Origin of the sequence: Flavobacterium geliluteum (assembly GCF_017948595.1) — a bacterium.
GTDB classification, from domain to species: Bacteria; Bacteroidota; Bacteroidia; order Flavobacteriales; family Flavobacteriaceae; genus Flavobacterium; species Flavobacterium flavipigmentatum.
Map to the genome: position 1 here is coordinate 57672 of NZ_JAGFBV010000007.1, position 57671 is coordinate 115342.

Consider the following 57671-nt stretch of genomic DNA (forward strand, 5'->3'; position numbering starts at 1 on the left):
ATATTTTAGAAAATGATCCTGCCTCTAACAGTATCGACGAAGTATATCTGGGTTACCCTGGATTTTATGCCATCGCTATTTACCGATTGAGCCACGAATTGTACCAACTTGATTTATTGCTTTTCTCAAGATTGATGAGTGAATATGCACATCGCATAACAGGGACAGACATTCACGCAGGTGCCGATATCGCCTCGCCGTTTTTTATTGATCACGCCACCGGAATCGTTATTGGCGAAACTACCATCATCAAAAAACATGTAAAAATTTACCAGGGAGTAACTTTGGGAGCGCTTAGTGTGAGTAAAGAGATGAAAAACGCAAAACGCCATCCAACAGTAGAAGCAAATGTCTGTATTTATGCCAATGCCACTATTTTAGGAGGCGAGACTATTATTGGCAAAAACAGTATTGTGGGAGGAAACGCATGGATTACCAAATCTATCCCCCCTGATTCTATCGTTTTAAACACCACTACAACCGAAGTAAAAATAAAAGAAAAAAAATAAAATGGGTCCACAAAAATTGTTAAACCTAATTGGAAATACGCCATTGATGGAAACTGTCAATTTGGTTAAAAATAAAAATGTAAAGCTTTTACTAAAACTCGAAGGAAATAATCCCGGCGGAAGTGTAAAAGACCGAGCAGCATACAACATGATTGCGTCTGCTGTGGAAAGGGGCGATATCAAAAAAGGAGATAAACTTATTGAAGCAACAAGCGGCAATACAGGCATTGCTTTGGCGATGATTGCGCAATTGTTTCAAATTGAAATAGAATTGGTTTTACCCGAAGATTCTACCAAAGAGCGTACACAAACCATGCGTGCTTATGGCGCTACAGTGATTTTGACACCCGCTAAAGACGGAATTATTGGTTCACGTAACTACGCAGATAAAAAAGTAGCAGAAGGCGGCTATTTGATGTTAAATCAGTTTGCAAATGATGACAACTGGAAAGCACATTACAAAACCACAGGTCCAGAAATTTGGAATGATACAGAGGGAACAGTAACCCACTTTGTTGCGGCAATGGGAACAACAGGAACGATCATGGGAACTTCGACTTATCTGAAAGAAAAAAATCCAGCCATTCAGATCATAGGAGCTCAACCAAGCGACGGTTCTCAAATTCCGGGAATACGTAAATGGCCGCAGGAATATTTACCCAAAATTTTTGATGCATCAAAAGTAGATACCGTTATTGATGTTAGCGAAGAAGAAGCCAGAAAAATGACTAAACGTTTGGCACTCGAAGAAGGCGTTTTTGCAGGAATGAGCAGTGGAGGCTCTGTTGCTACTGCCTTAAAAATTGCCGAACAATTAGAATCAGGCGTTATTGTAGCCATTATTTGCGATCGTGGCGATCGTTATTTGTCTTCTGACTTATTTGATTAAAAAGAGGAACTAAGAAGCTAAGGTGCTAAGTTCTAAAACCTGAAACTTTGAAACTTTGAAACTTTGAAACCTGAAACTTTGAAACTTTAAAAAATTGACCCGAAAAAACTTTAAAGAATGGTTTAACCGCTATAAATATGCCGAATTAGCAAGTACAAGTGCAGCACTTAGTACTTCTTTGCTTAGTTCTGTTTATAGCGGCTTAACAACTGCATACTTAATTACCATAGCAGAATATTTAGCTTTTTACAGCGTTATTCTGTTTTCTTCTAATAAAAAATTAAAACAACAAAACAAACTTCAAAATACAACTACGTCTTTTAAAGATTTGCTTTTACTTGTAAAAAATTTAATCTTAGAATTTGGATATCCAGCTGTTTTAGACTTTTTGGTCGTTCGTCCGTTTTGTATGTATTGGATGCCGATTTTGGTGGGCAATTACTTTTTCGGAATAATATTCGGGAAAATTGCTGCCGATTTGTGTTTTTATTTTTTCGCCATTGTAAATTACGAGCTCATCAAAAAAAAGCAATGATTACAAATCAAAAACAATTTTAAACTCAGCGCCTTTATTTTTACCTTCACTTATTGCCGAAAGTTTTCCTTTGCTTCTTTCGATGATTTTTTTGCACAAGTACAGCCCAATTCCTGTCGAAGTTTCATTTGCTGTTCCTAAACGGCTCATTTTGGTAAATTTTTTGAACAATTCATCAATTTCGTTTTTGTCAAAACCTATTCCATTATCCGAAACACTAATAGCAAAATCTGAATTATCTTTATAAAATTTAACTTCAATTTTTCCTCCAAAATAAGAGAACTTAATAGCATTACTAATCAAATTTACCAGAACCTGAATCAATAATCCTTCATCAATTTTAAGAGAAGCTTCCGTAATTTCGAGTGTCATACCCAACTTGATATTTTTATCCAGCAAACGTTGTTCGACCTGCTCGCTGACAAAAGGTAAAATATCCGAAAACACAATCGTTTTGATCTCCCTAGTTCCTTTTATAAATTTATCTTGCTCGTTTAACAGATTAATAAAATTTTCGATGTATCGAAATTGCAGATTGGTAGATTCACAGATTAAATTAGCCAAATGCTCAACTGATTCTGATGGATTTTCAAGTAAAATTAGCTTAGCCAAACCTTGAGGATTTCCTGCAAAATTTTTCAAATCATGCGAAAGCATATAAATCAGATCCTGCTTTTCGTTGATAAAACTTTCGGCCTCCAAAATAGATTCCTGAATATTGTACATCAACAAACCAGCTTCATCGGCATATTCTGTGGGCAAAACAGCTAATTTTCTATCGTTTCTGTATTCTTCTAAAGATTTGGAAGCAGTTGCAATGGGTTTTATCAATTGATTTAAAATTAACAAAGTAACGATTGTCGCCAATAACGTCATGATCAGTGAGAAAATTAAAATTGACGTGGCAGAAATACCGTTATTTGAATAAAGTACAAAAAACAGAATACCTATTAAAGGAATGTGAATACCTATAAATGCAACAAACAAAAACTTTAAGGCATAACTTTTTTTTAGGAAGCTAATTTGTGAAAGATTGTGATACAAATTCATAAAAAAACAACAATAATCAAATTAAAAATGTAGGTTGGTTGATTATTGCTAAAACAAAGTTAGCTTTTAAACTTAATTAAACTACGAAATTAAATAAATTATCAAAATATTTTCAAATTTGAATTTATAAAAGTTTACAAACCCTTATTTTTGCGCTATGGGAAGAAAAAATACAGACAAAATTGTCTTTCATCAGATTCCGGTTCTTGACGCTGGAGCAAAAGGGGTATCAGTAGCAAAAGCACCTGACGGAAAAGTAATTTTTATACCGAATGTCGTTCCGGGCGATGTCGTAGATGTACAAACTTTTAAGAAAAGAAAAGCCTATTACGAAGGTAAAGCCGTAAAATTTCATGAGTTTTCTGAGCATCGTATAGAACCAATTTGCGAACATTTTGGCGCTTGTGGCGGATGTAAATGGCAGAATATGAAATACAGCCAGCAACTTTACTACAAACAAAACGAGGTAAAAAACCATTTGCAGCGTATTGGAAAAGTTGAGCTTCCGGAATTTGAAACTATTCTGGGTTCTGAAAAACAGTTTTTTTACAGAAATAAAATGGAATTCTCTTTTTCGAATAGCCGATGGCTGACAGAAAAAGAAATAGAAAGCACAGAAGATTTAGGGAACCGAAATGCATTAGGTTTTCACATTCCTAAAATGTGGGATAAAATTCTCGATATCAACAAATGCCATTTGCAGGAAGATCCTTCAAACGCCATCAGAAACGAAATAAGAGCTTTTGCAAACGAACATAACCTGACTTTCTTTAACCCGAGAGAACATTCTGGTTTATTAAGAACTTTTATGATTCGTACTGCCTCTACGGGCGAAATCATGGTTTTAATTCAGTTTTTTGAAGAAGATAAAAACAATCGTGAGTTGATTTTAGATCATCTTCACGAAAAATTTCCACAAATTACTTCATTGCAATATGTAGTAAATTCTAAGCAAAACGATACTATTTACGATCAAAATGTAAAACTATATAAAGGTAGAGATTATATTCTGGAGGAAATGGAAGGTTTAAAATTTAGCATCAACGCCAAATCATTTTACCAAACCAACTCAGATCAAGCATTTGAATTGTACAAAATAACACGCGATTTTGCCGGGCTTTCTGGTGACGAAACGGTGTATGACTTATATACCGGAACTGGAACAATTGCTCAATTTGTTGCTAAAAAAGCAAAAAAAGTAATTGGTGTAGAAAGTGTACCTGAAGCTATTCTGGATGCAAAAGCCAATGCCGAACGCAATAATATTACCAATTGCGAGTTCTTTGTTGGAGACATGAAAGTCGTTTTTAATGAAGCCTTTATTACGCAACATGGAAAACCAGATGTCATTATAACAGATCCGCCAAGAGACGGAATGCACAAAGATGTTATTGAGCAAATCCTGAAAATCGCTCCTAAAAAAGTAGTTTATGTAAGCTGTAATTCTGCTACACAAGCGCGTGACTTAGCTTTGATGGATGAGAAATATAAAGTGACTCGTGTGCGTCCGGTTGACATGTTTCCACAAACGCATCATGTCGAAAATGTTGTACTTTTAGAACTTCGATAATAAAAATTCAATGAAAAAAATAATTTCACTTTTCCTCCTTTTAGCTTTTGGATTTTCGGGTTGCGAAAAAGATGATATTTGCGATGCAAATACTCCCACCACTCCTCGACTTGTGCTGACATTTTACTTTGCCGATCAGCCAACAGTATTAAAACCTGTAACCAGTTTGAAAGTGTACGGAGAAGGTCAGGATGCGACAAAAGGTATTATTTTTAATGAAACAGCAATTACCGATGAATTAAAATACACTACTAACGCAAGTAAAATTTTAATTCCGCTAGACCCCTCAAAAGACAGTGTGACTTATCATTTTATTTCGAATTTTAGCACAACAAATCCCGCTTTACAAAACGACGATATCTTAAAATTTACTTATACCAGAGAAAATGTTTATGTATCAAGAGCATGCGGTTTTAAGACCATTTACAAATTAAATACAAGTGTTGAGCGTCTGGGAGGCGAAAATATCAATACGTATTGGATGAAAAACATCAACGTAATAACCCCTAATATCGAATCAGAAAATGAAACACATGTCGAAGTATTTTTCTAGTATTTGTCTTTTGTTTTCGATGTTTTTGACTCAGGCTCAGGAAACACCAACCACCACTTCTCCAAAAGAAGTGGTGAAGGAAAAACCAAAAGCTGAAGCAAAAAAAACGGCAGAAGTGGCCAAAAAAGACAGCATTCCTGCAAAAACAGATCGTTATGGTTTGCGTGTAGGTGTCGATTTGTACAAACTAACCCGCGGTTTTTATGATAGCGATTATAAAGGAGTCGAATTTACGGGAGACTTTCGCTTGACGAAAAATTATTACCTGGCCGCCGAACTTGGTTTTGAAGACAAAACAACAGATGATGCGCGATTAAATTCTACTGCAACCGGAACGTACATCAAAGCTGGTTTTGACTACAATATGTACGAAAACTGGCTCGATATGGAAAACATTCTATCAGTTGGTTTACGTGGAGGTTTTAGTACTTTTAGCCAACAACTGAATACCTACAAAATTTACAATCCCGATCCATATTGGGGAGAAATTCCTCCCTTGACGTCTGGTCAAAAATACAGCGGGTTATCGGCAACTTGGATAGAAGTTGCTTTGGGATTAAAAGCAGAGGTATTTAATAATCTTTTTGTTGGTTTTGGAGTGCAATTGAAAACTTTGGTTACCAACAAAAAACCGAGTGGGTTTGATAATCTTTATATTCCGGGCTTTAATAGAACCTATAACGGAAATTTTGGAGTAGGTTTTAATTATACGGTATCTTATTTTATTCCGATTTATAAAAAGAAAGTACTTCCAGAAATAGTAAAAAAAGCGCCTAAAAAATAATTTTTGATCGATGAAAAAAATTCTGATTCTGCTCCTTTTCACATGGAGCCAAACTACTTTTGCTCAGAAAACAACGATCACTACTTTTTTGCATTTTACCGGAAAAATAGCTCAATATCCGATTGTGATGACGGTTGGTTTTGAAAAAGGAAAAGACACTGTTTATGGAGAATATTATTATCTAAAAAGTGGGAAAAACAAAAATATTTATACCAAGGGTACTTTTAATCAAGGCAAAATAAAACTGGAAGAAACTACATATGTGACTTCAAAAGGCAAAACAAATCCGCAAAAAACGGGTAGTTTTTCTTTACATATAAACAATCAATATGAGTTAATTGGTACTTGGCAAAATGAAAAAAAAGACAAACAATTTAACGTAACACTTACTTGTTTAGAAAATTTATCAGCATTTGATCCAAAGAATTTTAGTTTTAAACTGAATCAGTACAAAGGTAAAACAGAAGGTTACGATGGCGAACTGCAGGAACAAGACTTAATCAATCGCTTAGAAATCTTTAATTCGAAAAAAGAAAAAATACAGACGCTTTCAGGATTTAATGAGGCGGTTTACGACCAAACTGGCGAAATTGAATTTGAAGATCTCAATTTTGATGGAGTATTAGATTTAAAAATTGCCATCTACTTTCCGAACCGAATCAAATATGATGGTAGTTTTATGTATTTTATTTACGACAAAGCAAAAGGACAATTTGTTCGAAATTTAAAACTGGAAGAACTGGAATATTTAACTTTTGATCAAGTAAATAAAGAATTTGTAAAAATGCTGGCCGACGGAAGCGGAAATGAATCCGATTCATATTATAAATGGTCTAACAACAATTTTTACTTGATCCGAAAAGTCGAAAACTTTGAAGACAAAGACAAAACGTTTTATACCGAATATCAGATAAAAAATAACCAATCGGTTAAATTCAAAGAATATCAGCGATAAAAAAAGCCACAAATCCAGAACTAATAATTCAGAATTTGTGGCTTTTATTTTTACTTAGAATCTGAGTAAATCAGAACCTTAGTTCCTTTTATCATTATCCTATTTCTTTGATTCCTTTTATAAAAATCCATTTCATAAAGAGCTTCTCACCATCTTTAGTTTTTACTGCCTGAAATTTTGGCGAAATCAATGTAGAAACTATAAATGCCGTCATCGGAATCCATAATCCCGATAATTCTGTAAAACGCGCAATTAAATATCGTGACGAAATAAATAATATCGCAAAACATCCTAATTGATATAAAAAACCTCTTACTTGTAATTTTGTCATTTTTTTTTAAAGTTGCTAAGGTTCTGAGAATCTAAGTTGCTAAGTATTACTTTAGCACTTTATTACCCAACCTTAAATTACTTATTATAGAATTACTCAAAGCTAAAAATCTTAGTAACTTAGTGTCTTAGAAACTAAGAACCTTAGACTTGAAACTTCGTTCTCTTACTACCTTCGTACATTTCGTATTTTACCAAACGTGCTTCTAGACTGGCGTTAAAAAGTTTGATTTTTCTTGAAGGTTTTAGTCCCACAAATTTTAAGGCTTCGAGATTGGCTGTAATAAACCACGCATTGGTTCCGGGATAACTTTTCTTTAAAGTATCGCCGATATTTTTGTAAAATTCTTCCATGTGAATATCCAAACGCTCATCATAAGGCGGATTAAAAACCATGTGAAGCTTTCCTTCTACCGCTTTTTCAGTATCAAAAAAGTTATTCTCTTCGATGGTAATATAATCGTCAAGATTAGCATTTTTTATATTATCTTTTGCTTTATTGACAGCACTTGGCGCTTTATCAAAGCCTTTTATGGTGTAATGAAATTCCTTAGTCTTTTTCATCAGACTGTCCACAATTTGATCGAATAAATCATTGTCCCAATCTTTCCATTTTTCAAAAGCAAATTCTTTTCGGTTGATGTTTGCCGGAATATTACACGCAATCATCGCCGCTTCTGCCAAGAAAGTTCCAGACCCACACATTGGGTCTAAAAAGTGACTTTGACCTTCCCAACCCGATAATAGCAAAATTCCAGCCGCCAAAACCTCGTTTATAGGCGCAATATTTGTCGCTGTTCTGTACCCACGTTGGTGCAATGAATTTCCAGAAGTATCCAGTGCTACCGAAACCTGATCTTTATCAATATGAATGTTAATTCTTAAATCCGGGAACGCTTTGTCAATACTCGGGCGCTGTCCTGTTCTTTCTCTAAACTGATCTACAATAGCATCTTTACATTTTTGAGAAACAAACTCAGAATGGTTAAAATAAGTAGAATGCACTGTTGCATCAATTACAAAAGTTTGGTTTGCATTGAGCAATTTAGACCAATTGATACCTGATATTCCTTTGTAGAGCGCTTGCTCATTATTGGCCCTAAACGAATAAATCGGTTTTAAGACTTTAAGTGCTGTTCGCAAAGACAAATTGGCCTTGTACATAAATCCTTTATCGCCTTTAAAGCTTACCATTCTCACCCCTTTCTCAACATCTTGGGCGCCTAAAACTTTCAATTCTGCTTCTAATATTTCTTCAAAACCAAAAAAACATTTGGCAATCATTCTAAAATTTTCTTCCATTTTTATTTTTGTATTAAAAAAAATCCCAACCTATATCCTTCGATTGTTTTTAGGTATCGCAGCGAAATAGTAATTTTTTGGCAAAAATACACTAAATTTGCGGGACTTTGAATTAATTGAAATAGAATAAATGTCTGAAGCACATAACTCATCTACACCAAATCAGGAGCGTAACAACGAAAATTGGTTTACTTCATGGTTTGATACTCCGTATTACCATATCCTTTATAAAGATAGAAATTACCGAGAAGCCCAGATTTTTATGGATAATCTTACCCATTATCTCAACCTTCCCGAGAAAGCAAAAGTATTAGACTTGGCTTGCGGTAAAGGCCGCCATTCTATTTATTTAAACCAGCTAGGATTCAATGTTTTAGGAGCGGATTTATCCGAAAATAGTATTGCCGAGGCGAGTAAAAATAATAACGAAACTTTGCATTTTAAAGTTCACGATATGCGCGAGCCTTTCGAAGAAAAATTTGATGCCATTTTTAATCTTTTTACCAGTTTTGGATATTTTGAGAGTGATGATGATAATCTTACCACATTAAAAGCGATTAAAGAAAGTCTTTCTGAATACGGATTCGCTGTGATTGATTTTATGAATGTCACACAAGTAATCGAAACCCTAGTTCCTGAAGAAGTAAAAACCGTTGATAATATCGATTTTAGAATAAAAAGATATGTACAAGACGGACATATTTTTAAGGAAATTGATTTTGAAGATGATGGACGCCAATATCATTTTACAGAAAAAGTTAAAGCACTGACTTTAAACGATTTTCAGGAATTAATGGAAGAAGCAGGGATTTTTCTTTTGGATATTTTTGGAGATTACAAGCTCAAAAAATTTCATAAAACAGAAAGCGAGCGATTAATCATGATTTTTAAATAACTGGTTAATTGTTCAATTGTTTAACCGTAAAATCGATTAAACAAATCAACGATTAAAGAAAAAACCAATTAAACGAATCAACGATTAAACCAAAACAAAATGAATTATTTATTACCTCTATTCTCAGTACTTTTTGGTTATCTGGTGGCGTTGTTTTTAAAACCAAAAAGCAAAACCAATCTAAAATTGCTGCTTGCATTTAGCGGTTCATTTTTGTTATCCTTAACTGTCATGCACTTACTGCCTGAAGTTTACGAGTCCCATAGTCCTAAAGTTGGGTTGTTTATCATGGTCGGAATTTTGTTCCAGATCATACTTGAGTTTTTCTCTAAAGGAGCCGAACACGGTCACGTACACGGGCATGCTAAAATGTCTCAAATTCCGTGGTTATTGTTTATTAGTTTGTGCATTCATGCGTTTCTGGAAGGATTTCCTGTTGGACATCATCACGATCTAGCGATCGGAATTGCGATTCACCACTTGCCTATTGCCATCATTTTAACTACCTTTTTTAGCAACGCTCAACTAGACAAAAAAGCTATTTTTGCTTTTATGATCGTTTTTGCAATTATGACACCAATTGGAACAATTGCTTCTGATTTTTTACCTTTCTTAAATGAATATTACACTCAGATAACAGCGATTGTAATCGGAATTTTGTTCCATATTTCATCTACCATTATTTTTGAAAGCAGCGAAGGACACAAATTTAATATTGCCAAAGTTTCTATGATTGTACTCGGAATATTTTTGGCTTATTTGTTATAGTCAGTTAAGCAACAAAACTTTTTTAATGCTTAGATGGACTCACATTAATATTTCTCACAAAGCAAAAAAGAGTATCGCGTGGATAAATTTCACAAAAAAATCCTACCAATCAAATAGAATTTCATTGTTACAACAACTAAAACTTTGTACCTTTGAAACTTAAAATTTGCATATTCGATAATGACATTTATTAAAACTACTGAACAAGCCTCAAAATACGAACATTTAGAAGAAATGTCTGTTCATGAATTGCTTATCAACATCAATCAAGAAGATAAGACCGTACCTACTGCGGTAGAAAAATCTTTACCCCAAATAGAGGCTTTAATAGAGCAAGTTGTGACAAAACTAAAGCTTGGTGGGCGTCTTTTTTATATTGGTGCCGGAACATCAGGGCGTCTTGGCGTTGTAGATGCTTCAGAATGTCCGCCTACTTTTGGAGTTCCTTTTGATCTGGTTAACGGAATCATTGCTGGTGGCGACAGTGCCATTCGTCGTGCCGTAGAAAATGCCGAAGACAACGACAAACAAGCCTGGTTAGACTTAAAAGCCTACCATATAACCGATGCTGATATCGTAATTGGTATTGCCGCTTCAGGAACAACTCCTTATGTCATAAGTGGTTTAGAAGCGTGTCACCAAAATAATATTGTTACTGGTTGCATCACTTGCAATGCTGGTAGTCCTCTGGCGTTAACCGCTCAGTTTCCTATAGAAGTTGTCGTGGGGCCAGAATTTATCACGGGAAGTTCCCGAATGAAAGCAGGAACTGCACAAAAACTGGTGCTAAATATGATTTCTACCGCCGCTATGATTCAACTCGGAAAAGTAAGGGGAAATAAAATGGTCGATATGAAACTCAGCAATACCAAGCTGGTAGATCGTGGTGTAAAAATGATTATGGAAGAAATTCCGGTCTCTTATGACCAAGCCAGCGAATTGCTCCAAAAACACGGTAGCGTGCGCAAAGCAGTCGATAATTATAAAGTGTAGAAAGCAAAAACTATCTTCTGTAAAATGTGAGATAAAAAATAGGTGAACACTGCATCTTAAAGTTCGTAAAATTCTACAACCAGAACGTTTTTAACTTGAAACAAAAACAAAAGATGGCAACAAATACAAAATTACTAGGAAAGGGTGTTAAATATATATCGGGTTCGTTACCCTTGCTTTTTATTGGGCCGTCCTTGATTTATAATGCTTTCATGAACCAGCATACCAATTGGCATTACTTGGTTCTAGCAATTGGAATCGTTGCTTGCCTAAGCGCGATGTTCTTGATTTTTTACGGATTAAAAATCATTATGAAAGCTTTGTTTAATGACTAATTTGTATCTTTACTACAATCTTTTACTATAGATATTCAAGCAGAAATAAAATGGATTCATCTCAAAATGATAAGGTAAAAGATCCCAAATTTTGTCGAAAAACTAAAATAATTTCTACAATCCGTTAACAACATAATGTTAGTTTTAGCGTGTATGATTTTAGCATTTCCTATTCAATATACAACATATAATTTACATTCTTAGAGTACGTCATAACGCTCGAAAATCCAAAAAAACTCATGGAAAGTCTCATTCACATTCAAAAAACATTCGAAAAAGTTATTTACATCGATAAAAAAATAAACAACCGCGAATTTGAAGACTGTGTTTTTAAAAACTGTGATTTTTCTAACAGTAATTTTGCTTACAATACTTTTTTAGACTGCGAGTTTATCGATTGTAATTTGTCGATGACCAATTTGCTGGGGACAAGCTTAAAAAATGTTACTTTTAGAAATTGCAAATTATTAGGCATCGCTTTTAACGAATGTGATGACTTTTTGTTTCAGGTTTATTTTGAAGAAAGTGTATTGGATTACGCTGTTTTTTCAAATAAAAAAATGCCCAAAACCAAGTTTATCAATTCGTCTTTAAGAGAAGTGACTTTTATAGGTACCAACTTAACGAGTTCTGTTTTTGATAATTGTAATTTAGAAGGAAGTATTTTTAACGATACACAATTGGCAGCTGTTGATTTTCGAACAGCTTATCATTACAAAATTGACCCAGAATTTAATCCCATGAGAAAAGCGCAATTTTCTACACAGGGAATTGTCGGGCTTTTGGACAAATATGACATTAAAATTGTATAATCATGAAAGCAGATGAATCTTATTTAGAAAGTGTAAAAAAGCAATTTCTTTATTATAAAATGCTGGGCGAAAAAGCAATGGAGCAACTGGAACCCGCACAACTTTTTGAGTCGGTAAACGAAGACACCAACAGCATTGCTACAATTATCAATCATATTGCTGGAAATATGTTGTCACGCTGGACCGATTTTCTAACCACAGATGGTGAAAAAGAATGGCGCAATCGTGATGCCGAGTTTGAAACTATTTTAGAAACTAAAGAAGAGGTTCTAGAAGTCTGGAACAAAGGTTGGGATTGTTTTCTGAATGCTTTAGCGAGCTTAAAACCGGAACAACTTTCAGACATTATTTACATCAGAAACGAAGGCCATACGATTATTGAAGCCATCAATCGCCAATTGGCACATTATCCTTATCATATTGGGCAGATCGTTTTTTATGCCAAACAACTCAAGAACAGCAGTTGGGACAGTTTGTCGATTGCTAAAAATAAATCTAAAAATTACAACAGCGAAAAATTTGCTAAAGACAAAGAAATTAAGAACTTTACCGATGATGAGCTCAAGAGATTTTAGATTCTTGATTAACGATCTATGAATTAAGATTAAAAAAAAACTAAAAGCACTTTATTGCGATGATTTTTAGCCCTGATTGAAGTGAAAATCCTTTTGTGACGCTTCTTTAGCGGTACAAAAGATTGTAACGGAAAGCAGGATGAAGCTCCTGAAAAAATAATTACTAAACTATGAAAAAGATACTATTCCTCCTCCCGCTGGCATTATTGATGTCTTGCTATGAGGCAGAGCACAACTGTAAAGACTTTAAAAACGGAAAATTTAAATTTGAATTTGATGTAAATGGAGAAAAGAAAGCAGGTTTTTTTGAGCGTAAAGACAGCATAGAAATTGAGACTTTTGAAGGAAAAACAGATACTTCTACGGTGCGCTGGGTAAGTGATTGCGAATATATTTTGCAGAAAAAACACCCAAAAAACAGAGATGAAAAGAAAGCTATTGGGATGAAAATTTTAAGCACTTCTAAAGATTCTTATACCTTTGAATATGGATTAGTAGATTCTGAAGAAAAAAAGCGCGGAACTGTAACCAAAGTTGATTAAATACTCTCGTAACCACAACCAATCTTTATTATAAATGGAAATTTTATTTACTCCAAATGCTCTTATAGCATTGTTGACACTTACTTTTTTGGAAATTATTCTGGGAATTGATAACATCGTTTTTCTTTCTATCGTTTCGGGAAAACTAAAAGCCGAAGATCAACCCAAAGCCAGACGTATTGGTTTGCTTTTGGCAATGGTTTTTCGTATTATTTTATTGTTTGGAATTACGTGGGTTTTAAGTCTTCAGGAATCGCTTACTCATATTGATTGGGGCTTTTTTAAAGCAAGTCCAACGGGTCAGAGTTTGATTATTTTTGGAGGAGGACTGTTTTTATTGTACAAATCGGTTACCGAAATTCACCATAAATTAGAAGGCGAAGAAGAAGGCGAAAAAGGAAAAGCAAGCAACGGATTGTCTGCCGCTATTTTGCAAATTGCGCTTCTGAATATTGTTTTTTCTTTTGATAGTATCCTGACCGCAGTAGGTTTGGTCAGTATGAAAGATCCTGCACAAGGCGGTTTTGGCTACGAGGGCGCATTGCTTATTATGATTTTGGCCATCATTATTTCTATTATTATAATGATGATTTTTGCCGGACCAGTTTCTAAATTCGTAAACGAACATCCTACGATTCAAATTCTTGGTTTGTCTTTTTTAATACTAATTGGAGTTATGTTGCTTGCCGAAGGTTCGCATCTGGCACATTTTAGTTTTGGTAATGATGGCGAAGTCGGCACGATACCAAAAGGATATTTATACTTCTCTATTTTCTTCTCTTTGTTTGTAGAGTTTTTGAACTTAAAAATGAAGAAATCGAAAAAGACAGTAAAACTTCATAATAGCGAAATTGTAGACGATAAACTAAAAGATACCGACTTTACTAATTAAGCATCAAATAATTAATAAAAAAAACTCCTTTTTGTAGCTACCAAAAAATATTGGTTTAAGCACAGCAAAAAGGAGTTTTTTGTTATTCTAAAACTAAGCCTATCTGGCCATCATCATCTAATTCTGTTTCTACAGATTCATCATCTGATAATTCTGGCTTTTCAGGAACTTCTTCAACAGGTTCTTCATAAGGCAATGGCTCAAGTAAATTGACTTGTTTTAATTTATCGGTTGTCAATTGATTCCCTAATGCTTTGAAGCCTTTTACAGCGATAAAATCTTCTATGTCTATGTGTAAATCTTCTTTCTGAACTCCTTTTACTTTCGTAAAAACCAACTGAGCAACCGGACGATAATCTGTTGAAACAATTTCTAATTGCGAATTTGGATGTTCTGTGATAAAACTTTCTTCTTTATTTTCGGTTTCAACCAGGAAACGTTTGACATAATAACGTTCTTTTTCTCCATCAAAATAAATTGCCGAAATTGGTTTTTTAGGTTTCCATTTTTCTAAAACAATCATGTCTTCGTCAAAATGAGTTGATAACTCCGGAATAATAACCTTCAATTTACCCGACTGATTAATTACCAATATTTTGTCACTTGGTTTAAATTCACCAAGCAATTCTCCCCTCGCATCTACATTCAAACGCTTTACTGTATCATCAAACCACACTTTTCGTGGCAATAAAGTCGAAATTCCTTTCTCTTTTAATTCTATCTTTTTGATTGGGTATTTGGTTACCAAGTTACCTTTTGAAGCACGTCCTTTTATCGCCAATTTGGCAAAATCAATATCAAATTTAAGTTTTTTGATAGTACCTACCTGACGTAACAAAATCGTAATTACCTCAGCTTCTCCATTTGGATTATGTGAAAAATAAACTACTTGTGATCCAGCTGTTTCATTGGTCAAATCGTACGGTTTATCACGGGTAACGCCCGTAACATTGAATCGTTTGATGTACGATGGGCCTGATTTTCCGTCACGGTACATCATATTGTAAATCGTACGTTTATCACTCTTGTCAAAAATAGCAACGTGAATAATATCTTTACCCACAAAGGTTTTGGCATCAACTTTTGTTACCAACATTTTTCCGTCGCGTAAAAACACAATTACATCATCAATATCAGAACAATCGGTAAGATATTCGTCTTTTTTCAAGCTGGTTCCAACAAAACCTTCTTCGCGGTTTACGTATAATTTGGTATTACGCAATACAACTTTTGTGGCCTCAACGTTATCAAAAACACGAAGTTCCGTCTGGCGTTCGCGACCTTTACCATATTTCTCTTTTAATTTTGTAAAATAAGCGATTGCAAAATCGGTCAGATGTGCCAAATTATGCTCTACTTCTTTCATTTCTTCCTCTAACTTCGCAATAAAATCATCGGCTTTATCAGAGTCAAAACGGGTAATACGAATCATCGGAATCTGAGTCAATCGTTGCAAATCTTCGTCTACAATTTCTCTAACGAATGATTTTTTGAAAGGCTCAAATCGGTCGTACATGTACTTATAAAGAGCTTCTCTGTCAGAATACAATTTGAAATCAATATACATTTCTTCGCGAATGAAGATCTTCTCTAAAGTAGAGAAATGCCACTTATTTTTTAATTCCTCTAACTGAATTTCTAATTCTTGCTTAAGCAAATCAACTGTTCTGTGTGTTGAAATTTTCAACATTTCAGAAACACCGATAAACAAAGGTTTATTGTCTTCGATCACACAACCCAAAGGTGCAACGGATGTTTCGCAGGCAGTAAAAGCAAACAAAGCATCAATAGTTTTGTCTGGAGAAACGCCTGGAAAAAGATGAATTAATATCTCAACTTCTGCCGCGGTATTGTCTTCGATTTTCTTAATTTTGATTTTACCTTTGTCATTGGCCTTCAAAATACTATCAATCAAAGTCGTGGTATTGGTCGAAAACGGAATTTGCGTAATTACCAACGTATTTTTGTCTAATTGCGCAATTTTAGCACGCACACGTACACGTCCGCCACGCAATCCGTCATTGTAATTGGACACATCGGCAATACCTTGTGTCATGAAATCAGGATATAAGGTAAATGCTTTTCCTTTTAAAATCTTAATCGAAGCGTCTATTAACTCATTGAAGTTATGCGGCAATACTTTGGTCGAAAGACCCACTGCAATTCCCTCTGCTCCTTGTGCCAAAAGCAACGGAAATTTCACCGGAAGATTGTTAGGCTCAGCACGACGACCGTCATACGAAACGCCCCAATCGGTAATTTTTGGAGAATATAAAACCTCTAAAGCAAATTTAGACAAACGTGCCTCGATATAACGAGAAGCCGCAGCTCCATCGCCTGTTAGGATATTTCCCCAGTTTCCCTGGCAATCAATTAATAAATCTTTCTGCCCAATTTGTACCATCGCATCACCAATACTAGCATCACCGTGTGGGTGATATTGCATGGTGTGTCCTACAACATTGGCAACTTTATTATAACGACCATCATCCAACTCTTTCAAAGAGTGCATAATACGACGCTGAACGGGTTTAAATCCGTCTTCAATCGCAGGAACTGCACGCTCGAGAATTACATACGAGGCATAATCCAGAAACCAGTCTTTGTACATGCCCGTTACTTTCGTAATAACGTCCTCTCCTTCTTCTTCCTGATTTTCGTAAAAATGCTGTCCTTCAAAATGCTTAGCATCTACGTTGATAATTTCATCATCATGTCCTTCCTGATTATCATCAAGTTGGTTTTCATCAGAATTATTCTCGTCGTCGTTTGGAATGATGTTATCGTCTTCTTCGTCTTTCATATTGTAAAAATCGATTTTGATTTTATTTTAAGCTTGTCAATTATTTTTTAAAAAAAAGGAAACGGTTCATTATAATAAATTTCCAAACTTTCAACAAACGAACGTTCTGCTTTAACAATTAAACCTTTTCTAATTTCAAGAACTCCATTAATGTTTGCTTTTTCATATTCTTCACGCATCTCTTCATTAATAAAATATTCATTAAATTTTCCTTTATTTTCTTTTAAGAGCATAAATGAAAGGTCTTTTATAGCTTTTGAGAAATTATTTGTCGAATTATATTTTTCCACAACATAAATAGTATTCTCTGACGAATTTTGGTCTTTAAAAAGTTTATAACTTTTAACATTCGAAATATTATCTGCAATTAATGATTCCCCTTGTAAAATTTGGCTTTTATTAACTGAATAATTAGTCATAAATAAAGCAAGTGTTTTCTTTCTTACACTTCCCATTTCAATTTTATCCGGAAATTCTAGAGTTTCGAATTTATCGTTACTGTCATAAAAAATAGGGTTCTCATTTTCATTTAAAATAAAATCTTGAAATTTATTGTATGCTATTCGCTGTTTACTTAAATTATAAATCGTAAAATAATTAGAATAAGATGTAATCCAAAACCATTTTTTCAATTCATGAATTTGTTTTTTAGTAGGAAGATCAATTTTATTAAAAAAATCTGTTATAAAAATGACTTGATTATTGTATGGGATATATTTTGCATCTAATACGATCAATTCTTCAAATAAAAATTTTACTGCTTTTTCTATAGCCAAAAAAGTTTTTTCAGTTACAGGAATAAATTCAGGTTTATCAACTAAAACTTCAAGTTTTTTATTATTATTTTTTGAAATTTGATCGAAATATACACCTCCAAATGAATTTGTGATACATTGTAAAATCACTAATCTCTTTATATTCTGAAAATTATAATTCGTTAATTCATTTTCCAATAAATTATCAATTTTATCTCCCAATCTAAAATTAATATCTTTTCCCATTGCTCTTGCATTGATAACCCAGTCAGTAGTTATTGGTGCTCCAGTTGAATTTAATCTTTGAAAAATATCAATTGCTTCTGTAATTGATCCTCCATAAACATTAATGTTTGGTAATTCGTAATTTTGAAAAATTAAACTGATTTCCTCATACCTTTCAATATATTTAGAATTTATTTCCTCATCATCAAAAAGATTTTTTTGAAATTGAAAAAATTCTTTTCCATCTACTAATTTATATATTGGAATTTGAAAAAACTCTTTAAAATTTCTATTTATTTCAAATTGTTCTTCTTTTAAATTGTAGATAATATTAAACTCTTTTAGCCATTCTTTTTCATCTCTAATAATACCTTTTTGTTTAGCTTTATTAGGATGCAAAAGACAACCCAATAAAGTGGATAAACGCTGAAATCCATCTAAAATAAAAAAAGAATTAGATGATCTTTCAGGAATTGGATATGAACCCAATTTATCACCACTAAAATCATCGTAGAATTCTTCTTTCTCAAAAAAAGGTTGCCATAACAAAACTGAACCTATAGGATAACCTTTTTTTATACTATCAAATAAGTCAAGTTTTTTTTCATTTGTCCATACAAAATCTCTTTGAAAGGCAGGAACTTGTAATAATCCTTTTTCAAATTTATTTATATAACCTGAAATTTTGTCTTTATCAGCTTTTATTTCAATTTGTTCAATCATAATAAATCATAGATTTTTTGATGAATTTGTTCTAATTCGTTATCTCCATCTCTTTCATTCAAATTTCTTTTATTAACAATCTGTTTTTTAAACAATTTTGGAAATTCATTTTTAAACTCACCATTGTTGTTAAAACCTATAAAGTTAAATCCTTTGTCTAATCTTAAAAAATTAATATCAGTAATATTTAAATTAAAGAAACTTAGAATTTTAATGTCAATTTTTTTTCTATCACCATTGATTTCAAACTTAGCCTTTTTAGGAGGAAAACCATCTGGAATATTAATAAAATCCTTTTGTTCATTTTCCAAATTTAAGTAAGCGTCAATCCATTCAGCTATTTCAGCTTGCCTATTCAACTGACTTTTAATATTTCTAAAAACTTCATCAGGCATATAGTTCTCCATCATTCTTTTTTTAAGAATATGAATTTGATCATTTGAAACACCAAGATTATTAAGTTTTTCAATCAAACTACCATGCTTTGAAGGTTGATTAATAAATTCTCTATCGCTATCAATAATAATCAAACCTCTAAAATAATCAGAAACAGGTCTATCGTTTTTTATAGACAATCTATAAAACTGAGTTAAAAACATTTCTAAAAAATTAGGTATATTAGCACACCCTCCAGCATTTTCAAACTTCAACCAATTATTTTCAAGATGACTTTTAGCTTTATTAAGACCATTATGGAGACCAAAATGTTCTATAATCGAAATTATAAAAGCACTATCATTTTTATTATTTTCTAAAATAATTGATACAGGTTGGTTCAAAAAAACAATTGCCTCTTCTATATTAAAATTATTGTTTGACTTCTGATAAGTTATGCAATGATCTCTTTTAGCTTTATTTGGTTTTGACGTTATAAAATTATCAAACTCAGCATCTAAAAATTCTATTAATGACTTCTCTATTTTTGACAACAATTTAAAATTATCAAGATCTTTATTTTTTGCTGTATCTACAAATATGTTATATCTTGGATAGTCATTACTAGGAGACCAAGATAATATTTGAAATAGAAAATTCAAGCTTTTAAATTCAGCTTTTTGAAATGTATCTTTAGCTATTTCTACCCACATTTTTTATATCATTTATTTGGGCATTATAAATTGCTCGAGTCTCGATAGTTGTTTCGCTAAATATTCCATCTGGCCATTTTTCAACACCACCTCCATCATCAATTTTTATTGATTCTAATGTACTCTCGTTTAATTCTTCATTAAAATCAACATAATAAATAGCTAATTGATCCGCTTTTAATATACCTTCTGCTATCAGTCTTCGCATTCTTAAAACAAAATTTTGAGAATGTGTTTCTATTAAATAATTTTTATTATTATCCTCTAAGAAGGAATCAACAAATCTTTCAGCTAAATTGCCGTGAGCTGCAGGATGTAAATGCGTTTCTGGCTCTTCGATTATTATCAAAGTTGGTTCTAAATCTTCCATATAAGTGCGAACTATCAAAGGTAGTAATTGATGAATCCCTTGACCTGTTTGCTTTATATTAATAGAATTTAAAACAGAATTTGAAATAGCAATTTCGTACTTTGTTTCTGTAACAATTTTTGTTTCAATAACTTTTAATTGCCAATTCTCAAAATTATTTTTATACCAATTACTTACTTTATTAATTATCTGACTAGTGTTAATAAAATCATTTATAAGAATAGGATATGCATTTTGTCCTTTTATCCCTATTTTCTTATAATTATCATTTGAAAAAATATAATCTGATTCAGGCTCTGCTCTTATTGCACCTAAATAATCAATAATTAAATTTAAATTTTCTGTTTTTTTTCCATCTAATAAAAACCCTTTAAAATCAGAAGAAACATCAATATCGATATTATTTAACTTATATTCTAAAATACCATCTTCCTTATTAAGTGCAATATCAATTCGATCTTTTTGGTTAGAAACTGAAAATTCTATAAAACTTTTTTCATTTCTGTTATAAACCAAATCTTTAAAGTCTGTACCCAATTCAATTGAGTTAATACTATCTTCACCTATTTTATATTTCCAATTTATCGGCAAACCTTCTAAGCTATTTGAAATCAATACCGGCAACTTTAAAACAGCACTTTTTCCTGTATTATTTTTACCAATTAATATTGTAATTGGCTTTAATTCTAGTGTTTGCTTTTCCTTAAAAAGTTTATAATTCTTAAACGATATTTTATTTATCATTTTTTTGTTTTTATGATTATAAATTCAAATAGATTGTCTCTTACTCTTATTAATCTATTAAATTAAATTTTGAATTTCATCAATACTGTCGACGAAATTCGAAACTCCAAAATCCGCAACACTGTCGCGGATTTTTATATCTCAAAAACCCCAGTCAGTGACTGAGGTTTTCATAGTTTTATTTTTTAAATGGCAACATCCTCAACCGCATCCAATTCCACCTTCAAATTCTTGATAATAAACTCTTGCCTATCCGGAGTATTTTTCCCCATATAGAAAGACAACAATTGCTCGATCGAGGTATTTTTGTCCATCATAATGGGGTCTAATCGAATGGTTTCTCCAATGAAATTCTTGAACTCATCTGGCGAAATCTCTCCTAAACCTTTAAATCGGGTGATTTCTGGTTTTGGTTTTAATTTTTCGATGGCGTCTCTTCTTTCTTCTTCTGAATAACAATAAATGGTTTCTTTTTTATTTCGAACCCTGAAAAGTGGCGTTTGCAAAATATACAAATGCCCTTCTTTGATTAATTCTGGGAAGAATTGTAAAAAGAACGTAATCAACAGCAATCGAATGTGCATTCCATCGACATCGGCATCTGTTGCGATCACAATATTGTTGTAACGCAATTTTTCTAAACCGTCTTCGATATCCAGAGCGGCTTGCAGCAAATTGAATTCTTCGTTTTCATACACGATTTTTTTGCTCATTCCGTACGAATTCAAAGGCTTACCACGTAAACTAAAAACCGCTTGCGTATTAACATCACGTGACTTGGTAATCGATCCCGAAGCCGAATCTCCCTCGGTAATAAAGAGCGTGCTCTCTAAGTTTCTAGGATTTTTTGTATCTGGAAGATGCGCACGGCAATCTCTTAATTTTTTATTATGAAGGTTGGCTTTTTTAGCACGATCTGTCGCTAATTTTCTAATTCCTGATAATTCTTTACGTTCTCTTTCGGCCTGCAAAATTTTACGCAATAACGCTTCTGCCGTTGGAGGATTTTTATGCAAATAATTATCTAACTTGGTTTTAATAAAATCATTTACAAACGTACGAACAGAAACTGCCGGAGTTCCATCATCAGAACCCATATCCGTAGAACCCAGTTTGGTTTTGGTCTGAGACTCAAAAACGGGCTCCATCACCTTGATACTGATGGCACTCACAATCGACTTTCGAACATCTGAAGCTTCAAAGTTTTTGTTATAAAACTCTCTAATCGTTTTTACAATTGCTTCTCTATACGCTGCTAAATGCGTTCCTCCCTGAGTGGTATTCTGACCGTTGACAAATGAGTGATATTCTTCGCTGTATTGTGTTTTACTGTGTGTTAAAGCGATCTCGATATCGTGATCTTTCAAATGAATGATTGGATATTCCAGATCGTCTTCGCTAATTGTTTCTTCTAATAAATCTCTAAGACCATTCTCCGAAATGTATTTTTCGCCATTGAAAATAATCGTCAAACCATTGTTTAAGTAACAATAATTCTTCACCATTTTAATGACATATTCCATACGGAATTTGTAATTTTTGAAAATCGTTTCATCAGGCGTAAAAGTTACTTTTGTTCCTTTTCGCTTGGTTGTATCAATTATATCTTCTTCTAAAACCAGGTTTCCACCTGAAAATTCTGCCGCTTTTTGTTTGTCATCACGAACAGATTCTACGCGAAAATAGTTCGAAAGTGCGTTGACTGCTTTTGTTCCAACACCATTCAGACCTACCGATTTCTGGAAGGCTTTAGAATCGTATTTTCCACCTGTGTTCATTTTCGAGACTACATCAACGACTTTTCCTAACGGAATTCCACGTCCGTAATCACGAACCGAAACTGTTTTGTCTTTGATAGTCACCTCGATAGTTTTTCCGGAACCCATGACAAACTCATCGATACAGTTGTCTAAAACCTCTTTGAGAAGAATATAAATACCATCATCCGGCGAAGATCCATCACCTAATTTCCCGATATACATTCCGGGACGCATACGGATATGTTCTTTCCAATCGAGTGATCGAATATTATCTTCGTTATATTGATTTTGCTCTAGCATAAATGAAGTTTGGATTTTTGGCTAATGTACCATTTATAGTCAAAAAATGAAAGCGTATTTTTTTTTTTGTTATGATTAATAACAGCTTTTAATTCTATTTAAATTGATTTAAAAAAAATACTTGCGTCAAAAATATAAAAAATCAGCTTTCAAAAAAAAAATACTATTTGATACCAAGTACTTCTTTCGCCAAAGCAATCATTTCGGGCGTTCCTGTATTTTTATTTTTTTCATCAGAAAGTTTCACAACCCCTTGCCAATGGGCGTGATCAGATTTAACTTCTGTCAACTTAATAACCATATTCATCGACGGTAGGCCGACATCATTGGTAAAATTGGTTCCGATGCCGAAAGACATTTTAATTTTATCCTGACAAAAATTGGCTATAATTTTTACTTTTTCATAATTTAGTGAATCTGAAAAAACAATCATTTTTGATCGAGGGTCAATACCCATTTTGGTGTAATGCGCAATCACTTTTTGCGCAAACGCAATTGGATCTCCGCTGTCATGGCGAACACCATCAAAAAGTTTGGAGTATTTTTTATCAAATTGATCAAAAAAGATATCGGTCGTGTAAGTATCGGTTAAGGCAATTCCGAGATCACCTCCGTATACTTGTGTCCAATGTTCCAAACTGATTAAATTGGCCATTTTAAAGCCATACTGTGCCGCATGAAACATAAACCATTCGTGTGCATGCGTACCCAAAGGTCGCTTATTGTTTACCATTGCAAAATGTACATTACTTGTACCAATAAAACTTTGAGCGCCATAGGTGTGCAAAGTTTCGTTGACCAAAACATGAACATCATAAGAATGGCGACGTCTTGTTCCGAATTCTAAAATAGCAACTCCAAGCGCATTATAATTGTCAATCTTCTCTTTGGTTACATTTTTGATAGCTTCATCGTTTAAACGAATAAGAAGATTTGTTTTGTAAAAAAGCTCAGAAATCAAAGCCATTAACGGTACTTCCCACAAAATAGTGCGGTACCAAAAACCTTCAATTGTAACTTTTATTTCAGATCCCTCCTGAATAATTTGAACTTCTGTAGGATCGTAGCGATAACCCTGCAAAAAATCTAAATAAGTGGGATCTAAATACGGACAGTAATGTGATAAATAATGCTTTTCGTCTTTTTTCAATATCAAATTGGCCATTTCATCCACCGATTTTCGCAATAAATCTACAAATCCGGCTGGAAATTGATGTTTTCCCCGATTGATAAAAGCATAACGAACCCTTGCCTTAGGAAAAAGCTTTATTACGGCATGTTGCATCGTAAATTTATAGAAATCATTGTCTAAAATAGATTTCAGAAAAGTTGTTTCCATGATGGTGCTGCGTTACGGTTAAATCTGTAAAGCTTTTAATTATTAATAATTAAGGTCTTCAAAAAATATAAAAAACGGCAAAAAAACTACTCTTATTGCGGTATCATTTTAAAAGAAACAATACTGCTTTGATAATAAAAAAAAGTAATAAAGTTGCCTATATTTTTGTCATACGTCACCTCAAATTCTAAAGTCCCTTTTCTTTCTTTGGGACTTTCAATTTTAACTGGCTGGTTCTTTTTATTGAGATAAAAAAGGTTTTCCGGCTTTGTAATATTTTTGAATTTGAAGGTTATTTTATCGCCATATTTTGCCTCAATAATTCCGGATTTAGGCGCAATAATTTGATACTCTTTTTCGATCGTTTTATTATAAATTAATGGCCCGTTGAGAAAATCTTCCTTGCTCAATTTGTCTCCCAAAAAAGAACCTGAATCAGGAAAATGTTTGGTAAAAAAATAATCTGGAGCTGTATCAAAATAAACCGGCGAATAATCATTTACCATTTTACCTTTACTGCTATCGTAGTAGCCCTGTCCCCAGGTAACGTCAACTAATCTCCATTTTTTATCAATCAAAACGGTGTTCCAGGCGTGGTTGGAAGTGGTATTTTTTCGCCCAATATCACTTAAAGTCGTTTTGGAATCTCCACGAATAATTTCAGATTTCAACCCTGCCAATTCGGCTAAATGCTGATACAAAGCTGTAAAACCTTCGCAAACTGCTTTTCGGGAAGTAAATGTTTTTTGTACTAACTGATCATTAATCTGACGGATTTTCCTTTGCTTTTCGGCCTCATTAGAATAGCTAAAACCTTGAGTTCTTTGTGGCTTTAACAACGCTGCATAATCATACTTTATATTGAGCGCAACCCAGCTGTAAATCGCTCTCGCTTTGTCATAATCTGTCGTAAAATCTTTTGTGATTCTTTCTGCCAGATTTTCTGTGGTATTAAATTTTGAATATTTTAGAACTGTATTATCAATCGCATTGTATTTTTGAGAAAAAGATACATTTAGAAAAACAATATTCAGAACAAAAAATGCAAAAACAAGCTTTTTTATTATCATGGATTAAAAACTAGATTTAATACTATCAGTTAATTCTTTGTTTAGCTCAGCATTCGAAATTTTATTTTCATGTAAATCGAAATTGGCATTAAAAGCCGGTAACGAAAAAGTAGCTTTGATCTGCGCACCATACCTTGGAAAAGCATTATTGGCAATTTCTAAAACCGAAGCACCACCTCTTGGACCGGGAGAAGTCGCCAATAATAACATTGGTTTTTGCTGAAAAACTTCTTTCATTATTCTCGAACACCAGTCGAATATATTTTTGAAAGCCACTGAATAATTACCGTTATTTTCGGCCAGAGAAACAACCAGAATATCTGCTGTTTCGATTTTCTTCAAAAAAGCTTTTGCCAATTCATGCTGACCCACTTCTTTTTCCAGATCAACACTAAATAAGGGCATGGCGTAATTATTTAAATCTAAAACTTCGACTTCTGCATTTTCAAATAAACTTGCCGCATACGTTGCAAGATGTTTGTTAATCGACTGCTGGCTGTTACTTCCTCCAAAGGCTATTATTTTCATTTTTTGTGTTTTATGGGTTCACTTATTTCAAAAATTTCTTTTTTTATCTCTACCGAATACTCGTTGGGATAAATTTTACCACCGTAGGATTTTGCATATACTTTGGTAAATTCTGCCCCAAAATACAGAATTATTGCCGAATAATAGACCCAGACCAAAATAATTATTACCGAACCAGCCGCTCCATATAAAGAGGCAACGGTTGAACTGCCCAAATAAAAACCGATAGCAAATTTACCGATCATAAAAAGTACCGCAGTAACAATAGAACCTATAAAAGCATCTTTCCACCTTATTTTTCCGTCGGGTAATGTTCTGAAAATGATCGTAAACAGAAATGTAATACTCGCCAAAACAATAATCAAATTGACTACATAAAACAAATAAACGGTGCTTTCTGGAAAATATAGTTTTAATCGTGAACTTACGACATCAAGTGTGGTGTTTACAAAAAGACTCACCAACATCAAAAAACCAACTGAAGCGATCATCGAGAACGACATAAGGCGATTTTGTATGAATTTTTTAAGTCCTTTGTCGGGTTTAGCGCGCAAGCCCCAAATAAAATTGATAGAACTCTGGATTTCAGCAAAAACTCCCGAAGCCCCGATGAGCAGCATAATAACTCCGAATACGGTGGCAAAAACATTGTTGCCTGACAGTTCTACATTTTTTATAGCTTCCTGAATCTGAATTGCGGCTCCGTTACCTACCAAACCATTTATTTGTCCGTATAATTGTCCCGCCACGGCTTCTTCTCCAAAGAAAAATCCGCAGATTGTAATGATAATAATCAATAAAGGTGGTAACGCAAAAATGGTGTAATACGATAATGCTGCACTGAGTTTGATAGCATTATCATCATCAAATTCTAAAAAGGTATTCTTTAACAGAAACCATGTTTTTGCGAATATATTTTTTACTTTCAAGATTGCTCTGGTTTTTGGATATACGCTCAAATGTACGGATTAATAAGAATATAGATTTCCTGCTTTTTTTGTAAATTTTATATTTTTACCATGTTGTTTCTATCTACCCCAGATTGCAACGGAAAGCATTTTTTGTGAATGGCTATTTTTTGTGGCGATAAAAAAGCGACTGAAAGAAGCTCTTTTTATGCCCAACAAAAAAAGCAATTTGCGAAAAATCTTGGAGTGTAAAGCTGGATTGGGTTCTGAAAATTATTCTTTTGAAGAGATACTTTTTGAGCATAAAAAAACTGCTGAATTTCTTCAGCAGTCTACTTATTTATTTATTGGCAGAAATTTACACGTTGAAACGGAAGTGCATTACGTCTCCGTCTTTTACGATGTATTCTTTTCCTTCTACTTTGAATTTTCCAGCTTCTTTTGCTTTTGCTTCAGAGCCGTAATGAACGTAATCTTCGTATGAAATTACCTCTGCACGGATGAATCCTTTTTCGAAATCGGTGTGGATTACTCCTGCGGCTTGTGGCGCAGTTGCCCCGATGTTGATGGTCCAAGCGCGCACTTCTTTTACACCTGCCGTGAAATAAGTTTGTTGTTTTAAAAGTTTGTAAGCCGCACGAATTAAAACAGATGCCCCTGGTTCTGTCAATCCCATATCTTCTAGAAAAACCTGACGCTCTTCGTAGCTTTCTAGTTCTGTAATATCTGCCTCTGCTCCTACCGAAAGAATGATTACTTCGGCGTCTTCGTCTTTTACTAATTCGCGAACCTGATCTACATATTTGTTTCCGTTTACTGCCGAATTTTCATCAACATTACAAACGTACAATACTGGCTTTGAGGTAATCAACTGAAAAGCTTCCATAAGAACCTCTTCATCATTATTTTGAGGAATTATAGTTCTTGCCGATTTTGCCTGCAACAACGCTTCTCTAATTCTGTTTAGCAATGCCTCTTCTACCTGCGCTTCTTTATTACCTGTTTTGGCAGCGCGTTTTACTTTTTCAAGACGTTTTTCTACCGTTTCTAAATCTTTTAATTGTAGTTCGATATCAATCGTTTCTTTGTCACGAATTGGGTTTACATTTCCGTCTACGTGTACAATATTGTCATTATCAAAACATCTTAGCACGTGAATAATCGCGTTGCACTCTCTGATGTTTCCTAAAAACTGGTTTCCAAGACCTTCGCCTTTACTTGCTCCTTTTACCAAACCTGCAATATCTACGATATCTACGGTGGCCATTTGTACGCGCTCGGGTTTTACCAATTCTTCCAATTTATTGATTCTCGGATCTGGTACATTTACAACACCAATATTAGGTTCGATGGTACAAAACGGAAAGTTGGCACTTTGTGCTTTTGCGTTTGATAAACAATTAAATAATGTTGATTTTCCAACATTTGGCAATCCTACAATTCCTGCTTTCATCTGTAGTTACTATTTATTTTTATTTGATCCTGAGTGTCTCAGGGCTTACCATTACTGCTTCTGCCTTACTGTTTTAGGAGAAACTGTTACGGAAATATGTTTTGTTATTTCGAATTTTAAAATTCTGACAAAATGATATTTTTTTACTTTAAAATTTTGCAAATATAAGATTTATTAACTTGTAATATACCCAAAATTGCGGATTAATGTTTTTTTAAGGCAATTCCTAAAAAAAAACAAACTTATTACTAATCTTTTGTTAAAAACTACTACTTTTATCACAATAGATAACAAACCAATAACCAAAATTAAAAACAAAGTATGAAAAAAATTGCAGTATTATTATTTCTATTTAATGCCTTAATCGCCTTTGCTCAAAAGGAAGTTACGGGTGTAGTCAAAGACAATACGGGTAATCCCCTACCTGGTGTTAACATTGTTGAAAAAGGAACAACTAACGGTGTCACTACCGATATCGAAGGTTTTTATAAAATTAAAGTGCAGGAAGGTGCTTCATTAGTTTATAGTTATGTAGGATACAATACTATAACTAGATTGGCAAATGCTACAACAATTGATGTTTCATTATCAGAAGAAGGTGGTCAGAATCTTGATGAAGTGGTCGTAACCGGATCACGAACAGCAGCAAGAAGCAACACTACCACTGCATTACCAATTGATGTACTATCCTCTAAAGACCTGACCTCGACAGGACAAGCTTCCTTTGATAAAGCATTACAATACAAAATCCCTTCTTTTAATACCGTACAAACTCCTGTAAATGATGCTACATCATTATTAGACCCGTACGAAATTAGAAATATGGGGCCAAGCAGAACCTTGATCCTTATTAATGGTAAACGTAAAAATTTAAGTTCATTACTTTATGTGCAGACTTCTCCGGGACGTGGAGAAACAGGTGCCGATATTTCTGCTATTCCAACAGACGCTATCGAAAGAGTTGAGATTTTACGTGATGGTGCTTCTGCTCAATACGGTTCTGATGCGATTGCCGGAGTTATGAACATTATTTTAAAGAAAAACAGAACAGATAGTGCAGTAACTTTAAGAAGCGGAATTACTTCTGAAGGTGATGGCGAAATGCTGGGTGTGAGCTTAAATAGCGGTACAACAGTTGGAGAAAAAGGATTTTTGAATTATACTATCGATTTCTCTAAAGTAAATTTAGCCAACAGACCTGGTACTGTTGATGCAGAAGGTGAAGCCGGAGATTTTGGTGCCAACATCGCAGACGTTCAATCTTTTCTGGCGAGACATCCAGATGCCGGAAATATAAATGGTTCTCCAGAAACAGCTGCTGCTAAATTCTTGATTAATGGTGGAAGCCCAATTAGTGAAAACACTAATTTATACTATAATGCGGCGTATGTGTACAAAAAAGTAAATTCTTTTGCTAACTACAGAACTCCTTACTGGAGAGTTTTGGCAGACGAACCCTATCTTAATGACTTCTTTGGAAATGGTGATGCTGCAAATCCTTCTTATGACGGATATGTGCCTACTTTTGAAGGAGATTTAACTGACTACAACGGAACTTTAGGTTTTAAAAATGTAAAAAATGGCTGGAATACTGATGCGAGTGTAACCGTTGGTGGTAACAAACAATTGTATACTGTAAATAACTCTGTAAACAGATCGGACATTCTTGATGATAATAACGAAAATGTTTACAAAGAAAATAGCCCTATCTCTTTTAAACCAGGAGGAACAGCATTTAATCATATTGTGGGAAATATTGATATTTCTAAAATTTTATCCGATAAAATCAGTATTGGATTTGGTTCTGAATTTAGAAGTGAAAATTTCTCAGTAATTGAAGGTAATAAAGCATCTTGGGACGGTTTAGGAGCTGACTCTTTTGCTGGAAACAGACCGGAAAATTCTGGAAAATGGAACCGTTATAATGTAGGAGCTTATCTTGATATTGCTTTTGATGTTACAAAAGACTTTTTGATAAACGGAACCATTCGTCATGAAGAATATAGTGATTTTGGCGGAGCTACCGTTTGGAAATTAAGCTCAAGGTATAAATTTTTGGAAGACAAAATAACGTTGAGAGGTTCTGTATCTACTGGATTTAGAGCGCCAACTTTACACCAAATTTATACACAAAAATCTCAGTACTCTTTCGTAGCAGGACAAGGAATTCAGGTAAGCGGAATTATCAGTAATGTTTCTCCTCAGGCACGTCAATTAGGAATCCCTCAATTGGATGCTGAAAAATCAACAAACTTTACTGTTGGGATTGGAGCAAAACCTTTCGCAAACTTCAACTTTACTGTAGATTACTATAATATTAAAGTAGAAGACAGAATTGTATTAGGTGACAGACAAGATACTCAATTTGGAAATGTAGCATGGTTCTCTAACTCATTTGACTCTAGAACATCTGGTTTAGATGTTGTAGCCAGTTACAATAATATAGGTATCGGAGAAGGTAAATTAGGTTTTAACTTATCTGGTAATATTACTATTCAAAACGAAAGAATCTCTGATGTAACCAATAATTCATTTGGCCCAATTTTAGAATCTTTGACTTTTACATCAAGACCTGATACAAAATGGATTTTAGGAGCAAATTACGAAATTGGTAAATTTGGATTCTCTTTAAACAATACTTATTTCGGAAAAACAACTTTCAATCAGGATGGTTTAAATGCAAACTTAAAAACAGAATTTATTCCTAAAGTTGTTACAGATTTAGGTATTAATTTTAATGCTACAGAAAAACTTACATTCGCATTCAATGTAAACAACTTATTCAATATTTTACCTGAGTGGGAATTTAAATCTGAGAATGCCGCCGGAGATGCAATATTAGCTGATCCTGCGCAGACTAAAACACAATACAACCTGATAACATTCAACGGTCGTTATTCTCAAATGACTTATGATGGATTTCATTTCAGTCAATTAGGAACTATGTTTAATTTATCTTTAAACTATAAATTCTAATTTAGAATATTAAAATATTTAGAAAGGGCTATCATTTGATATGCCCTTTTTTTATAATTTTATAATTAAAAAACAATTGTTATGGCAAATTTATACGACGGAAAAATGGCTGCAATTTACGATGCAATGTATCAAACTTTTGTTGACTACGACCAAGAATATGCTTTTTACAATACTCTGATACAGGAAAATAATGCCTCCAGTATTTTAGAAATTGGCAGCGGCACCGGAAACCTTGCCAAAAGATTCGAACAAAACAAACAAAATTACCAAGGTCTCGATTATAGCGATGACATGATTGCCATTGCCAAAGAACGTAATAAAAATTGTTCTTTTATGCAAGGTGACATGCGCAATTTTCAACTCAAAAATCCGGTAGATGCTATCCTAATTACGGGAAGAAGCACCAGTTACCTCATTACCAATGCTGATGTCAATACTACTTTTGATGCCATTTTTAAGAATTTAACTAAAGATGGTGTTCTTATTTTTGATTTTATAGATGCCAATCGATTTATTCCTTTTACCAAAGAAAACCCTGTTATCACTCACGAAGCTGAATATAAAAACATCAATTACATAAGGGAAAGTCATTGGGATACCAACAATTCTCTGGAAAATTTTATGCTCGAATGGAACGCAGAATATTACACTATGTCAAATGGTAAAAAAGAAGTGATTGAAAATGATTTTTCGACAGTGCGTGTTTTTACTCTTAATGAAATTCAGCTTTTTCTCTATCTTAATAATTTCGAAATTATTAAAACTATCGACAGAAAAACGTACGCTTATGATACGTATGTTATTGTAGCAAGAAAAAAAATCACAACTTAAATTCCAGCGAATCAATAATTGCTTTTTCTTCGTCGGTTGCTGTAAATCCAGAAATATCCCAGTATTTTGTCAGCACTTTATTCTTTTTATTGAAAAGTGTTTTTTCTTTAAAAACATCACTTTCATTGTAAGTGAAGTTTTGCTTATTAAAATTGGTAGTAATAAAATTATTGCGAACCTGAATATTTTTTACTTTATCTTTTAGAACCAGATCATAGGCTATTTCTTCGTTAGAACTGAGCAAATAATAATCCTCACCATCAATTCTGTAAGTTACCTTAATTACCGATCTGGTAACATTTTTAGCACCTAGTTTCGTTTGTTCTTCAATTTGAATTAGATTGGCAGGCTTTATAATAATACTATATTCTACAATTAACTTTTTTATCGGATCATAAATAATCTCATACGTTTCAAGCGCCTTTTTAGATGTGTCCAACGGAGTCACAGACATGATATAATAGTCCTTATTATTTGGATGACCCGTTGTTGTAAACTCATATTCTTTCTTCGTTTTTGAATCTAAAAGAGGATCAAGATATTTTAAATTTGAATAATTTTCCATAATATTATTCAAATTATATCCCTTTAAATCGGCACTAACATCAGTTTCCAGCAATCCATAAGACCTGTTTTGCTCTACTAATAATGTGGTGGTTGATTTCTTTTTATTTCCTTCAAATTGAAAATTTACCAATCCGTCATTATAATAAGAATATTTATTATCCAGCATAAAAAACTCTCTTACATAGACTTTTAATCTGTACGAATTGGCAAGTTTCTGCCTTGAATTAGAAACAATTTTTTGAAGATTTTTTTCAGGATTCTCTTTTGAGACAACAATTTCTGCCAATTTATTGTTGTTACTTTTAAGATAAACGACAAACAAATCCGGTTTTAAAGATGCCCAGCGAAGCAACACTTTTTCGTAATTTGTTTCAGAGACCTCAATATTTGAACCTCCCGTTAACATAAAAGTTACTTTACCTTCTTGATTACTTATCAAAATTTGTTTTGTCTTTGCTATTACAACAGTCGCATTTTCTATAGGCAACTGAGTTTCTATATCTTTTATAACAATAGAATATTCTTTGCTTTGAGAAAAAACGGTAACATAAAAGAATATGAAAAATAAAACTATTAATCTCTTCATTGTTTATTGTGAAATTTATTTTTTATGAATTTACATCAAATTAACAAAAATAAAACGTTAAATATCAATACAATACACAACAAAACGCAAAAGAGCAAAAAAAAAGCAAAAAAAATCCTAAGTTTAACACTTAGGACTCTTTTTTTATGTAAGTTTTGAAATAAATTCAAAATTATTATGACTAACTGTTATCCATGTAAAAACGCCTGTCTGTTTAACAAGGTTTCTTCATCTTCTACGTGATTATCATCAGGTATACAACAATCAACAGGACATACAGCAGCACATTGCGGCTCATCATGAAAACCTTTACACTCAGTACATTTACCAGGAACGATGTAATACACTTCGTCAGAAATAGGCGTCTGCGCATCTTCTGCATCGACCTCAGTTCCGTCTGGCAAAATTACTTTTCCAGAAAGACTTGTTCCATCTTTATATCTCCAATCGTCAGCACCTTCATAAATTGCTGTATTTGGGCATTCTGGTTCACAAGCCCCGCAGTTTATGCATTCGTCAGTTATTATTATTGCCATTGTTTTTTAGTCTTAAAGTTAAAAGTCTTATTAGTTAAAAAGTCAAAAAAAAGCATTTCAATCTTTTGACCAGATGCCTTTTGACTTTCGACTTATTTATGCTTATTTTTGTGCAAAATTACAATCAAAACCTTTCATAAACAAATTACTTATGTTACAAAACGAAAAAAAACAATCTTTTATAGCACTAGGGCAATTTTTAAGTCAATTTTCTGAGCAAGGAAACACTAAAAACGAATTGGTTTCGGGTAATGATTTGTTTTTTGATGATTTTACACATTTAATTCAGCTTTCTCAATCTCACAACGGATGGTACACCCCTGAACAAGTGTATTTTGCTATACAATCTTGGGCTACAGCCTTGACCGAGGAAAACATTAACAAATGGCTAGCACCTTATTCTTCAAACGCTTCTCAGGACAATAAAAATATAAAAACGGTTGCTTTAATTCTGGCCGGAAATATTCCTTTGGTAGGCTTTCATGATTTCTTATCGGTTTTGATTACGGGAAATAAAACCTTAATCAAAACTTCTTCAAACGACCAGCATTTATTGCCTTTTTTGGCTAAATATTTAATTTTTATTGATGAAAGCCTGAAAGATAAAATCACTTTCGTGGAAGGAAAATTAGAAAATTTTGATACCGTAATTGCTACCGGAAGCAACAATACAGCACGCTATTTTGAATATTATTTTAAAGACAAACCTTCGATAATCAGAAAAAACAGAAACTCGGTTGCTGTTTTGAATGGAAAGGAAACTAAAGAAGATTTGGAAGCATTAGGCGAAGATATTTTTAGGTATTTTGGGTTAGGATGCCGCAATGTTTCGAAAATATTTGTCCCAAAAGGCTATCAATTTGATGCTTTTTTTGAAGCTATTTTTAAATATCAGGATGTTATTCATTACGAGAAATACGCTAACAATTACGATTATAATAAAGCGGTATTTTTAATGAGTAATTTTAAATTGCTCGACAATGGGTTTCTTACCATCAAAGAAGACACCAGTTACGCCTCTCCTATTTCGAGCGTTTTTTACGAATTTTACGAAAATATAGACGACCTACAAAAACGACTTCACGCTGATGCTGAGCAAATTCAGTGCATCGTGAGCAATAATCTCATTCAAAACAGTATTGCGTTTGGCGAAAGTCAAAAACCCCAATTATGGGATTACGCAGATAACGTAGATACTATAACGTTTTTGTTAACAACAAAGTAAAAATATGTTCAATTATTTCGAATAATTTATCGCTTTTTCAGCTCCTATTGCCGAAATTTGCGTTTTTAAAATTCGGACTATTAACTCTACCATGAAAAAACACAACTACAGCGCAGGACCAAGTATTTTACCACAAGAAGTTTTTGAAAAAGCATCAAAAGCAGTTCTAAATTTTAACGATTCCGGATTATCTATTCTGGAAATTTCGCACCGAAGCAAAGATTTTGTTGCGGTAATGGACGAAGCTCGATCGCTAGCCTTAGAATTATTAGGATTGGAAGGAAAAGGATATCAAGCCTTATTTTTGCAAGGTGGTGCAAGTACTGCCTTCCTGATGGCACCTTACAACCTGATGAAAGAAAACGGAAAAGCTGCTTATTTAGACTCTGGAACTTGGGCAACGGCCGCGATCAAAGAAGCGAAGCTTTTTGGAGAAACGGTTATCGTAGGCTCTTCTAAAGAAGAAAATTACAATCATATTCCGAAAGGATACTCAATACCAACTGATGCCGATTATTTTCACTGTACGAGCAACAATACTATTTTTGGAACTCAAATGAAAGAATTTCCCGCAACCAACATTCCTGTGGTTTGCGACATGAGTTCTGATATTTTTTCGCGCAATTTAGATTTCTCTAAATTTGATTTGATTTATGCCGGAGCTCAAAAAAATATGGGTCCTGCAGGAACTACTTTGGTGGTAATCAAAGAAGAAATTTTGGGTAAAAACGGAAGAACAATTCCAAGTATGTTGGATTATGCCAAACATATTAAAGCAGAAAGTATGTACAATACACCTCCTGTTTTTGCCGTTTATGTTTCGCTATTGACTTTGCAATGGATAAAAAGCAAAGGAGGCATTGCAGCTGTTGAAAAACTGAACGATGCAAAAGCCGCTTTATTATATGCAGAAATCGATAGAAACCCATTGTTTAAAGGAGCTGCAGCTGTTGAAGACCGTTCGAAAATGAATGTGACTTTCTTGCTCAACAACGAAGAACATACGGCTACTTTTGATGCTTTATGGAAAGAAGCGAATATCTCTGGATTGCCAGGACATCGTTCTGTGGGCGGTTACAGAGCTTCTATTTACAACGCTATGCCTATCGAAAGTGTTCAGGTATTGGTAGATGTAATGAAGGCTTTGGAAAGTAAAGTTTAATTGTGTATTCGGTTAATCGTTAATTTGATTAATTGTTGAATCGAAAATAGCAATTGAACACCGGATTTCTAGCCCCGATAGCAGTGGAAATCCTTTTGTACCGGGGTTCGGCACAAAAGATTGGAGCGGATAGCGGGATTAGCTCCTGAATCAAAAAAAAAAATCATAATATTGGTTCATCGGTTAAACGATTAACCAAATAAACAAATAAACTAAAATGAAAGTATTAGCCAATGACGGAATCTCTAAAAGTGGAATTCTAGCTTTAGAAAAAGGTGGATTTGAAGTGATAACGACAAAAGTAGCACAGGAACAAGTAGCTAATTTTGTGAATGAAAACAATGTAGACGTAGTTTTGGTGCGTAGTGCGACCAAGATTCGTAAAGATATTATTGATGCTTGCCCGGGGCTAAAAATTATTGGCCGTGGTGGTGTTGGTATGGACAATATTGATGTGGATTATGCCAAAAGCAAAGGAATTCATGTGATTAATACACCGGCATCTTCATCTGAATCGGTTGCCGAATTGGTGTTTGCACACTTGTTTTCTGGTGTTCGTTTTTTACATGACTCAAACAGAAATATGCCGTTAGAAGGTGATTCTAACTTTGATGGTTTGAAAAAAGCATACGCAAATGGTGTTGAATTAAGAGGTAAAACGTTAGGTATTGTGGGTATTGGCCGTATTGGTCAAGCTACTGCAAAAATGGCGCTTGGTTTGGGTATGAAAGTAATTGCAGCAGATAGTTTTATTCCGTCTGTAGATGTAACGGTAACGTTTTTTGATGGTCAATCTATCACGACAACGATTGTTTCGCAATCATTAGAATCATTGTTTAAAGAGGCAGATTTTATTACACTACACGTTCCGGCACAAAATGGTTACATTGTTGACGAAGCGGCTTTGGCTACTATGAAAGACGGTGTGGGTATTGTAAACTGTGCTCGTGGAGGCGTTATTGATGAAGTGGCTTTGATAAAAGCATTGGACTCTGGAAAAGTGGCTTTTGCAGGATTGGACGTTTTTGAAAGCGAACCAAAACCGGAAATGACGATCCTTATGCACCCAAAAATTTCGTTGACTCCACACATCGGAGCCGCAACCGGAGAAGCACAAGACAGAATCGGAACTGAATTAGCCTCACAAATTATCACATTATTAAGCTAATCAGGATTATATATTATATTAAGAAAAAGGGATTTATTACAATTGTAATAAATCCCTTTCTTTTTTTTACTAAATTTGATACTTGTAACCAAAAATCTAAAAAAAATGTTTGAGCAATTATCACAATTAGTACAACAATACGGCGGTGATGCTGTCGTAAAAAACAATGCTGTTCCTAATGAGCAAAACGAAGATGTAATGAAGGAAGCAAGCAGTTCTATTTTTTCAGGTCTGAAAAAAATTGCTGCTGAAGGTGGCACCGAGCAATTGGCCGGCTTGTTTCAAGGAAAATCTATTGACAGTTCTAATCCCGTTGTCAAACAACTCACAGAACAATTGACTGGAAGTCTGGGACAAAAGTTTGGTTTGAGTAGCGAAACTTCTTCTGGAGTTGCGGCAAGTATGATTCCGCAAGTATTAAGTGCCTTAGTCAACAAAGCAAAAGATCCTAATGACAGTAGTTTTCAAATTTCGGACATTATTAGTGCTATTTCTGGAAATAGCGGTCAAGCCTCCAGCATCATGGACACGATTTCTAAATACGGAATGCAATTTGGCCTGGATCAAAACGGAGACGGAAAAGTAGATCTAGGCGACGCATCTGCTCTTGCCTCTAGCAAAGGCGGAATTGGTGGTTTACTTGGTAAATTATTTGGAAAATAGGTTTTTTGAAGGCGCTGAGATGCTGAGGTTCTAAGTTAAAAAAGCTGTTTACTTTGTCGTAAATGGCTTTTTTTTGTGGAGTTACAAAGGCTCAAAGATGCAGAGGTGCAGAGGTTGAGATAGTGAGAGACTCCACCAACAAACAACTGATAACAAGCATCCAAAACCAGTTTTTTTTCGTACTTTTAAGTTCAAAATTTCAGGAATATGAAAAATTGCATTTACATACTGCTTGTTTTATTGGTGATTATTGCCTGCTCGACACCGCAAAAAACACTTGATGGTACTACAAAACAGAAGCTCGCCATAAATGATACGGTGCGCATTGCCAATGATTCTCTGGAATATGAAGTTATTATTATCGATAACGGATTTAGCAGCTGGCTCGCCTCCAGAGCTCAGCCTCGTAATTACTATTCGCTGTCGTATCTCGAAACCAAGAATCAGTTTTATGTTTTAGAATGGAATAATCGGGTCATGCAGCCACAACGCTACAATCCTAATTTGTATGAAATGACGATTGATTACAGGCCCAATATTCGCTACGGATACGAAGTAAATTACCTGATTTACAACTATATGATTTATTTTCAGAATACCTACCAACAAAATCTTGGCGGAGGTTATATTCCTATCAGATAATTTTAGTCCTTAAATTTAGATTACTATATTTGTAATCATTACAAATAAAAATGAATCGACTAAAGAAACGTTGGGGCATTACCTCAAATTTACAACTTGCCATAATATTTATTGTATTTGCCATCACCGGATCGGCATCTGCATGGTTGTCTAAACCTTTTTGCGCATGGTTGGGCATTACCAAAGCAGATTTTGGAGGCTGGTTTACTTTAATTCGATTACTTATCATCTTCCCTATTTATCAGGTTTTATTAGTGGCTATAGGTACTATTTTTGGGCAATTTCGCTTTTTTTGGACTTTCGAAAAAAAGATGCTCAAAAACATGGGACTTGGTTTTTTGTTTAAAAATGATCAGCCCAACAGCTAAATATGTTTTTTATAGTGTATCAAAAAATAAAATATATTTGATAGGATATAAAAAATGAAACTAAGTTTTGGGGTTAAAATCATTAAACAGCCCGAAGAATTAACAAAACGAAATTTAACCTAAAAAGCATATTCCATTCACCGCTGTCAAGCATAGCACAGAACGATTTACTTACCCATTATTAATTAATACAAAAGCAATGATAACAAGCAAATCTACAATTCTAATTAATGCAAGTAAAGATAAAGTCTGGGATGCTCTCACCAAACCAGAAATTGTAAAAAAATGGCAGTACGGAAGTGATTTGATTACCGACTGGGAAGTTGGTAGTGAAATTAGATTCAGGAATGAGTGGGATAATAAAGTTTTTGAGCAGTGGGGAAAAATAATAGCCATTGTACCTCATAAGCTAATCAAATATAGCTTATTTTTCCCGAGACCTGACTTAGAGGACAAAGAAGAAAATTATTTCATCATGAGTTATATACTATCTGATGATGATGATAGGGTTAAACTAGAAATTGTAAAAGAAGACAATCGTACCGGAGCCGTAATCGAGAAAGACAGTGGTGAAGAAAATCCTGTCTTAAAGGCATTAAAAGAAATTATTGAAAAATAAATATGAGCTGGAGTTAATAATATAATCCATTGCCAACCTTTCTAGTAAAACAAAAATATATTGAATAAAAACCTATATTTATTGTTTATCAATAAATAATTATTATATTCGTGATGTAATTTAAATTCAAATAATTATGTCAAAAACAAATAACATCGTATTTAAAGGATTAAGTATTGTGGCTTGGATCATTTTTGTTGGCTTATGCATTGAGGCCGGTGGGCTAATCGTCAATTTTATTTTTAGCCTCTATAAGCCTGAATTTGTCGCAAATCTTTATCAGAAACTTGATTTAAGTGAAATGTACGAACGTAATAAATTGGCTTTTTTCAGTATGTACAGTTTTATACTTGTCATCGCAATTTTGAAAGCTGTCCTTTTTTATGTAGTCATAATATTAGTGAGCAAAATTGATCTACTAAAGCCGTTCAACAACTTTGTTTCGAGACAAATTTCATTAATTAGTTACTTTACTCTCTCAATCGGACTTTTAAGTTATATCGCTCAACAGTCGGCTAAAAATCTACTTCATCGTGGCTTTGTTATTGACAACTTAAACCAGTTTTGGGAAGATAGTGAAGCTTTTATTTTGATGGCAGCTGTAATCTACGTTATTGCGACTATCTTTAAAAAAGGAATAGATATTCAAAACGAAAACGAACTAACTGTTTAAGCTATGCCAATAATTGTAAACTTAGACGTCATGATGGCAAAGCGAAAAATTTCTCTAAATGAACTTTCTGAAAAAGTCGATTTAACATTATCTAATCTTTCCATCTTAAAGACAGGAAAAGCAAGAGCAATTCGTTTTAGCACATTAGAATCAATTTGTAATGCATTGGATTGTCAGCCAGGTGATATTTTGGAATATACAAGTGACGAAAAAAAGAAACTTTAAAATTATATTTTAATATGCTCAAATTTAAAAAATTAGAAGCTAAAAAAAGAATATTGTATTTAGGCAAATGACTTAATAGAAAGTCTTCTATTTAAAATGATTAGGCAAATCCGAAAATAGGGCTTAATTTAGTTTAAAATTCGCTACAGTCCAAAATGTTAGTGATCATAACGCCTCCAAAAAAGCAAGACTTAATTAATTTAAAAGAATTTAAGAAAAATGAAGCGAAAAAACAAACTAGCAATTTTTAAAAGCATTCTAAGAGCAAAAAAAATAGGCAAATATTCTCTCTTACTATTATTGTTTTTTGTCACTTATTATGCGTCAGCAATTCCTCCAAATTTTACTACTAAGGAAATAAAATTTGTTAGTGAAGGAGATGTACTCGCCGGAACTATTTTTATACCTAACAACATTGAGGCCGCCGTTGTCATTATTCATGGATCTGGACAAGAAAAAAGAATGATACAATTTGCTACTACCCTAGCCAACAACGGAATTGTAGTTTTTACGTATGATAAACGTGGAGTTGGAGCATCTGCGGGTATATATGCCGGACCTGAAGTAGGCACTAATAATGTTGATTTCTCTAACCTAAATCTTTTGTCTTTAGATGCAAGTGCTGCTGTCAATACTTTATCTGAATTTTTATCAAATGATCAAATACCAATAGGTTTAATAGGTGGTAGTCAAGCCGGATGGATAATTCCGTTGACAGCAGAGAAAAATAAGAAGGTCAAATTTATGACTATATTTAGCGGCGCACTTATAACGGTTAAAGAACAATTGAGATTCCAATTCTATACCAATGGAGATAAAAATTTTTGGGATACCCACACCGAAGAAGAAGCAAGAAAACATATATTCAACGACCCAGACAAATATGAGTTTATTGACACAAACCCAAATGATATTCTTTCTAGATTATCAATTCCAGGACTCTGGATTTATGGTCGTAAAGACATTCAAGTTCCAGCAAATCTATCAATAGAGTATCTTGATATCTTAAAGTCTAAAGGAAAACATTACGACTATAAATTGTTTACAGACTTGGGACACAACACAGCATTTTCAGACTCTGAAGAGCCAATGAATAATGCAATCAATTGGATAAAAAACATAAATCATAAGTAAAAAAAACGAGAAGCACTATTGCTAACGACTACCACAGCTTATTTAAACTATTATCTTAATAAAAACCTAGTCTTTGCATTTAGAATAATTTTGCAAATCCGAAAATAGATAATAACTTATTACCAAACCCTATATAGTTTAAGAAAGGCATGGGTTATGGCAACATAAAAAGCGATAAATATTAACAGTCAATAAAATGAAAATGAAGATAAAAATTTTAATTAGCCTACTAACATTGAATTCTATTTTTACAATGAATGCACAAATCATAGATACTGGAAATAATGTTGGGATTGGAATAAATAACCCAGAAAAAAAATTACAAGTAAATGCATCAAAAAATGATGCCGGATTGCGTTTACACGCGCTTAATGGGGATAATAATACCGACACTCCTTATTTACTTTTAACAGGAGGATATCAAGCTAATAACGGTGTGGCTATGAGAGGTGTGAATGATCAAACTTATGGTAGAAAGGCATTAGTTTTTTATTCTGGTTGGAATGGAGATACTGATAATCCTCAAATTTCTAATTTACAAGAAAGACTTCGAATTTCATCAACTGGTCTTATTGGTATAGGAACAAATACTCCACAATATAAACTTGATGTTTGTGGAGTAATTCGAGCCAAAGAAATCAAAGTAGATTTGCAGGGAACCTGTGTTCCTGATTTTGTATTTAAAAAGGATTATAAATTGATGAGTTTAAATGAACTCGAAAAATTTGTAACAAGTAAAGAACACCTACCAGAAATAGCATCAGAAAAAGAAATGCTTGAAAGCGGACTCAATATTAAAGATTTTCAAATGAAATTATTACAGAAAATGGAAGAAATGACACTTTACATAATTGAACAAAATAAAAAAAGCGAAAAGCAAGAACACGAATTGAAAATATTGAAAGATGAGATTATGAAATTGAAAAGTGCTAAAAATAAAAAATGACAAGTAATATCCCATAACACTCATCACAATAAATTCTTAAAGTACCTTAACCCAAACTTGCTTTTGCACTAAGAAATAATTTTGCAAATCCGAAAATAGAGCTTAATTTTAATCCCAAACTCGCTTACCAGAACGTTATAAAACATTTACAAAACAGACCATAACAAACCAAATGATACAACGAGTATTTGCCGAAAAAGCCAAGACAATTTTAAAGCCAGACGATAATGTCATTGGTTTAGCTGTGGCCGGCTCTTGGCTGACAAACGAGATAGATGAGTTTTCCGATCTTGATTTGATTATAGTAACTAAACAAAAAATTTCAGCTGACAAAAATCTAATGCTTGACTATGCAAAAAGATTAGGGAATTTTTTATCTGGGTTTACAGGCGAACACGTTGGTGAACCAAGAGTTCTAATTTGTCTTTATGACAACCCACTCCTACACGTTGACATAAAATTTGTAACACTTGAGGAGTTTCATAATCGTATTGAAACTCCCGAAATACTGCTGGACAAAAACGGACAACTTCAAAAAGCAATTCATAATTCGCAAGCAAAGTTTCCATATCCCGATTATCAATGGATTGAAGACCGCTTTTGGACATGGATACATTATGCTTTACTAAAAATTGGACGTGGAGAATATCTTGAAGCCTATGATTTTATGGGATTTTTACGAATGGTCGTTTTTGGACCCTTGCTTCACATCAAAAATGACAACTTGCCTCGTGGCGTAAGGAAAGTAGAAAAAGATTTAAACAGTGACGATTTAGCCCAACTAAAACTCACATTACCAAATTACGACAAACAATCATTAGTAAAAAGTTTGAGAAACGCGGTATTGTTATACAGACAATTAAGGACTGAACTGTATGACACCAAAGTACATTTGAAAAACGACACAGAAAAAAAAGTAATGGCATATTTTGACGATATTGAGAACCGAAAATAAAAGAAAAGCTAGTGATAGCAACCTCCCAAAACACCTGTGGTAGTAATGGTAGTAATTACTACAAATAACATAATTGAACATTAAATCTTAAAAACATGAGCAAAACCTGCGTTTATTTTACATTTCTTTTAATTGGATTTTCGATGATTTCGTGCGACCGAAATGAGGACGGAAAAGCAGATGACGATATTAAACTATCAAAAAAAGACATCATTATGGAGTCTTCGCAAAGTTCTTATACCGTAGAAACTCGATCGACAGACTATTGGCTAAACGAAATATTTTTGGATGGAAAAGCTACTGATCTCAGTACAATTAATAACCTTGATAAAAATTGGATTGTTGTGCATCCAGAATATCAAGTAGAAAGGAAAGAAGATGGCAAAAAAATAGTGATCACTATGAACAAAAATAATTCTAATGCAGATAGAATATTAATGATCACTTTGCAACATGGCAATTACTTTGATGGTATTAGAGTAACGCAGAAAAAATAAAAACAGCCATAGCCCATACCTAGCCTTCCTCCAAAAGCTACAAACAACAAATAACTATAAAAACCAACCTCGTTTACGAACCTGTAAGCGAGGTTTCTTTTTTGAAGAAAAACAAAGCTTTCGTTAAAAAAAGAATACTTCTTATACTATAAAATATAAATAATAGTAAATAAAAAATGATAGAGCCAATTGGTAAGAAAAAATAAAATATATTTGATAAGATATAAAAAGCTAAACTAATTTTCGGGTATACATCCTAATAAAGGTTGAAGAATGAAAATTAGTTTGAGGATAAATGAGTTAACAGCAACCGCCTAAAACCATCGAAATAAATAATAACATTTTACAATGATCAGACATAATGAAATAAAAATTCCAGCTGGAAAGCCATTTCTAAATTGTAAACTTGGAAGACAAAAATATGCAACTGTTTTAACGAAAATTATTGATATATATCCGAATGGTTTTGTATTAGCAATTAATAATAAATGGGGAACTGGAAAAACTACATTTATCAAAATGTGGGAACAAGAACTAAAGGACTACAATTATCAAACTGTATATTTTAATGCATGGGAAAATGATTTTGAAAATAATCCATTAACCGCTTTAATGGGTGAATTAAAAACACTTACCACAAAAAGTAATGAACCAAAATTTAAAGAAGCGTTAAAAAGTGCCGCAGCAATTTCTAAACATTTAATTCCAACTCTTGTAAAAGCTCTAGCAGATAATTATATCAACACAGAAAATTTTAAAGAAGCAATAGTTGACATTTCAAAAGGTTTTACAGATATTTTTGAAAAAGATGTCAATGAATACTCTGAAAGAAAAAAAAGCATTTCTGAGTTCCGAAAAAGTTTATCTGAATTTATTACAAATACTAACGATGGAAAACCCTTAGTTTTCATAGTTGATGAACTTGATCGTTGTCGTCCAAATTATGCAGTTTCGATTTTAGAGCAAATTAAACATTTCTTCTCTGTTCCTAACATAGTTTTTGTATTATCAATAGATAAAGCACAATTAGGAAATGGAATTAGGGGCGTTTATGGAAGTGATAGGATTAATTCAGACGAATATTTAAGACGCTTCATTGATATTGAATATTCAATTCCTGAACCAGAAAAAGGATTATATTACAAATACCTTTATGACTATTTTGATTTTGCTGAATTTTTCAATTCAGCAAAAAGAAGAATATACAAAGAATTAAATTATGATGAAAACCACTTTTTAGAAATGTCTAACCTATTATTTGGTGATGCTTCAGTTTCATTAAGACAACAAGAAAAAATATTTTCGATAGCTCGACTTGCATTAAGAAGTTTTGAAGTTAATTCATATGTAATCCCAGAAGTCTATCTTTTCCTTTCATATTTAAAGATAATCGATGGTGATTTATATAATAATATCAAATTAAAACAATTAAGCATACCTGAACTACAAAACAAAATTATATTATATTTAAAAAACAAAATTACCGAGGATAACCAGAGCGGGTTAATGTGGTTGGAAGCATATATGTTACTCTTTTACAATAATTCTCTTTTTGGTACATCCAATCGGAAAAATTTATATGACCGAGAGGGAAGTGTGGAGAAACTGAAAATTAGTTCTATCATTAATGCAGTTAAAAATGAACAGTTTCTTGAAATATTTAAAACTATAGATAGTCGACAAAATGGTAGCCACATACCAATTGAACATTTAATGAATAAACTAGACCTAATGGAAGAAATTATAATCTAGAGCCAGAAACCAACAGAGGTTTTACGCAATAGCCCATTTTATTTTTCTTAGCTGAAAATTACTAAAAAGAGATTTACATATTTTTACAACAAAGTAATAAATTGTCGGAACTATGTGAAATTGCGGAGAGTTGAAAGATGCTAAATTTCAAGGAAAAGAAGAAAATCTATAATTACAAATTAAAAAATGATTTAATAAAAATAAGCTTTTTGGGGTCAGAAGGTCGGAATGATACGTTTAACTATAATATACCATTCTAAAAGATACGTTAGATGGGAAGGTAAATACCAATTTCCAAATGTTCTAATGAAAGAATTAATGAGGAAAGAGTTATTAACAGCATAATGACTGTTGAAACCCTGAGGTTGGTTCTGCGTTTCAATTTTCTGAACATATTTGATGTGTTTATTAATTTAGTTACAAAGATAACAATTTCTATACCTGAAAAGAGTAGTGTCGCAATAGCCTTGCAAAAGGTAAAAGCTTCGACGGAGCCTGTACATTCTAAACCTACTACTATAAAATCTGACCCCTTTTTTTTAAATATGGAAATAGAAAACTGGTTTAAACTTAAAAAATATCCACATATTGGCTTACCAATTACGATTAAAGATTATAATTGGGCAAAAAAGTATGTTATGGATAAAGAAAAAATAAAAAAGCACAGCTTTCTTCCTCTCATTCATAAATGTATCTCACAAAGGAAATTTAGACCCGATAAAACTAGGACTGACAAAACAAAAACAAAAAAAAGATTTAGAATTAAAGATAAAAAAGATAGAAATATTTTTTTTGCTTCACATATTGATTCTTTAATTTTTTCGTACTACAATACTTTATTGGTTGATGCTTATGAAGCATATATTTCAAAGAAAGAATATAACAATTCGGTAGTTGCATATAGAAAAATTCCGCTTTTTGAAGGCGCAGAAAATAACAAATGTAATATTGAGTTTGCAAAAGAACCATTTGAATTTATTAAAAAAAATAATGACAAAAAACTTTCTGTAATTGTTGCTGACGTCACTTCTTTTTTTGACAATCTTGACCATAAAATATTAAAAAAACAGTGGACTAAAATATTAAGTGAGAAAACTTTACCTTCAGAGCATTATAATGTTTTCAAGGCTCTAACTAAGATTAAATATATTGAAGGCGAACAACTTTTTAATAGTTATCATAGAACTATGATAGTTGAAAGAGGATTGCCTAATTCCTCTAAAAAATCAATTTACAAAAGAAAAGAAATTAGTAAATCTCACTATTTCAAAGAAAAAAAAGCAGTTGCATACTGTGAAAAAGATGAATTTATAAAGAATAATTTAAATTTAGTTATTTCAAAAAATAATAAAGTTGGAATTCCACAAGGAAGCCCAATAAGTGCAACATTGGCAAATGTTTATATGATAGATTTTGACAAAATTGTTTATAAAAAAGTTGATTCAATTAAGGGATATTATCAAAGATATAGTGATGATTTAATTATAATTTGCGAGCAAGAATATGAGGATGAGATTATCAAAATAATTAGAGAAAATATTTCGTCCAAAAATATAGCAAATCTTGAAATTCAACCAAAAAAAACAAGTGTATATAGATTCGAAAATATAGAAAATACGTTTAAAGGTTTTGAAATTGATGAAATAACTAAAATACCAAATTTCAATAAAACGCTTGAATACTTAGGCTTTTCTTATGATGGACAAAAAGTACTGATTAAAACTTCTGGCTTTTCCAAATTTTATCGCTCAATGATAAAATCATTTAAAAAATCAGCTTCACTCTCAAAATATAGTAAGAATCCAGATAAAAGAATTTTTAAATCTAAACTTTTTAAAAGATTTTCGTATAAGGGGTCTAAAAGAAAATTAATTTATAGACCATCCAAAGATGATAAAACAAAATACCTAAAAACTAAAGAATATAATTGGGGAAACTATTTGAGTTATGTCTATAAAGCTAATTGTACAATGAGAGAAATCAATAACGAAGATTCAATTAAAAAACAAACTCGTAAATTTTGGAAAAACTTTAATCACTTAATGAAAAAACATAGTACTTAAGAACTTTATCAATAATTATCAAAATTAGTTTAAAAATAACATAGTAATCGTTGAATATAAAACAAAAAATACTTTCACAAAAAAGCACTACAAAAGCCTTCAAAAACAACTTGTTTTAGGAGGCTTTTTTTATTGGGTGCAAAATAGTAGTTGGGTATAATGTGACGCTTGATATTTTGTAGTTAAAAAATTATATTTGTAAGAAAAAAGACTTATATTTGAAATACAAATACCACCTAAAAGATTTCCACTCTTCTACTACAGTGCGAAAAGGTATAGCCCACAGCCAATTACAAATAAACGATTCCGTTTTTTTACTATTAAGGATCAAATCTTTAGTACGCTAAAAACTGATCATCCCAACAAAAAAAAGCTTTTGTTAGGTAGTTGCAACGCATCATAGAATCCCAACTGGGCTTTGTATACTTAAAACAAAAAGAAGACCACCCCAAACAATCTTAGCTGTTGCCTAAATAATTGGCAGCACAACAGCTATCACATAAAAAAAATGCCCCTATTATTTGCATATTTAAAATAGAAACCATTAAAAAACAGTACCATGAAAGCAGAAACAGGACACAACAAAAATGTCACCAATTTTGAAACCTTAATTATCGTTTGCCAAGGTTTTGGAGCCAACTACAATCCGTCTAATCCCAGCATTATGATTCCCTTTTTGATGAACCAGCACACCGACGCAAAAGCAGCCGTACAAGAAGTTAAGGTAACCGAAACGCCTTTTAACAGTATAGAAGGAGAACGAAAAACCCTTTTTAAACCCTTAAAACCCACCGCTACAAAAGTCATCAACGCATTGAAAGCCGCTGGAGCTCCCGCCACAGTAATTGCAGATGCCGAAACCATTAACCGAAAAATACAAGGAAAAAGAGCCGACAACACCATCAAAGAAGTGCCCGAAGGAGAAGAAGCAAAAGATAAAATTTCGGTTTCGCAACAAGGTTTTGATATGCAAATTGACCACCTCGAGAAATTAATCGAATTGGTACATCATGAACCCAAGTACGCTCCTAACGAAGAACCCGTTAAAGTGACAACACTCGCCGATTACAAAATAGCTTTGGAGACTATCAATACAGCTTTTAAAACAGCCTATGTTCCGTACAAAATAGCCTTGCAAGCGAGAGATGTAAAACTCTACACCTCCAACACCGGAGTGGTTGATACCGCACAAACTGTCAAAAATTATGTCAAATCGGTATTTGGAGCAACCAGCCCGCAGTACAGGCAAATTAGTGCACTTCTTTTTAGAAAAATATAACCCTATTCTAAATCTATCAAGTAGAATTTAACCGACTGAAAACTTGATTGAAGCGACTGAAAACTTGATTCAACCGACTGAAAACACGATTGAAGCGACTGAAAACTCGATTGAAGCGACTGAAAACATGATTCGACCGACTGAAAACACGATTGAAGCGACTGAAAACTTGATTGAAGCGACTGAAAACTTGATTCGACCGACTGAAAACATGATTGAAGCGACTGAAAACTTGATCGAAGCGACTGAAAACTTGATTTGACCGACTGAAAACACGATTGAAGCGACTGAAAACTTGATCGAAGCGACTGAAAACTTGATTTGACCGACTGAAAACACGATTGAAGCGACTGAAAACTTGATTCGACCGACTGAAAACTTGATTGAAGCGACTGAAAATTTGATTTGACCGTTGTAAAGTAGCATTCGACCCAGCAACAACAAGGCAAAAAAAAACCACTTTGCATAGTACTGAAAAGTGGTTGTTTTTTTATCAATAATAATTTAAAATTTCATCGGCATCGACCAAGTATGGCATTGTATTTTCCAAACGCCATGTTCTATCATCCAGGTAACAGCGTACTTGCCTTCGCCAATTACTTTTTGGGTTGATAATTCGATATCTTTAAAAATACCATATTCAAAAGCCAAGTTGTCGCTAACAACAACATTTTCGGGTTCAAAAACAACATCTACTTTACCTAAACCACCTTTCATAAAATCAAGAATGTTTTCGTTGCCTTGAATTGTTGGTTTATTGGGTGCGAAAATTAAAGCTTCTTTTGCGTATACATTTTTAAAAATTTCTGCTTCTGCATCGTGCCAAGCATTTGTCCAGACTTGCATAGTGGGTTTTGACATGGCTTAATTTTTACGGTGAAAATAAGTAAAACCAGCATCTGTTCCGTTGCCACCAGAGGCAAGAGAGATATTGAGATGTGCAATCGCTTCTAGATGGCGAGCGTTTTTGATGCCTCCTGCCAACACTCCGTCAAAACCTGCATCATTGGCCAATTGTTGTACAACAGCGGCAGCAGCGGCATCGTCAGACGCGATAAAAGCTGTCAATTTTTGCCCATTAAAGTATTGCTTGTTACTTTTCATCACATCAGCAAAAATGGTATTAAATGCTTTTACGACTTTGCTTTCGGGCAACAAGCGAGCGGTTTGTTCGCCCCCGCTATCTTCGCCTAAAAACAAAGGCGACCAATCGGCACTATTAATAGCGTTGGTGATATCTACAACAATTTTGCCCTTTAAAGCTTCTTTGTTGGCCGTTAAAACGCCACTCATTACCGAGTACGGAATGGCAAAACAAACTACTTCGCCAAACGCAATAGCTTCTGGCACAGACAAATGATTGTCATTGGGATTTTGAGTTCCGTATTGTACAGCATGACCAGCAGTTGTAAATAAATTTCCGAGACTTGATGCTACATTTCCAGCACCTATAAAACTAATCTTCATCATATAAGTATTTAAATTGAGTTGCAAATTTCGGAGTATATCCTTACATTTACAAGTAGTTACCTAATTGTGTGGTAGTTACCAAAAAGTAAGTATATGATAAAGCGTAAAGAAAGTTCGGTTAATTTAGAAAATGAAAAGGCCCTTGCAGCAGAATGTCCTTTTATTTTTGCGCTCTCGCTAATGGGCAAGCGTTGGAAACCCGCCATTCTCTGGAAAATGACAGAAGGAATTTATCGCTTTGGCGAGATGAAAAGGGCGATTCCGCAAATAAGCGAAAAAATGTTGACACAACATTTGAGAGAATTAGAATCTGACGGACTCATCACCAGAACCGTCTATCATGAAATGCCTCTGAGGGTAGAATATGCCTTGACAGAATTTGGAACATCGTTGCAACCTATTCTAAAACAACTCAATACTTGGGGCGAAAAGGCTCAGAACATAAAAAATACAATGCCAAAATAACAAATGGTCATTGTTTTTAATCGCCCTAAGCCTTCAAAAAAAAGGATCTTTTTATTTTTGTTTCTGAAAGTAATACGTATAAATCCACGTCAGTGTAAACGACGGAATAATATCGGTAAACGGAATGATTTCTTCTAGAAATGTCAGTACACTCGCCACCTTACCTACTCTGCCTTTGTACATTCTGGTCATTAAAAGAGCCGCAATTGGCGCCCAGATGATATCTGCAAATTCACCAATTCCGGGAATGGTAAAAGACATCATTCCTATGGCATCAAAAAGCAAACCGAGAACAAGCATGAGCCCTTTATCGTTTTTTATTGTTTCTAGGTGTTGTGTTTTCATCTAATTGTTTTGTTTTCTTTGTGTTACTGCAAAAATTGCTCCAAAATTACCGTCAGTCTGCAGCCAGTTTTCTTTTGGTACGTAGGCTCTTGAGACAAATCCGTCAAGATATAAGGCGTTTTTACAGCCTAAACCTTTAAAATAAAGGGCAAAATCGTAAAAATTAATTTCTTTTTTCGAAAGAACAAAAACCACTTTACCGTCTGACAAAATACCTACGCCGTTTCTGATATTGAGATTGGGAGAACCTTCTTTAAACGCCGAATGAATCTTACCATCAACTAATAGCATTGGCCCAGATTGTGTAGCATATTTTATGTTTTTGTGGTATCGAAAGTCTTCTGTTTTGCAAATAACAGCATTATTTTCAGCTGTTAAATAAAATACTCCATTTGGTTTTAAGTAAAAATTACCTGTTGCAGTTGTTGTGTCCAAAGCCACCAAAACTTTGTAATTTTCGATATAAAGTCCCTGCGGAGAAATGCTTTTATTGTACATTCCGGCATTCATCGCAAAATCTAATTTGGTGTTTTGTTTCTCAACCGAAAGCTTCAAATTTTCTATACTCCCATAGTTCTTTCCACTTTCATTTTTCCAATATAATTTTAAATCTTGACTTTTGGGATTAACTGTGTAGACAATAAATTCATTTTCTGAGAATAGTTTCGAACCAATCAAAAAGACTGCTAAAATACTCGGTAAAAGGAAGAATATAATTTTTGACTTCATTTTTGTTTTCTTTAAATACATTTTATATTTCCTTTAAAAACGCTTCCCAAACTGCTCCGATTTTCAACAAATACAATCATTTGATTTATTCTTCTCTATAGAAATAAAACGCTGCTACTCTCAAAAATAGCAATAAAATCTCGTAACCCTCTGATAAAATTCTTTTTTAAATACTTTTTAAAATTCTGTTACAACGCATTTTTATATCAAAAGAATCTTTGTTTCTTTGTAAAAACAGTTTCAAAATGATACAGGCAAAAAATATTCAGAAATACTATGACAAACTTCAGGTTTTAAAAGGAGTTGATTTGCATATTAAAAAAGGCGAAATTGTATCTATTGTTGGTGCTTCAGGTGCCGGAAAAACTACTTTGCTTCAGATTCTAGGCACGCTTGACAGACCCGAAAAATTGCCGGTTGCGAGCTCATTAATCATCAACGGAGAAAACATTTTGGCGCTGAATGACAAAGCATTATCAAAATTCAGAAATTTAAATCTGGGATTTATTTTTCAATTTCATCAACTCTTACCCGAGTTTTCGGCTTTAGAAAATGTCTGCATTCCGGCTTATATTGCAGGAAAAAAACCTGCTGAAACAGAGGCAGAAGCCAAAAAACTTTTAGAATATCTAGGCTTATCGCATAGAATTAATCATAAACCTAACGAACTTTCGGGCGGAGAACAACAACGTGTGGCGGTAGCGAGAGCATTAATCAATAAGCCCGACGTAATTTTTGCCGATGAACCGTCGGGGAATTTAGATACACATTCTGCGGAGAATTTACATCAATTGTTTTTTAAACTTCGTGATGAATTTGGGCAAACTTTTGTAATTGTAACGCACAATGAAGAACTGGCCAATATGGCCGACAGAAAATTGATCATGTCTGACGGGCAAATAATTTCTTAGAATGGTTGCGATTTTTATAAGTTGGATTTATATTCTTTTTACCACGGTAAATTTAGGTTTTCTGACTGATAGAATCCTGCTTCTGAAAAATAGAAATTTGGCCATTTATTCGGTGTTAGGACTCTTTCTAACGACAATTCTGGCCAGTATTTGGGCTATTTTCGGCCGCATTAATATCGAGTTTCACTTGTTTTTACTGCTTCTTAATATTGGTGTTTTTTGTACATTCAGAACTCCGATTATAGACTGTTATCGACTGTTTTTTTTAGCGTTTCGTCAATGGCAGAAAACATTAAAAGTTGTTTCTGTACTGCTCACTTTTCTTATCATTGCCCAATGCTCATCTGTTCCTTATGTAATTGACAATGAGTCATATTACATCCAGACAATCAAGTGGCTTAACGAATATGGTTTTGTAAAAGGGCTGATCAACCTGCATCTTTTTTTTAGCCAGACAAGCGGTTGGCATATTGCTCAAAGCGTTTTTAACTTTTCTTTCCTGTATGCTAATTTTAATGATCTCAGCGGTTATTGTTTGTTTGTCGGCGTCCTTTTCTCAGTTGAAAAATTAAACGAATTTTATAAAAACAACAATAAGAACTACCTGATTATCGGGTTGTTTCCGCTGTTTTCTATTTTTTATTTCCAATTTATAAGTGCCCCATCACCTGATATTCCGGTGTATGTTTTGTCTTTTATACTCTTTTTTTACTTCTTAGAAAATTTCAAAAACACTTCGCCTGCCGTTTTTAACCTCATGGTGATTTTGTCGCTTTTTACGCTTTATATCAAGAATACTGCTTTAATTTTGGCCTTGCTGCCTCTGGTTTTATTACTGAATAATGCCAAAACTCTTTCTAAAAATTTACTAAAACCTTTTTTAATTGCCGTACTTTTTTTAGCGCTGTTTCTCATAAAAAACATGATCATCTGCGGTACCCCTGTGTTTCCCTCCAACTTTTTTGACAGCTTTGCCACTGATTATGCGATTCCGAATCATATTGAAAATTTTTATTACGAGCAATTTAAGGTATATGGCTTTTTTGTGTATCAAAATCAATACGATTCGATGTCGGCCCTTGATTTGTTTTTGAGATGGCTTTCGCTCCCGAAACTAAACGGATTGTTTAATAAAATAGCCATTCTCTTGCTGATTATCACGCCTGTTTTTATCTATAAATTTCAGCACAAAAAAAGTGTTTGGATGCTGTATTTACTAATGGTGCTTCAAATGGTTTTTCTTTTTGTTACCTCGCCTCAGTATCGTTTTTTTATGAATTTTATATTGTTTTTTTCTGTGTTTTGTCTGGCTTCATTCATTCAAAAGAGAAAAACAATTCATACCTTTTTTATACTATCACTACTTCCCACAATAATAGTACTTTTTGTTCCGTTTAACCTCAATCGCTTTTCCAATCACAAATTTATGCTTGAAATAAGTACATTTTCGGCAGAGAATGCTTTATTTCCGCATGAGAACAGCAAATACAAACTACCGTTTACTTCTGTTCGTTTGGGAAACTTTAGTTATAATTCTCCTAAAAATTGTGACTTTTTTTGGGCAAACGGAAATGGCGAATTACCTTGCGTTAACAAAGACCAAGTGGAATATTTTAGAAAGTATTTCTATACGATTCCGCAAATGCGAACGAAGGATTTAAAAGATGGTTTTTACGCCAAAAAGTTACTACTAAATGAATAAAACAGAACTTAAAGAATTTCTGGAAGAAAAAGTAAATCAATACAATACCCTAGATTTTATAGACAGTGATCCTGTTCAGATTCCGCATTTATTTTCGCAAAAAGAAGATATAGAAATTGCAGGTTTTTTGAGCGCTACAATTGCGTGGGGAAATCGCAAAATGATCATCAAAAACGCTCATCACATGATGGATTTGATGGGTAACACACCCTATGATTTTGTGATGTCTCACACGAACGAAGACTTAATCCGACTTGAAAATTTTGTGCATCGAACGTTTAATGGAAACGATTTTGGAGGGTTTATAAAAGGTTTACAGTACATCTACCAAAATCATGACGGTTTAGAAGCTGTTTTTGCCAAGAATCAGGAGAAAAACAGTTTGCAAAAAAGCATTCATGAATTTAAAAAGCTGTTTTTTGAAGTCGAACATTTGCCACGAACTCAAAAACACATTTCTGATCCGTTGAACAATTCTGCCGCAAAAAGGATCAACATGTACTTGCGATGGATGATTCGACAAGACACAAAAGGCGTTGATTTAGGCATTTGGAAAAGCATCTCCCCCGCTTCTTTGTCCTGTCCTTTGGATGTACATTCCGGAAATGTTGCCCGAAAACTAGGATTGCTTTCGCGAAAGCAAAATGACGGAAAAGCACTTGCAGAATTGGATGAAAAACTCAGAGAAATGGATGTAAATGACCCCGTAAAATATGATTTTGCATTATTTGGCTTAGGTGTTTTTGAAGGTTTTTGATCACAAAAAAAACTCAAACTACATTTTTTTTGCAATCTTTTTCTTATTTTTACTAGATAACGCCACGCTTATGGATCAATTTATATTTTTTCTGAAATATTACGTCATTCCATTTTTACTTTGCTCAACGATTTCATTTATTTTTTTACTGATTATAAAACGAATTCATTATCAATATCATAACGCTTATCAACTAGCCATTAATAAAAGAATTTATCCGTTTTTAATCGAAATTGTGCTTAACAGCCCCAATAAAGAAGCATTAAAAGAGATGTTGTCAGGATTTAGAACTGAAATTTGGTTTCATCGCTCTTGGTGTAAAGACATGATTATCAATGATCTTATTCATCTTAAAAAAAATTTAAAAGGAAGACCATTAAAAAATATAACCCTTATTTACAAATCTTTAAAACTAAATAAATATTCGAACAAACTGATTAAAGACTTTAGAATGCATAAAAAATGTGAAGGTTTTTACCATTTTCAATCATTGGGTTACAAGTCGGGAATGCCTTTGATAAGTCAATATTTGAATCATCCGAACAAGATTATCCGTTCTAATGCAAACATTGCTTATCTGGCTATCAGCAAAGGAGATTGGGATGCCGTAAATACATTGCCTCCTAAAATTTCGATTTTGAATACGATAAAAGTGATGGATGTGCTTTATCATCAGAAGCTACCAATGCCCGAAGAGGTAAATATCTGGATAACTTCAGAAAATAAAACCATCCTGAAACTAGCGATTATGACTATGGTTTTTTACAATTACAGAAACAAATCTACAGCAATAATTAGTCTTCTTGACAATGACGACATCATGATTAAAACAGATGTAATTATTGCTATTCGCGAACTTTTTTTGAATGAAGCTGAAAATAAATTAATACATCATCTGGAGTTTGAAACCACCAACATTAAGTTAGAAATTCTGAACAGTCTGGCCATAATTGGAAGTGAAAAAACAACAGATTATTTACAAAATAAAATGATCACCGAACCTGATACAGATCTAAAATTGGCGATGGTATATTGCCTGAATAAATTAAATCCAAAACTACTGAATCAATTAGGCCTGAGAGATTCAGATACTGAAAAAATGATTCGTCACACTAGAAAAATAGCATCATGACCTATGAAATCTTATCTTATTTTGTAGATGCCTACAGGATTTTTATTGCTGTGTTTTCGGGTACCTATATATTGTTTTATGTGGTACTTTCTTTTTTGTCTTATTGGGCGATTGTAGATCATTTGCGTTTTCAAAAATATTTAGAAGAAGAAGTTTTAATTCGCTCTAATTATTTACTAGGCGTTTCTGTTGTTGCGCCTGCTTTTAATGAGGGTTTGAATATTGTTTATAATGTAAAATCATTATTTTCGCTCACGTATCCAAAGTTCGAAATTATCATTGTAAATGATGGCAGCACAGATGATACTTTAGAAAAACTAATAACCGAATTTGATCTCGTTAAAATTGATTTTTATTATCAGGAAAAAATAAAAACACAGCCTGTACGAGGTCATTACAAGTCAAAAAATCCAATTTATTCTAAATTATTAGTTGTTGATAAAGTAAACGGAAAAAGTAAAGCCGATGCCTCAAATGCGGGTATCAACTCGTCTAAATATCCTTTGTTTCTGTGTACCGATGTGGATTGCATTTTAAAACCCGACACTATTTTAAAACTTGCAAAACCATTTATGGAAAATGATACCCGGGTGATTGCCATTGGTGCAGGGATTAGAATTTCGAATTCCTGCGAAATAAAAGAAGGTTTTTTATATAAAATACATTTCCCAAAAGAATGGTATCCGAGATTTCAGGAACTGGAATATGTTCGCTCATTTTTGTTTGGAAGAATGGCGTGGAGCCAGATAAATGGACTGTTATTGGTTTCGGGAGGATTAGGAATGTTCGACAAAGAAATTGCCATAAAAGCCGGAGGATATTGGCATCAGTCGTTAGGAGAAGACATGGAACTCATTACCCGAATGCGAAAATACATGCACGATCGTAAAGAAGAGTTTTTGATAAAATACATTCCAGAATCGCTTTGCTGGACT

59 protein-coding genes (2 of these 59 cut by a window edge) are annotated in these 57671 nt (G+C 33.5%); 40 read left to right on the forward strand and 19 right to left on the reverse strand.

The window, feature by feature from the left end:
- The 3 genes from J3495_RS06020 to J3495_RS06030 form a co-directional block, all read left to right on the forward strand.
- A protein-coding gene (locus J3495_RS06020) for a serine O-acetyltransferase (protein WP_210665671.1) crosses the window boundary here: on the forward strand, window positions 1-509 show its 3' portion. Its footprint begins 283 nt before the window's first position; only the last 509 of its 792 coding nucleotides appear in the window; its start codon lies off the left edge, out of view; it ends in the stop codon at window positions 507-509.
- 1 nt (window position 510) lies between these two features.
- Entirely contained in the window at window positions 511-1398 is an 888-nt protein-coding gene (cysM, locus tag J3495_RS06025; protein WP_210665672.1) for a cysteine synthase CysM, read from the forward strand.
- Between the two features lie 94 nt (window positions 1399-1492).
- Window positions 1493-1933: a hypothetical protein gene (locus J3495_RS06030; RefSeq protein WP_210665673.1), complete on the forward strand. Its 441-nt coding sequence runs from the start codon at window positions 1493-1495 to the stop codon at window positions 1931-1933.
- Here J3495_RS06030 and J3495_RS06035 read toward each other — a convergent pair whose 3' ends face one another.
- Window positions 1934-2983, reverse strand: a complete 1050-nt coding sequence (locus J3495_RS06035; RefSeq protein WP_210665674.1) for a sensor histidine kinase — start codon at window positions 2981-2983, stop codon at window positions 1934-1936.
- 157 nt (window positions 2984-3140) lie between these two features.
- Here J3495_RS06035 and rlmD point away from each other — a divergent pair, with 157 nt between their 5' ends.
- From rlmD to J3495_RS06055, 4 genes are read left to right on the forward strand one after another with little or no spacing between them, the layout of a single operon-like run.
- Complete coding sequence (rlmD, locus tag J3495_RS06040; RefSeq protein WP_210665675.1) at window positions 3141-4553, forward strand: 23S rRNA (uracil(1939)-C(5))-methyltransferase RlmD; 1413 nt, start codon at window positions 3141-3143, stop codon at window positions 4551-4553.
- A 10-nt stretch (window positions 4554-4563) separates the two neighbouring features.
- Complete coding sequence (locus J3495_RS06045; RefSeq protein ID WP_210665676.1) at window positions 4564-5106, forward strand: DUF6452 family protein; 543 nt, start codon at window positions 4564-4566, stop codon at window positions 5104-5106.
- On the forward strand, window positions 5078-5890 hold the full coding sequence (locus J3495_RS06050) for a DUF6048 family protein (protein WP_210665677.1): 813 nt from the start codon (window positions 5078-5080) through the stop codon (window positions 5888-5890). The genes J3495_RS06045 and J3495_RS06050 overlap by 29 nt, the downstream gene beginning before the upstream one ends.
- A 10-nt stretch (window positions 5891-5900) precedes the next feature.
- Window positions 5901-6845, forward strand: coding sequence for an XAC2610-related protein (locus J3495_RS06055; RefSeq protein WP_210665678.1), 945 nt, complete (start codon window positions 5901-5903; stop codon window positions 6843-6845).
- A 94-nt stretch (window positions 6846-6939) separates the two neighbouring features.
- Here J3495_RS06055 and J3495_RS06060 read toward each other — a convergent pair whose 3' ends face one another.
- Window positions 6940-7176 carry a hypothetical protein gene (locus J3495_RS06060; RefSeq protein ID WP_210665679.1) on the reverse strand — a complete coding sequence of 79 codons (237 nt, stop codon included), beginning with the start codon at window positions 7174-7176 and terminating at the stop codon, window positions 6940-6942.
- 143 nt (window positions 7177-7319) lie between these two features.
- Window positions 7320-8477, reverse strand: a complete 1158-nt coding sequence (locus J3495_RS06065) for a THUMP domain-containing class I SAM-dependent RNA methyltransferase (protein ID WP_210665680.1) — start codon at window positions 8475-8477, stop codon at window positions 7320-7322.
- Between the two features lie 130 nt (window positions 8478-8607).
- Here J3495_RS06065 and J3495_RS06070 point away from each other — a divergent pair, with 130 nt between their 5' ends.
- The 8 genes from J3495_RS06070 (at window position 8608) to J3495_RS06105 (ending at window position 14289) form a co-directional block, all read left to right on the forward strand.
- A complete protein-coding gene (locus tag J3495_RS06070) occupies window positions 8608-9372 on the forward strand; it encodes a class I SAM-dependent methyltransferase (protein WP_210665681.1) in 765 nt (254 codons plus the stop codon).
- A 99-nt stretch (window positions 9373-9471) separates the two neighbouring features.
- Entirely contained in the window at window positions 9472-10140 is a 669-nt protein-coding gene (locus J3495_RS06075; RefSeq protein ID WP_210665682.1) for a ZIP family metal transporter, read from the forward strand.
- A 180-nt stretch (window positions 10141-10320) separates the two neighbouring features.
- On the forward strand, window positions 10321-11133 hold the full coding sequence (gene murQ, locus J3495_RS06080; RefSeq protein WP_210665683.1) for an N-acetylmuramic acid 6-phosphate etherase: 813 nt from the start codon (window positions 10321-10323) through the stop codon (window positions 11131-11133).
- A 113-nt stretch (window positions 11134-11246) separates the two neighbouring features.
- Entirely contained in the window at window positions 11247-11468 is a 222-nt protein-coding gene (locus J3495_RS06085) for a DUF6095 family protein (protein ID WP_210665684.1), read from the forward strand.
- Between the two features lie 239 nt (window positions 11469-11707).
- Window positions 11708-12280, forward strand: a complete 573-nt coding sequence (locus tag J3495_RS06090; protein WP_210665685.1) for a pentapeptide repeat-containing protein — start codon at window positions 11708-11710, stop codon at window positions 12278-12280.
- 2 nt (window positions 12281-12282) lie between these two features.
- Complete coding sequence (locus J3495_RS06095; RefSeq protein ID WP_210665686.1) at window positions 12283-12855, forward strand: DUF1572 family protein; 573 nt, start codon at window positions 12283-12285, stop codon at window positions 12853-12855.
- A gap of 170 nt (window positions 12856-13025) precedes the next feature.
- The gene (locus J3495_RS06100) at window positions 13026-13397 is read left to right on the forward strand and encodes a DNA topoisomerase IV (protein ID WP_210665687.1); all 372 of its coding nucleotides are present in this window, start codon (window positions 13026-13028) and stop codon (window positions 13395-13397) included.
- Window positions 13398-13431: 34 nt separating this feature from the next.
- Window positions 13432-14289: a TerC family protein gene (locus tag J3495_RS06105; RefSeq protein WP_210665688.1), complete on the forward strand. Its 858-nt coding sequence runs from the start codon at window positions 13432-13434 to the stop codon at window positions 14287-14289.
- A gap of 82 nt (window positions 14290-14371) precedes the next feature.
- Here the strand turns inward: J3495_RS06105 and J3495_RS06110 are convergent, their stop codons facing one another.
- The 10 genes from J3495_RS06110 to ychF form a co-directional block, all read right to left on the reverse strand.
- Window positions 14372-17092, reverse strand: a complete 2721-nt coding sequence (locus tag J3495_RS06110) for a DNA gyrase/topoisomerase IV subunit A (protein WP_210665689.1) — start codon at window positions 17090-17092, stop codon at window positions 14372-14374.
- A 47-nt stretch (window positions 17093-17139) separates the two neighbouring features.
- Window positions 17140-18795 (reverse strand): DUF262 domain-containing protein, encoded by a 1656-nt coding sequence (locus tag J3495_RS06115; protein ID WP_210665690.1) that lies wholly within the window; start codon window positions 18793-18795, stop codon window positions 17140-17142.
- The gene (locus tag J3495_RS06120; protein ID WP_210665691.1) at window positions 18792-19883 is read right to left on the reverse strand and encodes a hypothetical protein; all 1092 of its coding nucleotides are present in this window, start codon (window positions 19881-19883) and stop codon (window positions 18792-18794) included. Before J3495_RS06120 ends, J3495_RS06115 begins: the two co-directional genes overlap by 4 nt.
- Complete coding sequence (locus J3495_RS06125) at window positions 19864-20997, reverse strand: AAA family ATPase (protein WP_210665692.1); 1134 nt, start codon at window positions 20995-20997, stop codon at window positions 19864-19866. The genes J3495_RS06120 and J3495_RS06125 overlap by 20 nt, the downstream gene beginning before the upstream one ends.
- A 185-nt stretch (window positions 20998-21182) precedes the next feature.
- Window positions 21183-23057 carry a DNA topoisomerase IV subunit B gene (locus tag J3495_RS06130; protein ID WP_210665693.1) on the reverse strand — a complete coding sequence of 625 codons (1875 nt, stop codon included), beginning with the start codon at window positions 23055-23057 and terminating at the stop codon, window positions 21183-21185.
- A 163-nt stretch (window positions 23058-23220) separates the two neighbouring features.
- Window positions 23221-24396 (reverse strand): nicotinate phosphoribosyltransferase, encoded by a 1176-nt coding sequence (gene pncB / locus J3495_RS06135; protein WP_210665694.1) that lies wholly within the window; start codon window positions 24394-24396, stop codon window positions 23221-23223.
- A 92-nt stretch (window positions 24397-24488) separates the two neighbouring features.
- Window positions 24489-25466 carry a transglutaminase domain-containing protein gene (locus tag J3495_RS06140; protein WP_210665695.1) on the reverse strand — a complete coding sequence of 326 codons (978 nt, stop codon included), beginning with the start codon at window positions 25464-25466 and terminating at the stop codon, window positions 24489-24491.
- Window positions 25467-25469: 3 nt separating this feature from the next.
- Window positions 25470-25994, reverse strand: coding sequence for an NADPH-dependent FMN reductase (locus tag J3495_RS06145; protein ID WP_210665696.1), 525 nt, complete (start codon window positions 25992-25994; stop codon window positions 25470-25472).
- The gene (locus J3495_RS06150) at window positions 25991-26923 is read right to left on the reverse strand and encodes a YihY/virulence factor BrkB family protein (protein ID WP_210665697.1); all 933 of its coding nucleotides are present in this window, start codon (window positions 26921-26923) and stop codon (window positions 25991-25993) included. The genes J3495_RS06145 and J3495_RS06150 overlap by 4 nt, the downstream gene beginning before the upstream one ends.
- Before the next feature lie 337 nt (window positions 26924-27260).
- Window positions 27261-28355 (reverse strand): redox-regulated ATPase YchF, encoded by a 1095-nt coding sequence (gene ychF / locus J3495_RS06155; protein ID WP_210665698.1) that lies wholly within the window; start codon window positions 28353-28355, stop codon window positions 27261-27263.
- Window positions 28356-28676: 321 nt separating this feature from the next.
- Here ychF and J3495_RS06160 point away from each other — a divergent pair, with 321 nt between their 5' ends.
- A complete protein-coding gene (locus J3495_RS06160; protein WP_210665699.1) occupies window positions 28677-31331 on the forward strand; it encodes a TonB-dependent receptor in 2655 nt (884 codons plus the stop codon).
- Window positions 31332-31412: 81 nt separating this feature from the next.
- Window positions 31413-32165 (forward strand): class I SAM-dependent DNA methyltransferase, encoded by a 753-nt coding sequence (locus J3495_RS06165; protein ID WP_210665700.1) that lies wholly within the window; start codon window positions 31413-31415, stop codon window positions 32163-32165.
- Here the strand turns inward: J3495_RS06165 and J3495_RS06170 are convergent.
- Window positions 32155-33318 carry a hypothetical protein gene (locus J3495_RS06170; protein WP_210665701.1) on the reverse strand — a complete coding sequence of 388 codons (1164 nt, stop codon included), beginning with the start codon at window positions 33316-33318 and terminating at the stop codon, window positions 32155-32157. The two genes, J3495_RS06165 and J3495_RS06170, sit on opposite strands and share 11 nt — an antisense overlap.
- A gap of 188 nt (window positions 33319-33506) precedes the next feature.
- Window positions 33507-33854, reverse strand: a complete 348-nt coding sequence (locus tag J3495_RS06175) for a 4Fe-4S dicluster domain-containing protein (protein ID WP_210665702.1) — start codon at window positions 33852-33854, stop codon at window positions 33507-33509.
- A gap of 151 nt (window positions 33855-34005) precedes the next feature.
- Here J3495_RS06175 and J3495_RS06180 point away from each other — a divergent pair, with 151 nt between their 5' ends.
- The 17 genes from J3495_RS06180 (at window position 34006) to J3495_RS06260 (ending at window position 49487) form a co-directional block, all read left to right on the forward strand.
- A complete protein-coding gene (locus tag J3495_RS06180; RefSeq protein WP_210665703.1) occupies window positions 34006-35079 on the forward strand; it encodes an acyl-CoA reductase in 1074 nt (357 codons plus the stop codon).
- Window positions 35080-35170: 91 nt separating this feature from the next.
- A complete protein-coding gene (gene serC, locus J3495_RS06185; RefSeq protein ID WP_210665704.1) occupies window positions 35171-36241 on the forward strand; it encodes a 3-phosphoserine/phosphohydroxythreonine transaminase in 1071 nt (356 codons plus the stop codon).
- Window positions 36242-36458: 217 nt separating this feature from the next.
- Window positions 36459-37409, forward strand: a complete 951-nt coding sequence (locus J3495_RS06190) for a D-2-hydroxyacid dehydrogenase (RefSeq protein WP_210665705.1) — start codon at window positions 36459-36461, stop codon at window positions 37407-37409.
- Between the two features lie 105 nt (window positions 37410-37514).
- Entirely contained in the window at window positions 37515-38072 is a 558-nt protein-coding gene (locus J3495_RS06195) for a DUF937 domain-containing protein (protein WP_210665706.1), read from the forward strand.
- Between the two features lie 207 nt (window positions 38073-38279).
- Entirely contained in the window at window positions 38280-38714 is a 435-nt protein-coding gene (locus J3495_RS06200) for a DUF6146 family protein (RefSeq protein ID WP_210665707.1), read from the forward strand.
- 50 nt (window positions 38715-38764) lie between these two features.
- Window positions 38765-39082: a DUF6787 family protein gene (locus J3495_RS06205; RefSeq protein WP_210665708.1), complete on the forward strand. Its 318-nt coding sequence runs from the start codon at window positions 38765-38767 to the stop codon at window positions 39080-39082.
- 199 nt (window positions 39083-39281) lie between these two features.
- The gene (locus tag J3495_RS06210) at window positions 39282-39701 is read left to right on the forward strand and encodes an SRPBCC domain-containing protein (RefSeq protein WP_210665709.1); all 420 of its coding nucleotides are present in this window, start codon (window positions 39282-39284) and stop codon (window positions 39699-39701) included.
- A 136-nt stretch (window positions 39702-39837) separates the two neighbouring features.
- Window positions 39838-40374 carry a DUF2975 domain-containing protein gene (locus J3495_RS06215; protein ID WP_210665710.1) on the forward strand — a complete coding sequence of 179 codons (537 nt, stop codon included), beginning with the start codon at window positions 39838-39840 and terminating at the stop codon, window positions 40372-40374.
- Between the two features lie 3 nt (window positions 40375-40377).
- Window positions 40378-40599 (forward strand): helix-turn-helix domain-containing protein, encoded by a 222-nt coding sequence (locus J3495_RS06220; RefSeq protein ID WP_210665711.1) that lies wholly within the window; start codon window positions 40378-40380, stop codon window positions 40597-40599.
- A gap of 219 nt (window positions 40600-40818) precedes the next feature.
- A complete protein-coding gene (locus J3495_RS06225; protein WP_210665712.1) occupies window positions 40819-41733 on the forward strand; it encodes an alpha/beta hydrolase family protein in 915 nt (304 codons plus the stop codon).
- Window positions 41734-41929: 196 nt separating this feature from the next.
- Window positions 41930-42679 (forward strand): hypothetical protein, encoded by a 750-nt coding sequence (locus J3495_RS06230; protein WP_210665713.1) that lies wholly within the window; start codon window positions 41930-41932, stop codon window positions 42677-42679.
- 172 nt (window positions 42680-42851) lie between these two features.
- The gene (locus J3495_RS06235; protein WP_210665714.1) at window positions 42852-43634 is read left to right on the forward strand and encodes an aminoglycoside 6-adenylyltransferase; all 783 of its coding nucleotides are present in this window, start codon (window positions 42852-42854) and stop codon (window positions 43632-43634) included.
- A gap of 95 nt (window positions 43635-43729) precedes the next feature.
- A complete protein-coding gene (locus J3495_RS06240) occupies window positions 43730-44131 on the forward strand; it encodes a BACON domain-containing protein (RefSeq protein ID WP_210665715.1) in 402 nt (133 codons plus the stop codon).
- Window positions 44132-44479: 348 nt separating this feature from the next.
- Window positions 44480-45883, forward strand: coding sequence for a KAP family P-loop NTPase fold protein (locus J3495_RS06245; RefSeq protein WP_210665716.1), 1404 nt, complete (start codon window positions 44480-44482; stop codon window positions 45881-45883).
- Window positions 45884-46227: 344 nt separating this feature from the next.
- Window positions 46228-47946, forward strand: a complete 1719-nt coding sequence (locus tag J3495_RS06250; protein WP_236025406.1) for a reverse transcriptase domain-containing protein — start codon at window positions 46228-46230, stop codon at window positions 47944-47946.
- Between the two features lie 559 nt (window positions 47947-48505).
- Window positions 48506-49225, forward strand: a complete 720-nt coding sequence (locus J3495_RS06255; protein ID WP_210665717.1) for a hypothetical protein — start codon at window positions 48506-48508, stop codon at window positions 49223-49225.
- A gap of 43 nt (window positions 49226-49268) precedes the next feature.
- Window positions 49269-49487, forward strand: coding sequence for a hypothetical protein (locus tag J3495_RS06260; RefSeq protein ID WP_210665718.1), 219 nt, complete (start codon window positions 49269-49271; stop codon window positions 49485-49487).
- 242 nt (window positions 49488-49729) lie between these two features.
- Here J3495_RS06260 and J3495_RS06265 read toward each other — a convergent pair whose 3' ends face one another.
- Entirely contained in the window at window positions 49730-50086 is a 357-nt protein-coding gene (locus J3495_RS06265) for a YybH family protein (protein WP_210665719.1), read from the reverse strand.
- 3 nt (window positions 50087-50089) lie between these two features.
- On the reverse strand, window positions 50090-50695 hold the full coding sequence (locus tag J3495_RS06270; protein ID WP_210665720.1) for an NADPH-dependent F420 reductase: 606 nt from the start codon (window positions 50693-50695) through the stop codon (window positions 50090-50092).
- A 93-nt stretch (window positions 50696-50788) separates the two neighbouring features.
- Here J3495_RS06270 and J3495_RS06275 point away from each other — a divergent pair, with 93 nt between their 5' ends.
- Window positions 50789-51160 carry a winged helix-turn-helix transcriptional regulator gene (locus J3495_RS06275; RefSeq protein ID WP_210665721.1) on the forward strand — a complete coding sequence of 124 codons (372 nt, stop codon included), beginning with the start codon at window positions 50789-50791 and terminating at the stop codon, window positions 51158-51160.
- 51 nt (window positions 51161-51211) lie between these two features.
- On the opposite strand, the gene J3495_RS06280 is transcribed toward J3495_RS06275, so the two are convergent.
- Together J3495_RS06280 and J3495_RS06285 are read right to left on the reverse strand one after the other, a co-directional pair.
- Window positions 51212-51505, reverse strand: a complete 294-nt coding sequence (locus tag J3495_RS06280; protein ID WP_210665722.1) for a hypothetical protein — start codon at window positions 51503-51505, stop codon at window positions 51212-51214.
- Window positions 51506-52234, reverse strand: coding sequence for a phosphodiester glycosidase family protein (locus J3495_RS06285; protein ID WP_210665723.1), 729 nt, complete (start codon window positions 52232-52234; stop codon window positions 51506-51508).
- A gap of 245 nt (window positions 52235-52479) precedes the next feature.
- Between J3495_RS06285 and J3495_RS06290 the strand changes: the two genes are divergently transcribed.
- The 5 genes from J3495_RS06290 to J3495_RS06310 all read left to right on the forward strand — a co-directional run.
- Window positions 52480-53145, forward strand: a complete 666-nt coding sequence (locus J3495_RS06290) for an ABC transporter ATP-binding protein (RefSeq protein WP_210665724.1) — start codon at window positions 52480-52482, stop codon at window positions 53143-53145.
- 1 nt (window position 53146) lies between these two features.
- Entirely contained in the window at window positions 53147-54847 is a 1701-nt protein-coding gene (locus J3495_RS06295) for an LIC_10190 family membrane protein (RefSeq protein WP_210665725.1), read from the forward strand.
- Window positions 54840-55604 (forward strand): TIGR02757 family protein, encoded by a 765-nt coding sequence (locus J3495_RS06300; RefSeq protein WP_210665726.1) that lies wholly within the window; start codon window positions 54840-54842, stop codon window positions 55602-55604. Before J3495_RS06295 ends, J3495_RS06300 begins: the two co-directional genes overlap by 8 nt.
- A 70-nt stretch (window positions 55605-55674) precedes the next feature.
- Window positions 55675-56736 (forward strand): HEAT repeat domain-containing protein, encoded by a 1062-nt coding sequence (locus tag J3495_RS06305; RefSeq protein WP_210665727.1) that lies wholly within the window; start codon window positions 55675-55677, stop codon window positions 56734-56736.
- Window positions 56733-57671 carry the 5' portion of a glycosyltransferase family 2 protein gene (locus tag J3495_RS06310; protein WP_210665728.1) on the forward strand. The gene runs 498 nt beyond the window's last position, so 939 of the gene's 1437 nt are visible here — the first part of the coding sequence; its start codon is at window positions 56733-56735; its stop codon lies beyond the right edge, outside the window. Before J3495_RS06305 ends, J3495_RS06310 begins: the two co-directional genes overlap by 4 nt.

What these genes read in the sequence shown, in the direction of transcription:
- cysM (WP_210665672.1), top strand. Translation starts at nt 511, where the DNA reads ATGGGTCCACAAAAATTGTTAAACCTAATTGGAAATACGCCATTGATG.
- J3495_RS06035 (WP_210665674.1), bottom strand. Translation starts at nt 2,983, where the DNA reads ATGAATTTGTATCACAATCTTTCACAAATTAGCTTCCTAAAAAAAAGT.
- rlmD (WP_210665675.1), top strand. Translation starts at nt 3,141, where the DNA reads ATGGGAAGAAAAAATACAGACAAAATTGTCTTTCATCAGATTCCGGTT.
- J3495_RS06045 (WP_210665676.1), top strand. Translation starts at nt 4,564, where the DNA reads ATGAAAAAAATAATTTCACTTTTCCTCCTTTTAGCTTTTGGATTTTCG.
- J3495_RS06050 (WP_210665677.1), top strand. Translation starts at nt 5,078, where the DNA reads ATGAAACACATGTCGAAGTATTTTTCTAGTATTTGTCTTTTGTTTTCG.
- J3495_RS06055 (WP_210665678.1), top strand. Translation starts at nt 5,901, where the DNA reads ATGAAAAAAATTCTGATTCTGCTCCTTTTCACATGGAGCCAAACTACT.
- J3495_RS06060 (WP_210665679.1), bottom strand. Translation starts at nt 7,176, where the DNA reads ATGACAAAATTACAAGTAAGAGGTTTTTTATATCAATTAGGATGTTTT.
- J3495_RS06065 (WP_210665680.1), bottom strand. Translation starts at nt 8,477, where the DNA reads ATGGAAGAAAATTTTAGAATGATTGCCAAATGTTTTTTTGGTTTTGAA.
- J3495_RS06070 (WP_210665681.1), top strand. Translation starts at nt 8,608, where the DNA reads ATGTCTGAAGCACATAACTCATCTACACCAAATCAGGAGCGTAACAAC.
- J3495_RS06075 (WP_210665682.1), top strand. Translation starts at nt 9,472, where the DNA reads ATGAATTATTTATTACCTCTATTCTCAGTACTTTTTGGTTATCTGGTG.
- murQ (WP_210665683.1), top strand. Translation starts at nt 10,321, where the DNA reads ATGACATTTATTAAAACTACTGAACAAGCCTCAAAATACGAACATTTA.
- J3495_RS06085 (WP_210665684.1), top strand. Translation starts at nt 11,247, where the DNA reads ATGGCAACAAATACAAAATTACTAGGAAAGGGTGTTAAATATATATCG.
- J3495_RS06090 (WP_210665685.1), top strand. Translation starts at nt 11,708, where the DNA reads ATGGAAAGTCTCATTCACATTCAAAAAACATTCGAAAAAGTTATTTAC.
- J3495_RS06095 (WP_210665686.1), top strand. Translation starts at nt 12,283, where the DNA reads ATGAAAGCAGATGAATCTTATTTAGAAAGTGTAAAAAAGCAATTTCTT.
- J3495_RS06100 (WP_210665687.1), top strand. Translation starts at nt 13,026, where the DNA reads ATGAAAAAGATACTATTCCTCCTCCCGCTGGCATTATTGATGTCTTGC.
- J3495_RS06105 (WP_210665688.1), top strand. Translation starts at nt 13,432, where the DNA reads ATGGAAATTTTATTTACTCCAAATGCTCTTATAGCATTGTTGACACTT.
- J3495_RS06110 (WP_210665689.1), bottom strand. Translation starts at nt 17,092, where the DNA reads ATGAAAGACGAAGAAGACGATAACATCATTCCAAACGACGACGAGAAT.
- J3495_RS06115 (WP_210665690.1), bottom strand. Translation starts at nt 18,795, where the DNA reads ATGATTGAACAAATTGAAATAAAAGCTGATAAAGACAAAATTTCAGGT.
- J3495_RS06120 (WP_210665691.1), bottom strand. Translation starts at nt 19,883, where the DNA reads ATGTGGGTAGAAATAGCTAAAGATACATTTCAAAAAGCTGAATTTAAA.
- J3495_RS06125 (WP_210665692.1), bottom strand. Translation starts at nt 20,997, where the DNA reads ATGATAAATAAAATATCGTTTAAGAATTATAAACTTTTTAAGGAAAAG.
- J3495_RS06130 (WP_210665693.1), bottom strand. Translation starts at nt 23,057, where the DNA reads ATGCTAGAGCAAAATCAATATAACGAAGATAATATTCGATCACTCGAT.
- pncB (WP_210665694.1), bottom strand. Translation starts at nt 24,396, where the DNA reads ATGGAAACAACTTTTCTGAAATCTATTTTAGACAATGATTTCTATAAA.
- J3495_RS06140 (WP_210665695.1), bottom strand. Translation starts at nt 25,466, where the DNA reads ATGATAATAAAAAAGCTTGTTTTTGCATTTTTTGTTCTGAATATTGTT.
- J3495_RS06145 (WP_210665696.1), bottom strand. Translation starts at nt 25,994, where the DNA reads ATGAAAATAATAGCCTTTGGAGGAAGTAACAGCCAGCAGTCGATTAAC.
- ychF (WP_210665698.1), bottom strand. Translation starts at nt 28,355, where the DNA reads ATGAAAGCAGGAATTGTAGGATTGCCAAATGTTGGAAAATCAACATTA.
- J3495_RS06160 (WP_210665699.1), top strand. Translation starts at nt 28,677, where the DNA reads ATGAAAAAAATTGCAGTATTATTATTTCTATTTAATGCCTTAATCGCC.
- J3495_RS06165 (WP_210665700.1), top strand. Translation starts at nt 31,413, where the DNA reads ATGGCAAATTTATACGACGGAAAAATGGCTGCAATTTACGATGCAATG.
- J3495_RS06170 (WP_210665701.1), bottom strand. Translation starts at nt 33,318, where the DNA reads ATGAAGAGATTAATAGTTTTATTTTTCATATTCTTTTATGTTACCGTT.
- J3495_RS06175 (WP_210665702.1), bottom strand. Translation starts at nt 33,854, where the DNA reads ATGGCAATAATAATAACTGACGAATGCATAAACTGCGGGGCTTGTGAA.
- J3495_RS06180 (WP_210665703.1), top strand. Translation starts at nt 34,006, where the DNA reads ATGTTACAAAACGAAAAAAAACAATCTTTTATAGCACTAGGGCAATTT.
- serC (WP_210665704.1), top strand. Translation starts at nt 35,171, where the DNA reads ATGAAAAAACACAACTACAGCGCAGGACCAAGTATTTTACCACAAGAA.
- J3495_RS06190 (WP_210665705.1), top strand. Translation starts at nt 36,459, where the DNA reads ATGAAAGTATTAGCCAATGACGGAATCTCTAAAAGTGGAATTCTAGCT.
- J3495_RS06195 (WP_210665706.1), top strand. Translation starts at nt 37,515, where the DNA reads ATGTTTGAGCAATTATCACAATTAGTACAACAATACGGCGGTGATGCT.
- J3495_RS06200 (WP_210665707.1), top strand. Translation starts at nt 38,280, where the DNA reads ATGAAAAATTGCATTTACATACTGCTTGTTTTATTGGTGATTATTGCC.
- J3495_RS06205 (WP_210665708.1), top strand. Translation starts at nt 38,765, where the DNA reads ATGAATCGACTAAAGAAACGTTGGGGCATTACCTCAAATTTACAACTT.
- J3495_RS06210 (WP_210665709.1), top strand. Translation starts at nt 39,282, where the DNA reads ATGATAACAAGCAAATCTACAATTCTAATTAATGCAAGTAAAGATAAA.
- J3495_RS06215 (WP_210665710.1), top strand. Translation starts at nt 39,838, where the DNA reads ATGTCAAAAACAAATAACATCGTATTTAAAGGATTAAGTATTGTGGCT.
- J3495_RS06220 (WP_210665711.1), top strand. Translation starts at nt 40,378, where the DNA reads ATGCCAATAATTGTAAACTTAGACGTCATGATGGCAAAGCGAAAAATT.
- J3495_RS06225 (WP_210665712.1), top strand. Translation starts at nt 40,819, where the DNA reads ATGAAGCGAAAAAACAAACTAGCAATTTTTAAAAGCATTCTAAGAGCA.
- J3495_RS06230 (WP_210665713.1), top strand. Translation starts at nt 41,930, where the DNA reads ATGAAAATGAAGATAAAAATTTTAATTAGCCTACTAACATTGAATTCT.
- J3495_RS06235 (WP_210665714.1), top strand. Translation starts at nt 42,852, where the DNA reads ATGATACAACGAGTATTTGCCGAAAAAGCCAAGACAATTTTAAAGCCA.
- J3495_RS06240 (WP_210665715.1), top strand. Translation starts at nt 43,730, where the DNA reads ATGAGCAAAACCTGCGTTTATTTTACATTTCTTTTAATTGGATTTTCG.
- J3495_RS06245 (WP_210665716.1), top strand. Translation starts at nt 44,480, where the DNA reads ATGATCAGACATAATGAAATAAAAATTCCAGCTGGAAAGCCATTTCTA.
- J3495_RS06250 (WP_236025406.1), top strand. Translation starts at nt 46,228, where the DNA reads ATGACTGTTGAAACCCTGAGGTTGGTTCTGCGTTTCAATTTTCTGAAC.
- J3495_RS06255 (WP_210665717.1), top strand. Translation starts at nt 48,506, where the DNA reads ATGAAAGCAGAAACAGGACACAACAAAAATGTCACCAATTTTGAAACC.
- J3495_RS06265 (WP_210665719.1), bottom strand. Translation starts at nt 50,086, where the DNA reads ATGTCAAAACCCACTATGCAAGTCTGGACAAATGCTTGGCACGATGCA.
- J3495_RS06270 (WP_210665720.1), bottom strand. Translation starts at nt 50,695, where the DNA reads ATGATGAAGATTAGTTTTATAGGTGCTGGAAATGTAGCATCAAGTCTC.
- J3495_RS06275 (WP_210665721.1), top strand. Translation starts at nt 50,789, where the DNA reads ATGATAAAGCGTAAAGAAAGTTCGGTTAATTTAGAAAATGAAAAGGCC.
- J3495_RS06280 (WP_210665722.1), bottom strand. Translation starts at nt 51,505, where the DNA reads ATGAAAACACAACACCTAGAAACAATAAAAAACGATAAAGGGCTCATG.
- J3495_RS06285 (WP_210665723.1), bottom strand. Translation starts at nt 52,234, where the DNA reads ATGAAGTCAAAAATTATATTCTTCCTTTTACCGAGTATTTTAGCAGTC.
- J3495_RS06290 (WP_210665724.1), top strand. Translation starts at nt 52,480, where the DNA reads ATGATACAGGCAAAAAATATTCAGAAATACTATGACAAACTTCAGGTT.
- J3495_RS06295 (WP_210665725.1), top strand. Translation starts at nt 53,147, where the DNA reads ATGGTTGCGATTTTTATAAGTTGGATTTATATTCTTTTTACCACGGTA.
- J3495_RS06300 (WP_210665726.1), top strand. Translation starts at nt 54,840, where the DNA reads ATGAATAAAACAGAACTTAAAGAATTTCTGGAAGAAAAAGTAAATCAA.
- J3495_RS06305 (WP_210665727.1), top strand. Translation starts at nt 55,675, where the DNA reads ATGGATCAATTTATATTTTTTCTGAAATATTACGTCATTCCATTTTTA.